A 57671-nucleotide genomic window follows, 5' to 3' on the forward strand; every position below is an offset into this window, starting at 1 on the left:
TCGGGACGGGTGGTCGCCACGATAACGGCTTCGGCGGGATTATCCGCCAGCGGATAGCGGATGTGCCACATAGAGCCTTGTTCTTCCACGCTTTCCACTTCCAAATCCGATACCGCCGTACCCAAAACCGGATCCCAGTTTACCAAGCGTTTGCCGCGATAAATCAAGCCCTGTTCATACAGGCGTACGAACACTTCGGTCACGGTTTCGGCGCGCACGTCGTCCATCGTGAAATACTCGCGCGTCCAGTCGGCAGAGCAGCCCACGCGGCGCATTTGTTGGGTAATCGTACCGCCGGAAACTTCTTTCCATTCCCATACTTTTTCCAAGAATTTTTCGCGCCCCAAGTCATGACGGGACACATTTTGCGCGGCAAGCTGACGCTCGACCACGATTTGCGTGGCGATGCCCGCGTGGTCGGTGCCTGGAATCCAGGCGGTGTTGCAGCCTTTCATGCGGTAGTAGCGGGTCAGGCCGTCCATAATGGTTTGGTTGAAGGCATGACCCATGTGCAGCGTGCCGGTTACGTTGGGCGGCGGTAGTTGGATGGAGAAAGACGGTTTCGTCAAATCCATATCGGGCTGGAAATAGCCTTGGCTTTCCCAGTTTTGATAGTGTTTGGATTCGATTTCGGCGGGGGAGTATTTGTCTAACATATGAAGCCCTGAGAAATAAGATGATTTGATGGTTTGAATTATAGCGCAAATGCCGTCTGAAACGCTTTTGGAGGTTTCAGACGGCATCAAAAGGGTACGTCAGCGGATGATGCCGCGCGTCGATTGTGCGAAAAAGTCTCGGAATACGGCAAGCTCGGCTTGGGTTTCGGCGCGGAGGAGAATGTCTGCCTTGGTTTCTTCAAACGGAATGCCGCGATGGTAGAGGGTTTTGTACACGTCTTTGACGGCGGAAATCTGCTCTGCGGTAAAACCGTTGCGGCGCATGCCTTCGCTGTTGAGCCCTGCCGGTTCGGCGCGGTAGCCCGATGCCATAAAGTAGGGCGGTACGTCTTTGTGTACACCTGCGGCGAAGGCGGTCATGGCGTAGTCGCCAATGCGGCAGAATTGGAAAACCAGCGTGTAGCCGCCCAAAACGACGTAGTCACCGATGGTAACGTGTCCGGCAAGCGAGGCGTTGTTGGCAAAAATGGTGTGGTTGCCGACCACGCAGTCGTGCGCGAGGTGGCAGTACGCCATAATCCAGTTGTCGTCGCCGATACGGGTTTCGCCGATGCCGGTTACCGTGCCTAAATTAAAGGTGGTGAATTCGCGGATGGTATTGCCGTTGCCGATAATCAGCTTGGTCGGCTCGTCGCGGTATTTTTTGTCCTGCGGAATTTCGCCGAGGCTGGCAAATTGGAAAATGCGGTTGTTTTCGCCGATACTGGTGTGGCCGTTGATGACGGCGTGCGGGCCGATTTCGGTATTCGCACCGATTTGGACGTTGGGGCCGATAACGGTGTACGCGCCGACTTTGACGCTGGAGTCGAGTTCGGCTTTGGGGTCGATGACGGCGGTCGGGTGGATGAGGGGCATATTTTGTTCCTTCGGATGGGTATGCCGTCTGAAGGCCTGTGAGGATGTTCAGACGGCATCATGTGCATCAAACCACGCGTTTGGCGCACATAATCACGGCTTCGACGGCGACTTGCCCGTCTACTTTGGCAACGGCGTTGAATTTGCCGATGCCGCGCCGGCTGGTCAGCAGCTCGACTTCAAAGACGAGTTGGTCGCCGGGGATGACTTGGCGTTTGAAACGGGCTTCGTCTATACCGGCGAAGAAGAAGAATTCGTTTTCCTTGCGGCCGCCTTCGCTGAGGATGGCGAGTGTGCCGCAGGCTTGCGCCATCGCTTCGATGATGAGTACGCCGGGCATCACGGGCAGGTCGGGGAAATGACCTTGGAACTGCGGCTCGTTCATGGTGACGTTTTTAATTGCGGTCAGGGTTTTCATCGGCTCGAAGGCGGTGATGCGGTCGAGCTGTAAAAACGGATAGCGGTGGGGGATGAGTTTTTGGATATCTTTGGCTTCGATGGGGAGTTGTACGTCCATGTCTGTCGTATTCCTTGAATAAAGTCGGTTTGGTTATTTGCTGTCTTGACCGGCATCTGAAAGCTGCTGCTCCAGTGTTTTGAGCCGTTTGTTCATTTCGCTCAGGCGGTGGATGTAAACAGCGTTGCGCGCCCATTCTTTATGGGTGGACATCGGGAAGATGCCGGCGAGGTGTTTGCCGCTTTCGGTAATGCTGTGGGTGACGGACGTGCCGCCGCCGATGGTGGTTTTGTCGGCAATTTCGATGTGTCCGACCGTACCGACGCCGCCGCCGATGATGCAGTAGCTGCCTATGGTTACGCTGCCTGAGATGCCGGTTTTGGCGGCGATGACGGTGTGCGAACCGATTTTGCAGTTGTGTCCGATTTGGACTTGGTTGTCGATTTTGGTGCCGTTGCCGACGGTGGTGTCGCTCATTGCGCCGCGGTCGATGTTGGTGTTCGAGCCGATTTCTACGTCGTCGCCCAGCGTTACCGCGCCGGTTTGCGGGATTTTAAACCATGAATCGCCTGCAAAGGCGAGTCCGAAACCGTCTGCGCCGATGACTGCGCCGCTGTGGATTTCGACGCGTCTGCCCAGTGTGCAGCCGTAATAAACGACGGCGTTGGGATGCAGGACGACTTCGTCGCCCAGTTTGCAATCGTGTTGGACGACGGCGTTTGCTAAGATGCGGCAGCCTTCGCCGAGCACGGTGTTTGCGCCGATGTAGGCGTTCGCGCCGATTTCGCAGCTTGCGGGAACGGTCGCACTTTCCTCGACGACGGCGGTCGGATGGATGCCGCCGCGCGCTTTGACGATGGGTGAAAACAGGCGCGCGACTTTGGCGAAATAGAGATAGGGGTCGTCGGCGATAATCAGGTTGCGCCCTTCAAATCCGTCTGCTGCTTTGGCGGAAACGATGACCGCGCCCGCGTTGCTGTCGTGGACTTCGGCTTTGTATTTCGGATTGGCAAGGAAGCTGATGTGTTCCGCCTGCGCGTCTGCGAGCGGGCGCACGGCGGTAACGGAAATGTCTTCCCCTTGCCATTTTCCGCCGAGCTGTGCGGTGATTTGGGACAGGGTGTAGGTGGTCTGGCTCATGGTTTTCCTGTTTGGAATGCCGTCTGAAAGGGGGTTAGTGGGTGTTCATTTCTTTGATGACGCTGTCGGTGATGTCGTATTGGGTGTTGACGTAAATCACGTCTTGCAAAATGAAATCGTAACCTTCCTGTTTGGCGATTTTGACGATGACGCGGTTGGCATTTTGTTGGAGTGCGGCAAACTCTTCGTTACGGCGGAGGTTGTAGTCTTCTTCAAACTGGGCTTGTTTTTTGCGGAACGCTTCGACCATTCCGCGCCATTTTTGTTCGGCTTGCGCCTTTTGCGCATCTTTGAGCTTGCTGCCGGCCAACTGCCTTTCCAACTGAAGCCCTTCGTGTTGCAGTTTTTGCAATTCGTCCTGACGGGCGGAAAATTCGCTGTCCAGCGTTTTTTGGATGTCGCGCGCCTGTTCGGATTCGAGGTAGATGCGCTCGGTGTTGATAAAGCCGATTTTTTGGATTGCGCCGGCATGCGCGCCTACGGTGCAGCACAGGCCTATTAGGACTGCGGCAAGCTTGTCGGTAAAGCGGGTCATGGGAACTCCTTTCGGATGTTGCCGCGAAATGCCGTCTGAAGGGAATCAGACGGCATGTGCGGGATTAGAACGTCGTACCGAGTTGAAATTGGAAGCGTTGGATTTCGTCTTCCGTTTTTTTCTTCAGCGGGTAGGCGTAGCTGAATTTCATCGGGCCCAAAGGCGAGAGCCAGGTTACGGCACCGCCGGCGGAATAGCGCAATTCGTTGGAGAAGGTGGATTTATGCGCGTTTTCCAGGTAAACCGATTTGTTGTTGCCGCTTTCGGCGGCGGTATAGGTTTTGTCGTCCCACACGCTGCCTGCATCGGCAAACAGGCTCAGGCGGACGGTGCGTGCGTCTTTCGCACCCGGCATCGGGAAGAGCAGTTCGGCGGAGACGTTGGCTTTTTTGTTGCCGCCGTAGCTGATCTTGTCGCCGTATTCGTCATAGACTTTCGGACCGAGCGTGCCGCTTTCGTAACCTCGTACCGAACCCAGGCCGCCGCCGTAGAAGTTTTCAAAGAAGGGGATTTCTTTGGTTTTGCCGTAGCCGTTGGCATAGCCGATTTCTCCGCCAAGCATCAGTGTGAAGGTTTTGCTCAGGGGGAAGAACCAGGTTTGGTTGTGTGTGGCGGAGTAGTATTGCAGTTTGCTGCCGGGCAGGGCGATTTCGGCATTGACGCCTGCCAGGTAGCCGCGTGTCGGCCACAGGGCATTGTCGGTCTTGTTGCGTCCCCAGCCGACGGTACCTTTGTACAGCCAGCCTTTGAAGCTGCCGTCTGCGCCGTTGGTTTTGCCGTATTTCTTGATGAAGTCGGCATAGCGTTTGGGCGCTTTGTTGTAGGTGTTGACGGTCAGGTGTTCTGCCGCCAAACCGAAATTTACACGGTCGTATTCGGTAACGGGGATACCCATCCTTACGCCGCCGCCGGCGGTGGTGGTTTTATATTGTTTGACGCTGGTCGATGCTTTGCGCGGGTCGAAGGCTTTTCCGTAAATATCGTAGCCCAGGCTGACCCCGTCTGCCGTGAAGTACGGGTCGGTAAACGACAGCGAGCCGTTAAGCGTGGTTTTGCTCCTAGAGGCGCGCAGGGCGGCCGACTTGCCCGTACCGAACAGGTTGTCTTGGGAAACGCCTGCGGACATGACCAACCCGGTATCTTGAACCCAACCCGCGCTCAAATCCAGGGAACCGGTGGAACGTTCGGTCAGGCTCATGTTCAAATCGACTTTGTCGGGCGTGTTGGCAAGCGGGACGGTGTCAAACTGGACATTGTCGAAGTAGCCTAAAAGCTCGACACGCTCTTTGGAGCGTTGCAGCTTGGAAGTGTCGTAAGGCGCGGATTCCATTTGGCGCAATTCGCGGCGCACGACTTCGTCGCGGGTTTTGTTGTTGCCTGTGATATGGATTTCGTTGACGTAGATTTTCCGGCCGGGTTCGATGTGCAGTATGAAGTCGACGGTTTTTGTTTCCGCATTGGGCAGCGGTTGGACGCTGATTTCGCTGTAGGCGTAGCCTGCGGAACCCATACGGTTTTGGATGGAGCTCAAAACTTCGGTCATTTGTTGGCGTTCGTACCATTTGCCGGGTTTCATGGTCAGCAGCTTTTCCAATTCGGCTTTGGGTACTTCGTTGGTATCGCCTTCAATGGAGACTTTGCCCCAGCGGAAACGTTCGCCTTCGTGGACGGTGATTTTGATGGTCTGCTTGGTTTTGTCTTCGTTGGTTTGGATGTCGGTATCGAGGATACGGAAGTCGAAATAGCCGTTGTTTTGGTAGAAATCGGTTATTTTCTCCATATCTTGGGTGAATTTCTGACTGTTGAACTGGTTGCTCCTGGTCAGCCACGTCCAAATGCCGGCTTCGGTCAGGGACATTTGCCGCATCAGTTTGCGGTCGGAATAGACTTGGTTGCCTTCAAATTCGATGTCGGTGATTTTGGCGGATTGCCCCTCGTCAATCGTGATGTCTATGGAGACACGGTTGCGTGAGAGTTTGGTAACTTTGGGGGTAATTTGAATGTTGAGTTTGCCGCGTCCGAGATATTCTTCTTTCAGTCCGGCGACTGCCTGGTTGAGTGTCGCCTGGTTGAAGTATTGCGACTGCGCCAGTCCGAACGACTCGAGATTTTTTTTGATGACGTCGTTTTGCAGGATTTTCGCACCGCTGATATTGAGCGATCCGATAGTGGGACGTTCGATGACGGTCAGCAGGAGTTGTCCGTCCGCGGATTCAACGCGTACATCGTCGAAGAACCCGGTCGCGTACAGGCTTTTGATGATTTCCCCGCCGCGGCCGTCGTTGTAGGCATCGCCGATTTTTACGGGCAGGTAGTTGAATACGGTACTCGGTTCGGTACGCTGCAAGCCTTCGATACGGATGTCTTGGATGGTAAAGTCGGCAAATGCCAAAGGCGATATGCCCAAGACCATCAGTGCGGAAGCAATCTGTTTCAGTTTCATCATAAGTTCCTTGTGGTGCGTTATGCTTTCAGACGGCATAACGAAACGTGAAATTCAGCCAAGCAGGCGGGTAATGTCGTTGAAAAAAGCAATTGCCATCATCAGCATCATGAGGGCAAGCCCGAAGCGCAAACCGATGTTTTGGATGCGTTCGCCCAAAGGTTTGCCGCGTATCCATTCGGCAGTATAAAACACGAGGTGGCCGCCGTCCAAAACGGGAACCGGCAACAGGTTCAGCACGCCGAGGCTGATGCTGACCAGCGCTAAAAATTCCAAATAACTTTGCAAGCCGAGTTCGGCGGACTGTCCGGCAATATCGGCAATGGTCAGCGGCCCGGAAATATGGCTGGCGGAAGCATTACCGCTGATGAGTTTGCCGAAAAACTTGACGGTTGTCCACGAGTAGGAAACGGTTTTTTCCCAACCCATGCCGAATGCGCGGACAACAGACGGACGGTAGTTGCGGCGGATTTGCCTATCCCATGCTTTGTCGGACTGGGGGAGCAACCCGACTCGGCCGATCAGGGTTTTGTCGGATCGTTCGACAGTATCGGGGCGGATGTCGGCGGTACGAGCCTGCCCGTCGCGTTCGTAGGTTAAGGCAATTTTCCTGCCTGGGCTTTGGCGGGTAAGGTTTGCCCATTCTTGCCATGAGGTAATGGGTTTGCCGTCGGCGGCAGTCAGCTTGTCGCCTGTTTTCAAGCCTGCTTTGTCGGCGGGGCTGCCTTTTTCTACTCCGCCGATAACGGTACTGATTTTAAATGGCATCAGGCCGATGTAGCCTTGGTTTTTCGCAATTTTACCTGCTTCTTCCGTGCCTGCGGCGTCGATGGTGCGGACGGTTTGCGCACCTGATGCCGTCTGAACGGCGACGGCGACTTTGCCTGCCTCAAGGTTGAGGGCGATTTCGGTTTGCGCGCTGCCCCAATCTTCAACGGGTGTGCTGTTGACGGATTGTATCCTGTCGCCGCTTTGGAAGCCGGCACGGGCGGCAATGGTGTCCGGTTCGACTGTGCCGACATAGGGGCGGATTTCGGTTACGCCGAAGGAAAAACTCAAGCCGTAAAGCAAAACCGCCAGCGCGAGATTGGTCAGTGGACCTGCGGCGACGATGGCGATGCGTTTGGCGGGATGCTGTTTGTCGAAGGCGTAAGGCAGGTCTGCCTGCGCCACTTCGCCCTCGCGCGTATCGACCATTTTGACATAGCCGCCCAAGGGGATGGGTGCCAAACACCATTCGGTATCGCCGCGTTTTCTGCTGAAAAACGGTTTGCCGAAGCCGACAGAAAAGCGCACAACCTTGACGCCGCACAATCTGGCGACGATGTAGTGTCCGAATTCGTGCAGGCTGACCAAAATCAGGATGGCGAAGATAAAAGCTAGAAGGGTTTGCAAAAGAATCTCTCTGGTTGGGTATGGGTTGACGTTGCCGATGTTTCAGACGACATATGAGGGCAGGGGTCGTCTGAAAAACATTCGCAATGTATGGAAAATATTATTGGTGTTATTTTGCCGATTATAAAGCCAGTCTACCGTTTTGTCCGCCACACATGACGGATGGGCGGGTTTTCAGACGACCTGTCATTTTTTACCGTTGCGGCACGGTTTATCCCAATGCGGCGATAAATTCCTGCGCCTGCCTGCGGGTAACGGCGTCTTGAGCCAGCAGGTTTTCGATATTGCCAAGATCGTCTGAAAAGTCTTGTGCAAGACAGTGGGCGACGGTTTTGGCAATGTCGGTAAACTTAATCTGTCCGTCCAAAAAGGCGGCAACGGCGGCTTCGTTGGCGGCGTTCAATACGCAGGGCGCGGCTCCGCCTGCGTTCATGGCTTCATAGGCGAGCCTCAGGCAGGGGAAGCGGTCAAAGTCGGGCTTTTGGAAGGTCAGCGCGGACAATGCGTCGAAATCAAGGTCGCCGACACCCGAATCGATGCGCTCGGGCAAGCCCAAACAATAAGCGATGGGCGTACGCATATCGGGATTGCCCAGTTGTGCCAACACGGAGCCGTCGCGGTAGCGCACCATGCTGTGTATCACGGATTGCGGATGGATGACGACTTCGAGTTTGTCAGGCGGACAGTTGAACAGCCAATGCGCTTCAATCAGCTCCAAACCTTTGTTCATCATGGTGGCGGAATCGACGGAGATTTTGCGCCCCATGCTCCAATTGGGGTGTTTGACCGCTTGGGCGGGCGTAATGCTGTCGAACGTGCCTAAATCGGTCGTTAAAAACGGGCCGCCGGAAGCGGTCAGGATAATCGAACGGATGCCGTGTTCGTTCAGACGGCCTGTGTAATCGCGCGGCAAAACTTGGAAAATGGCGTTGTGTTCGCTGTCGACGGGCAACACTGCCGCGCCGTTTGCACGGGCGGTTTCCATAAACAACGCGCCGGAAACCACCAACGTCTCTTTGTTCGCCAGATAAATGGTTTTGCCTTTTTGCGCCGCCGCCAGCGCGGAAGGCAGCCCCGCCGCACCGACGATGGCGCACATGACACCGCTGACTTCATCGGCAGACGCAACGTCAACCAATGCCTGCGCGCCGTGTAAAACCTGCGTCGCCGTGCCGTCGCGTTTCAACATGGCTTCAAGCCGGGCGGCATGTTCGGCATCGGCAACGACGGCATATTCGGGGCGGAGCGTTTGACATTGAGCCGCCAGTTTCTCAACCTGCTTATGCCCCGCCAGCGCGAATACGCGGAATTTTTCGGGATGGCGCGAAACAACGTCCAGCGTGCTTTCGCCTATGCTGCCGGTACTGCCTAATATGGTCAGGACTTGTGGTGTCATAATGAGGATAACTTTATACCGGATGCCGTCTGAAGCGTTTTCAGACGGCATAGAATCAATTTAAAACCGACATCATCGCCGCATAGACGCTGATGACGGCAATCAGGCTGTCGGTGCGGTCGAACACGCCGCCGTGTCCGGGCAGCAGGTTGCTGCTGTCTTTGATGCCTGCCGCGCGCTTGAGCCAGCTTTCCAAAAGGTCGCCGCATATGCTGACGACGGTCAGCACCAAACCGATTAACACGGTATCGAACCAGCCTGTATCGAATGCCAGCCAGCCGGCACCTCGTACGGCAGTCATGTACACTGCCACGCAAATCGCGCCGCCGATTGCGCCTTCCCAGCTCTTGCCGGGGCTGATTGCCGGTGCGATTTTGTGTTTGCCGAACGCCTTGCCGCTGAAATACGCGCAAACGTCGGCAACCCAGACCAGGCCCATGACGGCGAGCAGCGGCAGGGCATCATCGGGATGCGGGCGCAGGGATACGAGCGCGAACCAAAACGGCATGACCAGAAGCCAGCCGACGGCATAAACCTGCCAACCGCCGTTGAGCCTCCATTTGAATCTCAACCATAAAGGCATGATGGCGAGCCAAAATGCCAAAACAACATACCAAACCAAATTAGGCAGCATCCAGCCGCCCGCATAGGCAACCACGCCGAAAACCAAGGTTGCGGCAAGATAATGGTTGGTTTTGATTTTGCACAAGCCGCCCATACGGGCATATTCCCACAAGGCAATCAGGGCAATCAGTCCGCAAAATGCAGCCCACAACCATTGCGGCGCGTAAAACAGCATGCCCAGCATCAGCGGCAGCAGCCACATAGCGGTTATTACCCGTTGTTTCAGCATATTCAGTTCCTTTGCTGTTCGATAGGCAGTTGCTCGGAGGTGCGTCCGAACCGCCGTTCGCGTTTTTGGAACGAAGCGACGGCATCGTCCAAAGCCTTGCCGTCAAAATCGGGCCACAAAATATCGGTGAAATACAGTTCGGCATAAGCCATTTGCCAGAGCAGGAAATTACTGATGCGCGTTTCGCCGCCGGTGCGGATGAACAAATCCGGTTCCGGTGCATCGCCCAGCATCAAGTGTTTCGCCAGCGTGTCTTCCGTAATCTCGGATACGCCTTCGGCAATCAGTTTGTTTGCCGCCTGCAAAATGTCCCAACGTCCGCCGTAATCGGCGGCAATGCTCAGGGTCAGGCCGGTATTGTTTGCCGTCAAGGCTTCCGCTTCTTCGATGCCTTGCAGAATCTGCCGATTAAAGCGTTCGCGGCTGCCCAGTATTTTCAGGCGCATATTGTTTTCGTGCAGACGGCGTACCTGTTTTTGCAAAGCCTGTAAAAACAGCCCCATCAGGAACGAAACTTCGTCTTCGGGGCGGCGCCAGTTTTCGGTTGAAAAGGCAAACACGGTCAGATATTGCACACCCAGTTTGGCGCAATGCTTCACCATATTTTCCAATGCGTCCAAACCGCGTTTGTGTCCCATTATGCGCGGGAGAAAACGTTTTTTCGCCCAACGGCCGTTGCCGTCCATAATTACGGCGATATGCTTGGGAATGGCGGTGTGTTCTAAAACGGCCTGCGTGCTGCTTTTCATGTCTGCCTTTCGCGGTTCGGCGTTCAAATGCCGTCTGAACGCCGAACCGTGCAGGTTAAATTGCCATCAAATCTTCTTCTTTGGCAGTCAGGAGTTTGTCGGCTTCGGTAATGTATTTGTCGGTCAGTTTTTGAACCGCTTCTTCGCCGCGACGTGCCTCGTCTTCGGAAATTTCTTTGTCTTTGAGGAGTTTTTTGATGTGGTCGTTGGCATCGCGGCGCACGTTGCGGATGGAGACGCGGCCTTCTTCCGCTTCGCCGCGTACGACTTTAATCAGGTCTTTGCGGCGTTCCTCGGTCAGCATGGGCATCGGTACGCGGATCAAATCGCCGACGGCTGCCGGGTTCAGTCCCAAGTTTGAATCGCGGATGGCTTTCTCGACTTTGGCAGCCATATTGCTTTCAAACGGTTTCACGCCGATGGTGCGCGCGTCCAGAAGCGTTACGTTGGCAACTTGGCTGACGGGGACCATGCTGCCCCAGTATTCGACTTCCACTTGGTCGAGCAGGCCGGTATGCGCGCGGCCGGTACGCACTTTCGCCAGATTTTCTTTCAGTACTTCGACCGAACGCTGCATCTTGCCTTCGGCTGTTTTTTGAATATCGTTGATCATATTGTTCTTTCGGTAAGATAAGGTAAGCGGGCAGCCGTCTGAAACGCGCTTCAAACCTTTCAGACGGCATGAAAACTGTTAACTGCGAATAGTACCGTTATTCGGGCATGACGACAAGGTAGGCGGATTGGGGATGCCGTCTGAAGCGGTAGGCGTTTCAGACGGCATCGTGTTTGACCGTCAACTGTGTTCCCGTGTTTCAAGCAGGCTTTGGCGCAGGTGTTGGCGTTCGTGGGCATCCAGCCATTTGCGGCGGGTGCGTTGCAGCAGGATGACGAGGGCGGAAATTTCCTGACGCATATTGGTGCTGAGCCAGAGGAAGCCCTGCCATTGGTAGTGGAGGTGTTCGGCGAGGGCTTCCAGTTCGGGGTTGATGGCGGTGTCGATGCGGATGCGGCGGGCGTGTCTGCCGTTGATAAGGGCGACGGTTTGTTGCAGGTCGGTTTGGAGCAGGGTGAAGTGGCGGTCGAGCAGCCGGATTTCACTGCTGTTGAGTTTGGGAGATTGCAGCTTGGCGGCGGTGGTCAGGAGCAGCTCGGTGGTGTTGACGATTTTACGGTGGGCGTGCTGCATGGCTTCCATCATGGCGGGGTTGATGCGGCTTTCGCCCGATGTGGCGGCGAGGTGGCTGCGGCTTTTGACCATGCGTGCGTTGATTTGGCGCATTTTCGCCATGTTCTCTTCGAGGCGTTCGCGGGTCATGCGCCTGCCGTTGCTGATTTCGGCAATCATTTTGCTGCAGTCGGTCAGGTTGTCGGCAAGCATGAAACGCCACATCAGTGTGGATTTCAGCGGCAGAAGTTTGGCGGCGGCGATGGCAATGGCGGCGCCGATGAGGACGTTCATGGCGCGCATGAGTCCGCTGTCGAGCCATTCGTTGCCGTTGTCGCCGATGAGCATGCACATGGTCAGTCCGGCCAGCATGGGGACGTAACCGTTTTTGCCGACCGCCGCCCAACCGGCCAGTGCGCTTGCCGTGCCGACGGTAAGGTAGAAGAGGAGGTTGTCGTGGAAATAATGCTGGTTAAGCCATAAGACGCTCAAACCCGCGCCTAGGCCGATAACTGTGCCGAGCATGCGTTCCACCGCCTTGGAGTAAATGGCTCCTTGGAACTGGAGCATGCCGAGGACGACGAAGACGGTCATGCCTATCCATTCGCCGTGTTGGAGGTGGAACATCCGGGCGGTGGCGGTGGCGAACAGGACGGCTCCGCCGAGCCGGACGGAGTGGATGAGGCGGCGGTAGCGGTAGCGTTCGTAGGAGTTGAGCCAGCGGCTGGAAAGGCGGTTGCGTTGTGAGGTGTTCATATCGGTTGCCGTCTGAAGCGGAAATGTGAAAAAGCACAGGCTTCCCGGGGAAGGGAGGGTCTGTGCTTGGTATTGGTGCCGGAGAAGGGAATCGAACCCCCGACCTTCGCGTTACGAATGCGCTGCTCTACCGACTGAGCTACACCGGCTTTTTTCGTTATGATATATATGAACGGTTGTTTCTGCAACTTTTTGGGCTGCTGGCAAAGTTTTGCACGTTATAATGCGGTTTGCTTCGTGAGGAGGGTCGGTGATGTATGTGAACGAGAAATATCCCTATGCGGCTTTGTTTGCGGGGTTGGTGTTTTTGACGCTGCCGTTCGCACTGTCGGTGCATGATGCCTTGGCATTTGTGTTCGGACGGACGGGGTTGCTGGTGTCGGTGTCGGACGGCGGATTCGGCTGGCGTGGCGGTTGGGACGGCGTGGCGTGGTTTGTGTATGGCGTGTTTGCGTTTTTGAACCTGGTCGTGTCGGCGGGTCTGACGAAGCTGGCGTATAAGAAGATGATGCGGCGGCATTCCCGTTACGCGCTGTTTCTGTCGGGCGTGGCGGCTTGCGCGGCGGCGGCGGTGGCTTGGATTTTCGAGCTGTTGTTGGGCAGTGCCGCCTTGGGCGGGCTGCGCGGGGAGGCGGTGTTGGAATATGCGTTTGCCGTGTGGCTGGTGGCGATGCTGACGCTGCCCAAACGCTTGACGCGCGCGCCGGTGCAGCCGGTGGTGTTTCACAGGAAAAAATAGGTTGGAACGTGAAATGCCGTCTGAAACGCCGAGACGCGGTTTCAGACGGCATGTTTTTCCGTTAACATTACGCCTGAACATGGACAGGATAGGGATATGGAACGCAAAGAACGCCTGCAATCGGGTATCGCCGCATTGGGTTTGGATATTTCCGCAGCGGCACAGGACAGGCTTTTGGCCTATGTGGATTTGTTGAAAAAGTGGAACAAAACCTACAATCTGACCGCCCTGCGCGACGAGGAAAAAATGATTGTCCATCATCTTTTGGACAGCCTGACGCTGCTGCCCCATATCGAGGGTGTGCAAACGATGCTGGATGTCGGTTCGGGTGGCGGCCAGCCCGGCATTCCGGCGGCGGTGTGCCGTCCGGATGTGCAGATAACCCTTTTGGATGCGAATACGAAGAAAACGGCTTTTTTACAGCAGGCGGTTATCGAGTTGGGGTTGGACAATGTGCGCGTGGTATCCGGACGCGTGGAGGCGGTTTCGGACGTGCGTGCCGACGTGATTACCAGCCGTGCGTTTGCAGAACTGGCGGATTTTGTGTCGTGGACGGGGCATCTGTTGAAAGACGGCGGATACTGGGCGGCGATGAAGGGCGTATATCCGCAGGAAGAAATCGGCCGCCTGCCCGCCGGTGTTTTTGTAGAAAAAGTGGTGAAGGCCGATGTGCCGGATTTGGACGCGGAACGCCATATCGCCATCATTCGTAAACGCTGACCGCACGTCGGTCGGTATGAATACCTTTTTGGTGCGGATAACGGTAAAATTCCGCATAGTTTTTCTTTTTTCAATTTATTTAGACGGGATATAGGTCGGTACATGAGTGCGAACATCCTTGCCATCGCCAATCAGAAGGGCGGTGTGGGTAAAACGACGACGACGGTCAATTTGGCGGCTTCGCTGGCATCGCGCGGCAAACGTGTGTTGGTGGTCGATTTGGATCCGCAGGGTAATGCGACGACGGGCAGCGGTATCGACAAGGCAAGTTTGGAATCCGGTGTTTATCAGGTCGTACTGGGCGATGCGGACGTGCAGTCGGCGACGGTACGCAGCAAAGAGGGCGGATACGCTGTGTTGGGTGCGAACCGCGCGCTTGCCGGTGCGGAAATCGAGCTGGTGCAGGAAATCGCCCGGGAAGTGCGTTTGAAAAACGCGCTCAAGGCAGTGGCGGAAGATTACGACTTTATCCTGATCGACTGTCCGCCTTCGCTGACGCTGTTGACGCTTAACGGGCTGGTGGCGGCGGGCGGCGTGATTGTGCCGATGTTGTGCGAATATTACGCGCTTGAGGGGATTTCCGATTTGATTGCGACCGTGCGCAAAATCCGTCAGGCGGTCAATCCCGATTTGGACATCACGGGCATCGTGCGTACGATGTACGACAGCCGCAGCAGGCTGGTTGCAGAAGTCAGCGAACAGTTGCGCAGCCATTTCGGGGATTTGCTTTTTGAAACCGTCATCCCGCGCAATATCCGCCTTGCGGAAGCGCCGAGCCACGGTATGCCGGTTATGGCTTATGATGCGCAGGCAAAGGGTACCAAGGCGTATCTTGCCTTGGCGGACGAGCTGATGGCGAGGGTGTCGGAAAAATAGGTAAATCCAAATCAGGATATCCGTGGCGTTATTTTTGTCCGTACCGAAATACCGGTGCCTTGATGTTTTTTAGCGGTGTGCATGAATATAAAAAATGCCGTCTGAAGTTCAGACGGCATTTTTGTTTTTGAAAACGGTGGTTACGGTTTTTTGGGAAGCGGTTTATCGCAATGACCTGAAACAGCCAAATTCAGTTTTGAGATTGCTGCTTTGCCTGTTGTTTCGTCTACTTCTTCCAAGTTTGCACCGCCTACGAATACGCCCAATTTAATATATTGACGGATAAAGTGATTTTTCCCTGAAATAGCGTTTAGGGTAAGTAGGTTTTCTGAAAATTCAGATTCGGTTGCCAGTATATGGGGTTTGTCCCCATCGACTTCCGTATAAAAAAATACTTTGTCGGCTGATTCCCCCAAACAGTTTCCGTCAACATAAATATCTTTTTTCAAAGCCTTGCCTACAAAGCTGTCGCGATAGACATACACCCCTGATTTGCCGGTTGATGGAGGGTTGAAACGTTTGATTTGTTCAGATGTCTGTGTATCTGCCATTGGAACTGATGCACAGCCGGCTATTATAAGTGCAGTCATCAACGTGGCGGCAAAAGCTATATTTTTTGTACCCATTATATTTTCTTTCCAGTTCGGTTTGATATTTGGAGATATTATCTTCAAAGAATACTGTTTTCAATACTAAAACAGTTTCGAATCGAACTGTTGGTATTATTTAAAACAACGACTGCTGCGAGAGTAGGTTTCTGACGGGAGCGAAGTCTCGGCGGTGTTCGGGCAGCACGCCGTATTGTTTGAGGGCTTCCAGATGCTGCTTTGTGCCGTAACCTTTGTGTTTGTCGAAACCGTATTGGGGATGGCGTTGCGCCAGTGCGTACATTTCTGCATCGCGTGCGGTCTTTGCCAAAACGGATGCGGCGGAGATTTCGATGATTTTGCTGTCGCCTTTGACGACGGCTTCGGCAGGGATGCCTAAATGTTCTGGAATGCGGTTGCCGTCGATGAATATTTTTTCGGGACGCACAGCCAAACCGTCAACGGCGCGTTTCATGGCGAGCATGGTGGCGTGCAGGATGTTGAGGCTTGCGATTTCTTCGGGCGTGGCGGCGGCGACGTGCCACGCGGCCGCCTGATCTTTAATCATTTCGGCAAGCGCGTCGCGTTTTTTCTCGCTGAGTTTTTTGGAGTCGGTCAGTCCGGGCAGGTCGAATGTTTCCGGAAGGATGACGGCGGCGGCAAACACGCTGCCGACTAAAGGTCCGCGTCCTGCCTCGTCCACGCCGGCGGTCAGTATGTGCATGATGTTTCCTGTCGGGATGGTACGATGCCGTCTGAAAGGGCTTCAGACGGCATCGTACCGATGTGTTTATTTCGCGTCTTTAAACCCGCGCTTCAAATGCACCATCAGCAATGCCACTGCCGCAGGGGTTACGCCGGAAATGCGGCTTGCTTGTCCGACGGTTTCGGGTTTGTGCTGGTTGAGCTTTTGCTGCACTTCGGCGGACAAACCTTTGACTTTGCTGTAATTAATGTCGTCGGGCAGCTTTAAGGTTTCGATGTCACGGCGGCTGTCGATTTCTTCGTTTTGGCGGTCGATATAGCCTTGGTATTTGACTTGGATTTCGACTTGTTCGACCACGCTGTCGGCAAGTGCGGTTTCAGGTTGTGCGTCAGGCAGGGTCATCAGCGCGGCGTAGTCGAGGTTCGGACGGCGCAGGAGGTCGTGCAGGTTGGCTTCGCGGCTGAGTTTTTGGCCGAATACGCGCAGTTGCTCTTCTTCGGCGAGTTTTTGTGGCGTGTACCACGTTGTTTTCAAACGTTGGATTTCGCGTTCGATGGCTTCGCGTTTTTCGTTGAACATGCGCCATTGCGCTTCACCCACCAAGCCGATTTTGTAGCCGTCTTCGGTCAGGCGCATATCGGCGTTGTCTTCCCTGAGTTGCAGGCGGTATTCGGCGCGGCTGGTGAACATGCGGTAGGGTTCGTTCACGCCTTTGGTGATGAGGTCGTCCACCAATACGCCGAGATAGGCTTGTTCGCGGCGCAGCAGGAGCGGGTCTTGTTCGCGGACGTATTGCACGGCGTTTGCGCCTGCGAGCAGGCCTTGTGCGGCGGCTTCTTCGTAGCCCGTTGTGCCGTTGATTTGTCCGGCGAAGAAGAGGCCTTGGATGGTTTTGGTTTCGAGGCTGGCTTTGAGGTTGCGCGGGTCGAAGTAGTCGTATTCGATGGCGTAGCCAGGGCGCAGGATATGGGCGTTTTCAAGGCCCTTCATGCTGCGGACGAGGGCGATTTGGATGTCGAACGGCAGGCTGGTGGAGATACCGTTTGGATAGTATTCGTGCGTAGTCAGGCCTTCGGGTTCGAGGAAAATCTGATGGCTGTCTTTGTCGGCGAAGCGGTTGATTTTGTCTTCGATGGACGGACAATAACGCGGGCCGACGCCTTCGATTTTGCCGGTAAACATCGGGCTGCGGTCGAAGCCTGAGCGGATAATGTCGTGGGTTTGCAGGTTGGTATGCGTAATCCAGCAGGACACTTGGCGAGGGTGCATATCGGCGCTGCCACGTACGGACATTACGGGAACGGGCGTGTCGCCGGGCTGTTCGGTCAGTTGGGAGAAGTCAATCGTGCGCCCGTCAATACGCGGTGGCGTGCCGGTTTTCAGACGGCCTTGCGGCAGGTTCAATTCGCGCAAACGTCCGCCCAGCGATTTGGCGGCGGGGTCGCCCGCGCGGCCGCCTTCGTAGTTTTCCAAACCGATGTGGATTTTGCCGGACAAAAACGTGCCTGCGGTCAACACGACGGCGCGTGCTTTAAACTCCACGCCCATCGCGGTAACCACGCCGCTGATGCGTTCGCCGTCGAGCGTTACGTCTTCGACGGCTTGTTGGAAAAGGTCGAGGTTTTCTTGGTTTTCCAACATCTCACGGATGGCGGCTTTATAAAGGATGCGGTCCGCCTGTGCGCGCGTGGCACGAACCGCCGCGCCTTTGCTGGCATTCAGGCGGCGGAACTGGATGCCTGATTTGTCGGTGGCTAATGCCATCGCGCCGCCGAGCGCATCGAGTTCGCGCACGAGATGTCCTTTGCCGATGCCGCCGATGGAGGGGTTGCACGACATTTGTCCGAGCGTTTCGATGTTGTGTGTGAGCAAAAGCGTCTGCGCGCCCATGCGTGCGGCGGCAAGCGCGGCTTCCGTGCCTGCGTGTCCGCCGCCGACGACGATAACGTCGTAGGTTTTGGGGTAAATCATGTGGGTCATGTGTGTATTGCCTGTCGGTTTTTCAGACGGCATTCCAAGCAGGATGCCGTCTGAAAAACGAAATGGATTCAAAAGTAAAGGTTTGGGATTGTACGCTTTTTTGCTTTGTTTTTACAGTGCGCGCGGGAAGAGAAAAGCCGCTTCGTGAAGAAGCGGCTCCGGTAAGGGCGGGATTTACCAAACGTCGGATTTGATACGGCGTTTCAGACCCGGATGTTCAGAAAGTTTGAATTCGGGGTCTTTGCCCATTTTCAGCTTGGCTGTGTAATCGCGCAGCAGCATGAATGCCAAGGGCGAGAGCAACAGGATGGCGATGAGGTTAATCCATGCCATGATGCCCATTGCCATGTCTGCCATATCCCATACCAAGGGTACGTTGGCAACCGCGCCGAAGTAGACCCATGCCAAAACCAGCATACGGAAAACGGCGGTAACCAGCCAATGGCTCTTGATGAATTGGACGTTGGACTCGGCATAGGCATAGTTGCCGATAACGGTTGAAAAGGCAAACATAAACAGGATGACGGCAAGGAAGCCCGCGCCCCATTGGCCCACTTGGCTGACAATCGCCGCCTGCGTCAACGCCGCACCGCTCAGGTCACCGTAAGGCTGTTGATAGGTCAAGACGATAAAGGCGGTGCATGAGCAGACGATGATGGTATCGACGAAAACGCCCAACATTTGAATCATGCCTTGGGAGACGGGATGTTTCACTTCGGCAGCGGCGGCGGCATTCGGTGCGGAACCCATACCCGCCTCATTGGAATACAGGCCGCGTTTGATACCCTGCATCATGGTGGTTGAAATCAGGCCGCCGAGGAAACCGCCTGCAGCCGAATCGAAGTTGAACGCGTTGGAGAAAATCTGACCGAACACGTCAGGAATCAGGGAAATATTGGTAGCAATGATGAAGAGTGCTATGACGAGGTATAAAACCGCCATCAGCGGAACGATGATTTCCGCGGCTTTGGATACGCGGCGGATACCGCCGAAGATAATCGGGGCGGTCAGAATGACCAGAGCGACGCCGACATAGTGTTGGTCCCAGCCCCATGCCGCTTTGGTGGTATCGGCGATGGTATTGGTCTGTACGGCTTCAAATACAAAGCCGAAACAGAAAATCAGGCTCAGGGCGAACAAAACGCCCAGCCATTTTTGTCCCAGGCCTTGCGTGATGTAGTAGGCAGGACCGCCGCGGAAGTGGTGGTTGTCGTAGTCCCGGACTTTAAAGAGTTGGGCCAGCGAAGATTCGACAAACGCCGAACTCATGCCGATTAAGGCGGTTACCCACATCCAGAACACTGCGCCCGGCCCGCCGAGTTTGATGGCAATTGCCACACCGGCGATGTTGCCCACACCTACGCGGCTGGCAAGGCCGGTTACAAATGCTTGAAACGGGGTGATGCCGTGAGGGTCGTCCCCCTGTTTGCGGCCGCCGATCATTTCTTTGATACTGCGTCCGAGCAGGCGGAATTGGACGAAACCTGTGGCAATGGTAAAGAAAATACCCGTACCCAAAAGCATATAAACCAAGTATGACCACATCGGGTCGTTGATGGTGCCGACCCAGCCGTGCAGCCATTCGGTGAAGTTTCCGTTCATCGTATGTTCCTCTAAAGTTGAAGTTGTCCGGGTGCGGCGGTGCATCCGGAGCGTATCCGTATTCCACAGACAGGTTAACAGGTTTTAAATTTTGTAAATGCTATTCTAGCAGATTGTCAACAAATTCAGAAAAATTTACATCGCCGTCCGTCGAGGCGTTAGAATCCTATTTTGTTTGGAGGGAGTAAGATGAAACTGCCTGTTTTTGCCGTAACTTCGGGCGAGCCTGCCGGTATCGGGCCCGATATCTGTCTGGATTTGGCGTTTGCCCGCCTGCCTTGCCGCTGCGTGGTTTTGGGCGATAAAAACCTGTTGGGCGCACGTGCCGGGGCTCTGGGGAAAGATGTCGTCCTGCGCGACTTTGATCCGGAATCAGGCGGTATATCGGAAGACGGCATACTCGAAGTGCTGCATATTCCGACTGCAGAACCGGTCGAGGCCGGGAGGCTTAATCCCGCCAATGCCGCTTATGTGCTGCAACTTTTAGACACTGCGCTCACAGGCATTTCAGACGGCATCTTCGACGGCATCGTCACTGCGCCTTTACACAAAGGCATCATCAACGATGCACATGCCTGTACGGGATTTTTCAGCGGACATACCGAGTATCTGGCGGAAAAAAGCGGCACGGGGCAGGTTGTGATGATGCTTGCCGGCAAAGGCCTGCGTGTCGCCCTCGTAACGACCCATCTGCCGTTAAAAGATGTTGCCGCTGCCATTACGCAGCCGTTGATAGAGTCGGTTGTCCGCATCCTGCATCACGATTTAAAACACAAATTCGGCATCAAAAATCCCAAAATCCTTGTCGCCGGACTTAATCCCCACGCCGGCGAAGGCGGACACCTCGGACATGAAGAAATTGAAATCATCATTCCGACGCTAGAAAAACTACGCCTCGAAGGCATCGATGCAGCCGGCCCTTTCCCGGCAGATACGCTGTTTCAACCGTTTATGCTGGAGGGTGCGGATGCCGTACTGGCCATGTACCACGACCAAGGGCTGCCCGTGTTGAAATATCACAGTTTCGGACAGGGTACGAACATTACGCTGGGTCTGCCCTTTATCCGCACCTCCGTCGATCACGGCACGGCGCTTGACTTGGCGGCAACCGGCAGGGCGGATTCAGGCAGCCTGATAACTGCCGTGGAGACTGCTGTCGAAATGGCAGGGCGGAAGGTTTGAACGCAATCATAAAAAAGCCGTCTGAAATTGGTTCGGACGGCTTTTTTATCAAAATCTCATGATGGGTTGAGACACATCTGCGGTTTTGCTTTTTCTTTGTAAGCCGCCTTTTCAATACAGTCCGGCGGTTCGGATGATGCGGTGCAAATATGGTTTTAAAGACGGCAAAAGGGGTTCTGCAAAACAGAACCCCTTTTGCCGTCTTTTTTACCGTTGCCGTATCAGTCTTTTCTGGTTTCAATCAGAATCATGTTTTCAGCGGGAACGGTTACCGGTTCAAGTGGCTTGGGCTGTTCGGAACGACGCATGCCGCGTTCGGTTTGAACTTCGGGTTGAGCCGCCCATGCCTTTAATGCGGCGGTATCGGTTTCAACCAGGATGAGCCCGTCGCTTTGTTCGGGTTCTTGCACCTGACTTGCGGCGGCAGTGGCGTTTTCAGACGGCATTTCCTGTGCTTCGGCTTTCGGTGCTACGCCTTCGGGAAGGATGGCAGCAACGGCCTGACGGATTTTTTCTGCCGCATCATAAACCAGTGCGTCGTTGTTTGAAACGGCGGGAGATGCTGTCGGAACGTCCCTTTCTGTAACCGGTTCGGTAATGCTGACGGTAATCGGAGCATTTGCATCGTTTTCCCCGAAAACATGGGCGACAGCGGAACGGACTTTGTCGGCGGTATCGCGGATATTCAGGTATTGTTCGATTTTAGAGGCAGAGGGGATGTTGCGTTTCTTACCATTTTGCCGGCGGTCGCGCTTGGTGTCGCGTCCTGCCCGTTCTTTGCCTTCGCGTTTGCCGCGTTCTTGGCGGCTGCGATCGGACTGCTGCCTGCTGCCTTTGCCTTCTGCCGCGACCGGTTCGGAGGGTACGTTTTGCTCTGTCTGTATGCCCGTTTCGACAGCGGCTGCGGTTTCGGCGGCAATTTGGTTGCGTTCGTTGCGGTTGACGTTGCGGCGGCGTTTGCCGGACGGGACTTCGGTTTCAGACGGCATGGTATCCGCAACGGGGGCAGGAGCCTGATTGATGCGTTCTTGGATTTCCGCTTCATTGGCACGTTCGGCAGCACGGTTGTTGCGTCCGTTGCGGCGTCTGCCGTCATTGTTGTGCGTCTCGGCTTTTGCGTTACGGGCCGGCTGTTCGTCGTCTTTGCCGGCAACTTCGCGGACTTCTACCTTGCTGCCTTCGCGTTTACTGCGGCGCGGTGTTTGACGGCGGCTGTTGTTACGGTTTGCTGCGGTGCGTTTTCCGGAGGTTTCTGCAACGGGCTGGGCTTCGGTTGTGCTGCTGCCGAAAATACGTTTCAGCCATGCTTTGAAGCTGTCCCACCAGGAATTTTGTTTTTTCTCGGCAACTATCGGTGCGGGTTGTGTATGGCGCACGCCTTTGACGGCGGGTTCGGGACGGGCGGCTTTGGCTTTTTCGCTGCCGAAAGGTTTGGCGGATTCGTCTTCTTCCGGCTCGGCAACGCGTTTGTAGCTCGGTTCGCCGTCTTCTTCTACGTCATCGATGCGGATGCGGTTGATTTCGTAGTGCGGATTTTCCAAGTGGATGTTTGGAATCAGGACGACGTTCACATCCAAGCGCTCTTCCATCGCAAACAGCTCGGCGCGTTTCTCGTTCAACAAGAAGGTGGCAACATCGACAGGCACTTGTGCGCGTACTTCGCCGGTGTTGTCTTTCATTGCTTCTTCTTGAATGATGCGCAAAACGTGCAGGGCGGTGGATTCGATGCCGCGGATGACGCCGGTGCCGGCACAGCGCGGACACGCAACATGGCTGCTTTCGCCCAAAGCCGGTTTCAAACGTTGACGGCTCAATTCCAAAAGGCCGAAGCGGGACAGTTTGCCCATTTGCACGCGTGCGCGGTCTTTTTTGAGCGCGTCGCGCAGGACGTTTTCAACATCGCGCTGGTGTTTCGGATTTTCCATGTCAATGAAGTCGATGACGACCAAACCGCCCAAGTCGCGCAGGCGCATTTGGCGGGCGACCTCTTCGGCGGCCTCCATATTGGTTTTGAACGCGGTGTCTTCAATGTCAGAGCCGCGTGTGGCACGTGCAGAGTTAACGTCGATGGAAACCAGGGCTTCGGTATGGTCGATGACGATCGCGCCGCCGGAAGGCAGGCTGACGCTGCGTGAAAACGCGCTTTCGATTTGATGTTCGATTTGGAAGCGGGAAAACAGCGGCGTGTGGTCTTCGTAGAGTTTCAGACGGCCTATATTGCCCGGCATGACGTAGCTCATGAACTCGGCAACTTGGTCGTAAACTTCTTGATTGTCCACCAAAATCTCGCCGATGTCGGGACGGAAATAGTCGCGGATGGCTCGGATCAGCAGCGAGCTTTCCATAAAGAGCAGGTAGGGGTCATGATGTGCTTTTCCTGCTTCCTCGATGGCCTGCCAGAGTTGTTTGAGGTAGTTCAAGTCCCATTCCAACTCTTCCGCACTGCGGCCGATACCGGCGGTACGGGCGATGATGCTCATGCCGTTCGGAATGTCGAGTTCCGCCATGGCGGCTTTCAACTCTTGACGCTCTTCACCTTCAATACGGCGGGATACGCCGCCGCCGCGGGGGTTGTTCGGCATCAATACCAGATAACGTCCGGCGAGGCTGATGAAGGTGGTCAGCGCCGCGCCTTTGTTGCCGCGCTCGTCTTTTTCGATTTGGACGATGACTTCCATGCCTTCTTTGAGCACGTCTTGGATGCGCGCGCGTCCGCCTTCGTAGTCTTGGAAATATGAGCGGGAGACTTCTTTAAACGGCAAGAAGCCGTGGCGGTCGGTTCCGTAATCCACGAAACACGCTTCCAGCGACGGCTCGATGCGGGTAATGATGCCTTTGTAGATATTACCTTTGCGCTGTTCTTTACCCAGCGTTTCGATGTCCAAGTCCAAAAGGTTTTGGCCATCGACGATGGCAACGCGCAGCTCTTCGGCCTGCGTTGCGTTAAATAACATTCTTTTCATGATCACCTCGTGGGCAGGCGGCGTTCAGACGGCACATGCCCGGTTCGGCACTCCGGAATGCTGGGTTTTCCGATGTTCTCGGATGGAACCGGTAATCAGTTTTTGAGTTGAAAATCCGCAGGGATGCACGTTCCGAGGAACCGTGTGCGGAAGAGTCGGATAAAGAAGGCAATAAAGATCGATGCGGCGGTCTGTCTGCCGCGTTCCGAGCGGTATGGTCGGAAAAATGGGAGGCCGGCTTCTTCTTGTTATCGTTATGCCTGTGTTTTCGGGCGGTTTGCGTTTGGGGCTTGGGCCCGGCTGCCGTCTTACTTCCGCTCCGAAACGGCAAAATCAATTCAAACTTGACTACGTTCTGCGCCTGCCGGCTTGGAACAGGCGCAGGGAAAATGCTTTGCGGAGTGCTTTTTTAATATAAAATCCGATTTTAACAGTAAACCGTTTCAGGGCGCGTCGGGCGCGCTTTTTGCTGAAACGGACGTTCGGATTATAGATGAAAACGCACGAAATAAGCAAAGATTCGGTCAGCTTGATAGGGGTTGCCGAACATGAGGCGGGTCAACGCCTTGATAACTATCTGATAAAAATCCTCAAGGGTGTTCCCAAGAGCCATATCCACCGCATTATCCGCGCCGGCGAGGTGCGGTTGAACAAGAAACGCTGCAAACCCGACAGCCGTATTGCGGAGGGAGATACGGTGCGGATTCCGCCTGTGCGCGTGGCGGAGAAGAAAATGCCGTCTGAAAGGCGTGCCGCCGTACCGGCTCGTGCGTTTGAGGCGGTGTATGAGGATGACGCGCTGCTGGTGGTCAATAAGCCTTCCGGCGTGGCGGTGCACGGCGGCAGCGGCGTGAGTTTCGGCGTTATCGAACAGTTGCGCCGCGCCCGTCCGGAGGCAAAGTATTTGGAGTTGGTCCACCGTTTGGACAAGGATACGAGCGGCTTGTTGATGGTGGCGAAGAAACGCAGCGCGCTCGTCAAACTTCACGAAGCCATCCGTAACGACCACCCCAAAAAAATCTACCTTGCGCTGGGGGTGGGCAAACTGCCGGACGACAATTTCCATGTCAAACTGCCCTTGTTCAAATATACCGGCGCACAAGGCGAAAAGATGGTACGCGTCAGCGAGGACGGGCAGGCTGCGCATACGGTGTTCCGTGTGTTAAGCCGTTTTTCAGACGGCATTTTGCACGGTGTCGGGCTGTCGCACCTGACTTTGGTGCGGGCAACGCTGAAAACGGGTCGTACGCACCAAATCCGCGTGCATCTGCAATCTCAAGGCTGTCCGATTGCGGGCGACGAACGCTACGGCGATTATCAGGCGAACCGTCGTTTGCAGAAGTTGGGTTTGAAGCGGATGTTTTTGCACGCGTCCGAGCTGCACTTGAACCATCCGCTCACGGGTGAGCCGCTGGTGTTGAAGGCGGAGCTGCCGCCGGACTTGGCGCAGTTTGCGGTGATGTTGGAAAACGGGACGAAAATGTGAACCCCGATGCCGTCTGAAGCCTTCAGACGGCATCGGGACGTGAAAGTATGTGGGGACAGACGAATATGGTTGATAAAAAAAGCCCTTTGATTGCCGTCAGTGTCGGCGAAGCGTCGGGCGACCTGTTGGGGGCGCACCTGATACGCGCCATCCGAAAGCGTTGCCCGCAGGCGCGGTTTACCGGCATCGGCGGGGAACTGATGAAGGCGGAAGGTTTCGAGAGCCTTTATGATCAGGAGCGGCTGGCGGTGCGCGGTTTTGCCGAGGTGGTAAAACGCCTGCCGGAAATTTTACGGATACGCAGGGGGCTGGTACGGGATTTGCTGGCTTTGCAGCCCGATGTGTTTGTCGGCATCGATGCGCCCGATTTCAATCTGGGTGTGGCGGAAAAACTGAAACGGGCGGGCATTCCGACCGTGCATTATGTCAGTCCGTCGGTTTGGGCGTGGCGGCGGGAACGCGTGGGCAAAATCGTGTATCAGGTCAACCGCGTGCTGTGCCTGTTCCCGATGGAGCCGCAGCTTTATCTTGATGCGGGCGGACGTGCGGAGTTTGTCGGTCATCCGATGGCGCAGCTTATGCCCTTGGAAGACGACCGTGAAACGGCGCGGCAAACTTTGGGCGTGGATGCCGGCATCCCCGTATTCGCCCTGCTGCCCGGCAGCCGCGTCAGCGAAATCGATTATATGGCGCCGGTGTTTTTTCAGACGGCATTATTGTTGTTGGAACGCTATCCCGCCGCACGCTTCCTGCTGCCTGCCGCAACGGAGGCGACAAAGCGGCGTTTGGCGGAAGTTTTGCAGCGGCCGGAGTTTGCCGGATTACCGTTGACGGTAACCGACAGACAGTCTGAAACGGTGTGCAGGGCGGCGGATGCGGTGCTGGTAACGAGCGGTACGGCAACTTTGGAGGTGGCGCTGTGCAAGCGTCCGATGGTCATCAGCTACAAGATTTCGCCGTTGACCTATGCTTATGTGAAACGCAAAATCAAAGTGTCGCATGTCGGCCTGCCGAATATCCTGTTGGGTAAGGAGGTCGTGCCGGAGCTGCTTCAACATGATGCCGTACCGGAAAAACTGGCGGCGGCGTTGGCGGACTGGTACGAACACCCCGATAAGGTTGCCGCGCTGCAACGGGATTTCAGGGTGTTGCACCTGCTGTTGAAAAAAGATACGGCGGATTTGGCCGCGCGTGCGGTTTTGGAAGAGGCGGGATGTTGAGCGGTTAATGATATGCCGATACGGAGCCTGTCAGCAAAATGCCGTCTGAACAATATCTTTTCAGACGGCATTTTGTATGGGGGTTAACGGTTGTTCAGCCCGAGTACGTCCTGCATATCGTACAAACCTGTTTTGCCGTTTACCCAAACTGCGGCGCGGACGGCACCGGCGGCAAAGGTCATGCGGCTGCTGGCTTTGTGGGTGATTTCCACGCGCTCGCCGTCGGTGGCGAAGAGGGCGGTGTGGTCGCCGACGATGTCGCCTGCGCGGACGGTGGCAAAGCCGATAGTGGAAGGATCGCGCGGACCGGTGTGGCCTTCGCGGCCGTAAACGGCGCATTGTTTGAGGTCGCGGCCGAGCGCGCTGGCGATGACTTCGCCCATGCGTAACGCGGTGCCGCTGGGGGCATCGACTTTGTGGCGGTGGTGGCCTTCGATGATTTCGATGTCGTAGCCTTCGTTTAATACGCGGGCGACGGTGTCGAGGATGTGGAAGGTGAGGTTGACGCCGACGCTGAAGTTGGCGGCGAAGACAACGCCTGTTTTTTCGCCTGCGGCTTGGATGGCGGCTTTACCCGCATCGTCGAAGCCTGTTGTGCCGATGATGATGTTGACTTGTTTTTCCACGCATTTTTGCAGGTGTTTGAGGGTCGGCTCGGGGCGGGTAAAGTCGATGAGTACGTCGCTTTGTGCGAGAACGGCGTCAACGTCGTCTGAAATGGTGATGCCGGTTTTGAGTCCGACGGCGTAGCCTGCGTCCAGCCCGAGGGCTTCTGAGCCCGAGTGTTCGAGCGCGCCGGAAAGGACGGTGTCGGGATGGTTGTTGACGGCTTCAACCAATACGCGCCCCATGCGGCCGTTGACGCCTGCAATGGCGATTTTGAGCGGTGTCATGTGTGTTCCTTATTGTTTGTCTGCGTTTTGTTTCGCGCGGAGGGCTTCGGCGGCATTTTGGAGGGCGTCGCCTTCGGCGCGGACGAGCACGCCGTTTTCAAAATAGACGGTCAGATTGCTGCGTTCTTTGATGATGCCGTTGCGGGAGGTGTTGAAGGTATAGTCCCAGCGGTCGGTATGGAATGCGTTGTGCAACATGGGGCTGCCGAGCAGTAGCAGGACTTGGTCTTTGGTCATGCCGGCGCGGAGGGAGGCGACGGCGCGGGGTTCGAGTTCGTTGCCCTGTATGATTTTGAGTTTGTACGAGGGGAACAGTGAAACGCGTTCGACGCTGCACGCGGTCAGGCTGAACAGGGCGGAAAGGACGAGTATAAGGGTTTTGTTCACGGGAGAACCTTTCTGTGCAAATCAGGATGTCTAGTGTAGCACTGCTTGAATATTTTATAAAAGCGAACGATAATCATACGCTTAAGCGGTATTTCACCCTGTCTGTGTCCGACTGCCCGTCCGCCGTTGCGGTTTTGCTATTGCAAACTGCTATGGTGTGATAGTGGGCAAGCAGGCTGAAATTGCGTATTATAGCGTCTATTATTTTACAGGGATATTGAATATTATGGAAAAATTCAGCAACATTGCGCAACTGAAAGACAGTGGACTGAAAGTTACCGGCCCGCGTTTGAAGATTTTGGATTTGTTCGAGACTCATGCGGAAGAGCATTTGAGTGCCGAGGATGTGTACCGTATTTTGTTGGAAGAGGGTGTGGAAATCGGTGTGGCAACGATTTACCGTGTGCTGACCCAGTTTGAGCAGGCGGGTATTCTGCAACGCCATCATTTTGAAACGGGCAAGGCGGTTTATGAGTTGGACAAGGGCGACCACCATGACCATATCGTCTGTGTGAAATGTGGCGAGGTAACGGAATTCCATAATCCCGAAATCGAAGCCCTGCAAGACAAAATCGCGGAAGAAAACGGCTACCGCATTGTCGATCACGCGCTGTATATGTACGGTGTGTGCAGCGGTTGCCAGACTAAGGGCAAACGTTAAATCCGGACGGTTTGTTTTTTCAGACGGCATTCGTCATTTCGAATGCCGTCTGTGTTTTATGGAGGACTGATATGGGTATTCCGTTGCTTGCGCCCGGAGATTATGCGTTCCCCGATCCTGCCCGTGCATTGTCGGAGTACGAAGGGCTGGTCGGTGTGAGCAGGGATTTGGATGCGGGGAGGCTGCTTGAGGCGTATCGGCATGGCGTGTTTCCGTGGTTTTCCCGGGATGGGTGGTTTTTTTGGTATGCGGTCGGGCCCCGTGCGGTGGTGTTTCCCGACAGGCTGCATATTCCGCGTTCGCTGGCGAAAACGCTGCGCAACAGGGCATATAGGGTGACGGCAAACGGCTGTTTTGAACGCGTTGTGGCGCAGTGTGCGGACATGGTGAGGCCCGGGCAGGACGGCACTTGGATTGCGCCTGAGTTTCAGACGGCATACCTTCAGCTGCATGAAATGGGATACGCGCATTCGTTTGAGTGCCATTATCCCGATGAAAACGGTAAAACGAGGTTGGCGGGCGGGTTTTACGGCGTTCAGATCGGTAGGGTGTTTTATGGCGAATCGATGTTCGCATTACAACCGGATGCGTCAAAAATCGCGTTTGCCTGCGCCGTGCCGTTTCTCGCGTCTTTGGGTGTGGAACTGATAGACTGCCAGCAGGACACGGAACATATGCGCCGTTTCGGATCGGAATTGCTGCCGTTTGCGGATTTTGCCGCCCGGCTCCGAAGCCTGAATGCCGTACCTTTGAAAGAGGCGGTAGGCTGCTGCGAAGTGGCGTGCAACAGGTTGGGATAGCGGTTCTTGTGTGAAAATGCCGTCTGAAACTTGAAAACATCAGGTTTCAGACGGCATTTTGTTTGACGGGTTATTTGAGCGGGCGTACTTCCAAACCGAACATACGGCGTGCAGTGTTCAGCATTTGACAGCTGAATCCCCATTCGTTGTCATACCATGCGAAGACTTTAACCATGTTGCCGTCGACGACTTTGGTCAGCGTTGAGTCGAAGTGGCTGGCTTCGGTGGTGTGGTTGAAGTCCATGGAAACAAGCGGCAGGGTGTTGTAGCCCAAAACACCTTTGAGCTCGCCTTCTTCGGAGGCGGCTTTCAGCAGTGCGTTGATTTCTTCGGCTGTCGTGTCGCGTTCGGCCTGGAAGCTTAAATCGACCAGGGAAACGTTGACGGTCGGTACGCGGATGGCAAGCCCGTCGAGTTTGCCTTTCAATTCGGGCAGTACCAGTCCGACGGCTTTTGCCGCGCCGGTTTTGGTCGGAATCATGTTCTCTATGCCGCTGCGTGCCCGGCGGAGGTCTTTGTGGCGTACGTCGGTTACGGTCTGGTCGTTGGTCAGGGCATGGATGGTCGTCATCGCGCCTTTGACGATGCCGACGCTTGCGCTCAATACTTTGGCGACGGGGGCGAGGCAGTTGGTGGTGCAGGAGGCGTTGGAAACGACGGTCATGTCGTCGGTCAGGACGCCGTCGTTTACGCCGTAAACGACGGTCGCATCGATATCATCGCCGCCCGGTGCGGAAATGAGGACTTTTTTCGCGCCGCTTTCCAGATGTATTTTGGCTTTTTCTTTGCTGGTAAACGCGCCGGTACATTCCATGACCAAATCTACGCCGAGTTCTTTCCACGGCAGTTCGGCGGGATTTCGGGTGGAGAAGTAGGGAATTTTGTCGCCGTTGATGATGAGGTGGCTGCCGTCATGGGATACGTCGGCGTCAAAGCGGCCGTGCACGGTGTCGAATTTGGTGAGGTGGGCGTTGGTTTCAAGGCTGCCGCTGGCGTTGACGGCGACGATTTGGAGCTGGTCTTGGATTTTATAGTCGTAGATGGCGCGCAAAACCTGGCGGCCGATGCGTCCGTAGCCGTTGATGGCGACTTTGATGCCCATAGTATTGTCCTTTTGTGGGGTTGTGGTGAATTTTGGGGCAAATTATAGCAAATTCGTAGTAGTGTGTAATTAATATTTTATTGAAAACGGGTTGTGCCGCCGTAAGGACGGGAAGGTGCGGGCGGTACGGATGCAGGGAGGCAAAGGTTAACGAAATGCCGTCTGAAATGAGTTCGGACGGCATGGAGGGGTATTATGGCGCGGTGTTTTGTGCGGCTTCCTGTTTGGCTTTGTATTGTTTGAGGTATTCCAGTGCGGCCGCTTTTTCGTTGTCGCTGCCGTATTTCATATCGCGTTGCGCCCGGCGCAGTTCTGCACGTTCGCGTGCTTCGGCAATTTGTTTGGCCTGATAGTCTTTCCGGTTGTCGGCGGCAACGAGCCGGTCTTGCTGGTTTTGTGCCTTTGCCATGGCTTTGGCGATGAGGTCGGCAGGGTTAAATGCTGTTTTTCCCGGTGTGTCGGGGGTTTGCCGGCGGGTGTTGCGGACGGCTGCTTCCCGTTCGGCAAGCATGGCTTTGCGTTCGGCTGTTTCCTGCCGTTTGCGTTCGTTATGCCTGAGATAACGCGTGCGGGCGTGTTCGGCAGCGGCAAAACGGCTGTCTGTGGACAGGCTGAAACGGCGTGCGCGCGGCAGGAAAGTATCGGAAACGGGCTGCATGTGGATGCAGTCGACGGGGCAGGGGGCGATGCAGAGTCCGCAGCCGGTACATTCGTCGGCGATGACGGTGTGCATGAATTTGCTCGCACCCATGATGGCATCGGTAGGGCAGGCGCGGATGCAGGCAGTGCAGCCGATACAGGCGGATTCGTCTATCCATGCCAGTGCTTTGGGCTGTTTTTTTGACGGTTCGGCAACAGGTTTGCCGAGCAGGGCGGAAATGTCCCGAATGACGGCTTCTCCGCCCGGGGCGCAGAGGTTGTGCGCTTCGCCTTGCAGTATGGCTACGGCATAGGGCAGGCAGCCTTCATAGCCGCATTCTCGGCATTGAGTTTGGGGAAGGAGGCGGTCGATGTCGTCGGCTGTGGTGGTCATGGTGTTAAATTGCGGAATCGGAAGGGGATATTTTAGCAGAATTGTGTGCCGCAACTGTTTCGGATGATATGCGGTGTTTTGTTATAATGGGGCGGCGTGTGCTGTTTCAGACGGCATTTTGTCTGTTTTTCCTGTTCGGACGGTCTATGAACGAATTTTCGCTTGCTCCTATTGTGATTGTTTTGCTGGTGTCGGTTATTGCGGTGGTTTTGTGCCGCAAGTTTAACATCCCTTCTATGTTGGGCTACCTGCTCGTGGGTTTTTTGGCGGGTCCGGGTATGTTCAGCCTGATTCCGAAAAGTCATGCGACGGATTATTTGGGTGAGATCGGAATTGTGTTCTTGATGTTCAGTATAGGCTTGGAGTTTTCGCTGCCCAAGCTGAGGGCAATGAGGCGGCTGGTGTTCGGGCTGGGCGGTTTGCAGGTCGGTATTACGATGCTGTCGGTGATAGGCATCCTTATGCTGACGGGTGTGCCGTTCAATTGGGCATTCGCCGTGTCGGGTGCGTTAGCGATGTCGTCTACGGCGATTGTGAGCCGGATTTTGTCGGAAAAGACGGAATTGGGGCAGACGCACGGCCAGATGGTAATGGGCGTGTTGTTGATGCAGGATATTGCAGTTGTTCCGCTGATGATTCTGATTCCTGCGTTGTCGGGGAATGGCGGGGAAGGCAGCCTGTGGGCGGCACTAGGCCTTGCCGGATTGAAAATGCTGATTACGCTGGGCGTATTATTCGTCGTCGGCAGCAAAGTCATGTCGCGCTGGTTCAGGTTAGTTGCCAAACGCAAGTCGTCTGAACTATTTATGATAAATGTCCTGCTGGTAACCTTGGGTGTGGCTTATCTGACTGAGCTGGAAGGTTTGTCTATGGCGTTGGGCGCATTCGTTGCCGGCATGCTGCTTTCGGAAACGGAATACCGTTTCCAGGTGGAGGACGACATCCGTCCGTTCCGTGACATCTTGCTCGGTTTCTTCTTTATTACGGTTGGTATGAAGCTGGATGTGCAGGCCTTGATCGGCGGCTGGCAGCAGGTATTGATGCTGTTGGCCATTTTGCTGATTTTGAAGGCGTTGGTTGTATTTGCCATTGCATTCAAAATGAGGCATTCGGTTGCCGATAGTTTGAAAACCGCCCTGTACTTGGCACAGGGGGGTGAGTTTGGCTTTGTTATGCTGGCAATATCCAGCCAAATCAATATGGTTTCCCTTGAGTTGGAGCAGGCGGCGACGGCAGCGGTGCTACTGTCTATGATTATCGCCCCTTTTGTGTTGGGCAGCAGCGATGCGCTGGTAGGGCGTTTGGCCAAGTCAAGCTGGGATATGAAGTCGCTTGACTTGCACAGTATGTTGGTGGAAACCATGAGCAAGTCAGACCATGTGTTGGTTATCGGTTTTGGCAGGGGCGGGCAGACGGTCGGACGCGTGCTTGCCCAAGAGGGTATCCCGTATTTCGCACTTGATTTGGATATTGCGCGTGTACAAGTCGCGAGAAGTGCCGGCGAGCCGGTATCGTTTGGTGATGCGAAACGCCGGGAAGTATTGGAAGCCGCTGGTTTGGGGCGGGCAAAAATGGTGGTGGTCACACTGAATAATATGCATGAAACGCAGCATGTCTTGGACAATGTGTTGTCTATGTATCCCAATATGCCGGTATATGTACGCGCCACAAATGACGACTATGTGAAAACATTTACCGAGATGGGGGTGGAGGAGGCCGTGTCGGATACCAAAGAAACCAGTTTGGTGTTGGCAAGCTACGCCATGTTGGGGAATGGGGCGTCATATCACCATGTCCATCAAACCATTACCAATATCCGGCACAGCCGTTATGCCTCATTGGAGGGTTTGTTTGTCGGCAGTGATGATGGGGCTGGATTCTGGGAAAACGGAAAAACGGTTTGCCGCCATGCTTTTTCTTTGGTGCAAGATGCTTATATCGTCGGGAAAACAGTCGGTGAATTGCCTTTGGAAGCATACGGTATCAAACTGCTGTTTATCCGCCGCCGTACCGCGAGGATTGAAAACCCTGAATCTTCTTTTGTGTTGGAAAGCGGCGATATCTTGGTAATTGTAGGTAGGAAGGATGAAATTATTTCTTTTGAAAACTGGAGTTTGCAGGGAAGTTGAATAAAGCGTGGAAATAATGCTTGCATGAATTCGGGTTATTTGGTTAAATAGCGTTTTCCCAGAAAAATTCGGGTGATTAGCTCAGTTGGTAGAGCGTCTGCCTTACAAGCAGAATGTCGGCGGTTCGACTCCGTCATCACCCACCAAGTTTCCTTTCACTGTTGTTAAACAGTGGATGCGCGGTGGTAGCTCAGTTGGTTAGAGTACCGGCCTGTCACGCCGGGGGTCGCGGGTTCGAGCCCCGTCCGCCGCGCCAAATCTTAAAAATACTGTGTTAACTTTACAGTATTAAACATAATTGGGTGATTAGCTCAGTTGGTAGAGCGTCTGCCTTACAAGCAGAATGTCGGCGGTTCGACTCCGTCATCACCCACCAAGTTTCCTTTCATTGTTGTTAAACAGTGGATGCGCGGTGGTAGCTCAGTTGGTTAGAGTACCGGCCTGTCACGCCGGGGGTCGCGGGTTCGAGCCCCGTCCGCCGCGCCAAATCTTAAAAATACCGACCTTAGGTTGGTATTTTTATTTGTCTATTGTTTGTTCACTGGAAAGTTATACACAGTAGATTCGGTTAAGCACCGCGTTTTGCCATTATATTGGCGATAATTTTACAGGCTTGAATGACCGAGATTGTATCTCGGACGGCGTCAACGCCTGAACGGGTGATCTGTTTGTTGATGTATCGTGCTTCCGATTACGTGAGTTTTGAGAAGTCATAGCCGAATTGTCCATTTGCCGCCTGTCGCGGGTGAAAGCATTGCGAAATGCCTCCCGATATCTTTCAAGCGGACTGGAACAACTTTCCACCACCAACCGTGCGGCAAAGACAAAATCATCGCTCCCAAGCTCTCCCGCCATCCAAATCTATCATTCCGCCGATTTCGAATTGCGCGGCAAATGCTGCCGAAAAGGCTTCTCCAAGCCGTTCCGACAAAACAGGGGAAATCAGCACGAACAACTTTTCCGCATCCTGCTTTTCCATATCCACCGACTCCAAACGGTCGGTATCTTTATCGTATAAAACATAAAACGGTATCATTCCACACCTATAACAAATATGACTTTATCCCTCTGCCGTTGCGGCAACGACAACGCATAAGCCTTTAATTTATCCTTGTTTTCCTCACTCAAATAGCGCAAATCCATAGGAACTATATCCGCTTTATCCAAATGTTTTTGTATGGTTTCGCGTTGTTTACGCCAATTTCGCGGCGTATCCGAAAAATAACGGTTGAACGCTTCAACCCTGTCTTCGGGCATATCGGACGTTGGTCTAATCGTTATCGGGGGTTAATTCTACTTTGTTCCGATATATGTGTTTTGATAAGGTGGGAGTAATTATCTCGCTGTATTCGGATATTTTGTGCCGCTGTCGCTCGGTAAACGGTAAGATGGGAATGATTGGTTCGTTGCATCGAACAGTCGGTGAATGGTTGGGGTTTTATCGGCGCAGATATGTCGGATGTTTTTAAAATGCCGTCTGAAATTGTTCAGACGGCATTTTTTACGGATACTGAGGGAAGTCAGTCTTTAAAACGTTTGAACACCAGCGTACCGTTGGTGCCGCCGAAGCCGAAGGAATTGGAGATGGCGACGTCGATTTTCGCATCGCGTGCTTCGTTGGCGCAGTAGTCCAGATCGCAACCCGCTTCGATGTCTTGTTCAAAGATGTTGATGGTCGGCGGGGATTTTTGCTCGTGTACCGCCAACACGCTGTACAACGCTTCTACACCGCCTGCCGCGCCGAGCAGGTGGCCGGTCATGGATTTGGTGGAGTTGACGATAACTTTGCGGGCGTGGTCGCCTAGCGCGCGCTTGAGGGCTTTGGTTTCGTTGGCATCGCCCAAAGGAGTCGATGTACCGTGTGCGTTGACGTAATCAACGTCTTCAGGATTCAGGCCGGCATCTTTCAGGGCGCGGGTAACTGCCAACGCAGGGCCTTCTTCGTTCGGAGCGGTAATGTGGTAAGCATCGGAACTCATGCCGAAGCCGACGATTTCGGCGTAAATTTTCGCGCCGCGTTTTTTGGCGTGTTCCAATTCTTCCAACACCAATACGCCCGCGCCTTCGCCGATAACAAAACCGTCGCGGCCTTTGTCCCACGGACGGGAAGCGGTGGCGGGATCGTCGTTGCGGGTGGAGAGGGCTTTCATCGCAGCAAAACCGCCTACGCCCAAAGTGCTGATCGCGCCTTCGGCACCGCCTGCAATCATCACGTCGGCGTCGCCGTATTTAATCAGTCGGGCGGAGTCGCCGATGGAGTGGGCACCGGTGGTACAGGCGGAAACCATGCCGTAGCTGGGGCCGCGGTAGCCTTTGAGAATGGTTACATGACCTGAAATCAGGTTAATCAGCGAGCCGGGAATGAAGAAAGGATTGATTTTGCGTGCTCCGCCTTCGAGTACTGCTTTGCCTGTGGCTTCGATGCTGGGCAGGCCGCCGATGCCGGAGCCGATGTTTACGCCGACACGGTCTTTATCGAGGTTTTCTACATCGTCCAAACCCGAATCGGCAATTGCCTGCAGTGCGGCGGCGATGCCGTAGTGGATAAATACGTCCATGCGGCGTGCTTCTTTTGCACTGATGTAATCGCCGATATTGAAATCGCGGACTTCACCGGCGATTTGGCTGTTGATGTCGGATGCGTCAAAGCGGGTAATCTTGCCGATGCCGCTTTTGCCTGCGAGCAGGTTGTTCCATGCTTCTGCAACGCTGTTGCCGACAGGGGAAACTTGACCTAAGCCTGTAATGACTACTCTTCTCTGACTCATGATAATCTCGCTGTTGGTTGTCGGTGCGGCATATGGGTGTGTCGGGCATATGCCGTCTGGAATTCCCGGCAGGTATTTAAACGGAGTTTAAGCAGTTTGCCATATAAGGGAAAAGCCTCTATTGCACGGTGCAGCAGAGGCTGTTGTGTCGGGCGATGACCGATTAGCCGTTGTGGGCGTTGATGTAGTCGATAGCCAGTTGGACTGTGGTGATTTTTTCAGCATCTTCGTCAGGGATTTCGCAGCCGAAAGCTTCTTCCAGAGCCATAACCAGTTCTACGGTATCCAAAGAGTCTGCGCCCAAGTCGTCTTGGAAAGAAGATTCGTTTTTCACGTCGGCTTCATTTACGCCCAGTTGTTCAGCAACAATTTTCTTAACTTGTTGTTCGATGTTTGACATGTCAGTCGTTCCTTTATGCCTTGCGGCAGGTTGTTTAAGGGAAATAAATCGGTGGTATTGTACCGACTTTTAATAGAGTTTTCTATCTAATGCCTATTATATCAATATTTGCGGATTTGTACATTTTTGGGTGGTGCCGGTTTTAACGTTCAAATTTGATATGTATGCCGTGTCCGGCATGTGATTTCGGTTAAAATGGCAACATTTCCATCTGGAGCAGGAAGCCCGTTATGTATTCATTTGCCCGCCGTATTCTATTTGCGCTTGATGCCGAAAAGGCACACCATTTCACACTCAATGCCCTCAACACGGTTTATAAGCTCGGTCTGATTCCGGTAACCGACAACAAGGCTACCAAATCTGTCAGGCTGATGGGCATGGATTTGCCCAACCCTGTCGGACTTGCCGCAGGGCTCGATAAAAACGGCGAATACATAGATGCTTTGGCCGCGCTCGGCTTCGGTTTCATCGAAATCGGTACGGTAACGCCCAAACCGCAGCCCGGTAACCCGCAGCCGCGCCTCTTTCGTGTTCCCGAACGCCAAGGCATCATTAACCGCATGGGTTTCAACAACCACGGTATCGACATCATGATACGCAACATCGAAAAAAGTAAATTCAGTGGCGTATTGGGCATCAACATCGGCAAAAACGCCGTAACACCTATCGAAAACGCTGCCGATGATTATTTAATCTGCCTCGAAAAAGCCTACGCACACGCAAGTTACATTACCGTCAATATTTCATCGCCCAACACTAAAAACCTCCGCGCGCTGCAAGGTGGCGACGAGTTGAGCGCATTGCTTGAGGCTTTGAAAAACAAACAGGCACAGCTTGCCTCTGCACACGGGAAATATGTTCCGCTCGCCGTCAAAATCGCCCCCGATTTGGATGAAGCACAAATCGAAGACATCGCCCACGTTGTCAAATCCGTTGAAATGGATGGCATCATCGCTACCAATACCACCATCGACAAATCAAGCCTAGGCAGCCATCCGCTTGCAGGCGAGCAGGGCGGTCTAAGCGGTCTGCCCGTTTATGAAAAAAGCAACCAAGTGCTGAAAACATTGGCGGAACACATAGACGGCAAACTGCCCATTATCGGCGTAGGCGGTATTATGGACGGTGGGGACGCAGCAGAGAAAATCCGCTTGGGCGCAACTGCCGTCCAGGTGTACAGCGGATTGATATACAAAGGTCCGGCATTGGTCAAAGAATGTTTGAAGGCTTTGGCGCGATGATGCGTCCCGCTCAAAATGCCATCTGAAAGCACGTTTTGCCGTTCAGACGGCATTTTCATTTCCTTTTTCCGCCTGCCGCCCTTTGAAAATCCCTTATTCAAATGATAAAAAGAGCTCGGGCGTTTGCTTGGAGGAAGGCAGGTAATCCAATTTGAAGGACGCGGAAGCCGATACGTTAAAAAGGATGAAAAATGGAAAACGGGCAACGGAATAAACGGTTTCCCTTGGAAAAACGAATTTTTTATCTGGAGCATTCGGGGCGGTATCTGATGATTTGCGCCTTATCGGATTATTCCCAAAACAAACATACTGTCGTTATGGCAAATTTCATCTATCCGGATGAAAAAACGGATTGGCGGAATTTGGATGATTTATTCAATGAGTTGGTTTTAGAGGAATTGCAGGCTTCATTTATGGATTGGTATCCGACTGTTGAAGAGGCAATCAACCGTCATTTGGAAGACTTTTCGTAACAGGCGTCAATCGAAAGGGGCGTAATGATGGGGCAGGCAAACCGACGCGTGAACACGAAGCAGGCAACCGGGGAAAAAATGAACCTTGATTTAACCGCTCAAAAAGTCAGCTTTTCATGGAAGGATATTCTGTGGGGGTATGAGAATAAATACTTGGGTTGGGCTGATGTAGTAGCTTATGCCCGAAAAATGACGCTTTCAGATCATGATGAACGCGTGTTCAAGCTATCTTTAATCAACAAATCCAATATTCTTGAATTAAAACCTGTTCTGGAAGATTTGGCTTCGGAAATGAGTGGTTATTCCCCTAAAAATTGGCTGTACGTCCTCTTAAGCGATGTATTCCATAGAAAAGAAGAATTTGAGGATCCTTTGGGGGAAGTTGAAAAAATTTATGCAGATTTCGATTATCCGGAAGAAATAGAATCATTTGTCAGATATATGCCGCCTAAAGACGGTTATGTTCCTTCTGCCCACAGCTATGAAGAAAATATTGTCCGGCTGTATCTCAATTGGGCAAAATATTTGGGCAGATAAGGCAGGCTAGATTCAAATGCCGTCTGAAATGGGCTTTCAGACGGCATTTTGATTATCCCTTATAATTAGGTCATTTTTATTTTCTCATCAGCAGATACTATCATGGCAACCATTCACACCCTTCTCCTCGTCGACGGCTCTTCTTATCTCTACCGCGCTTATCACGCGATGGCGCAGTTGTCCGCGCCTGACGGTGCGCCGACGGGTGCGCTTTACGGCGTATTGAACATGTTGCGCCGGCTGCGGGCGGATTATGTGCATGATTATTGCGCGGTGGTGTTTGATGCGAAGGGCAAGAATTTCCGCCACGAGATGTTCCCCGACTACAAGGCGACGCGCCCGCCGATGCCGGACGATTTGCGCCCGCAGGCGGAAGCCTTGCCGGATTTGGTGCGGCTGATGGGCTGGCCGGTGCTGGTGATTCCGCAAGTCGAAGCGGACGACGTCATCGGCACTTTGGCTAAGATGGCCGGCGAAGCAGGTTGGAATGTGGTGGTGTCCACCGGCGATAAGGATATGGCGCAGTTGGTGAACGAGCGCGTGACGCTGGTGAACACGATGAGCGGCGAAACGCTGGACATTGAAGGCGTGAAGGAGAAATTCGGCGTGCGCCCCGACCAAATCCGCGATTATCTCGCGCTGATGGGCGACAAGGTGGATAACGTGCCGGGCGTGGAGAAGTGCGGCCCGAAAACGGCGGTGAAGTGGCTGGAAGCCTACGGCTCGCTGGCTGGTGTGATGGAACACGCTGCGGAAATCAAGGGCAAGGTCGGCGAAAACCTGCAAGCCGCGCTGCCCCAACTGCCGCTTTCGTATGATTTGGTGACGATTAAAACCGATGTGGACTTGCACACCGAGCTTTCAGACGGCCTCGAAAGCCTGCGCCGCACTTCTCCGAAATGGTCGCAGCTTGCGGTCGATTTCAAACGCTGGGGCTTCCGCACTTGGCTGAAAGAAGCGGAAAGCCGTATGCACGAAGCGGCGGACGGCGATTTGTTCGGCAGCGATACGATAGGCGAACAGGCGGCGTTGGACATGGAAACGTCGTCTGAAAGGCTACCTGAAAAAGCCGTTGCCCCCGAAAAGCTGGATTATCAAACCGTTACCACCGAAGCGCAGTTTGTCGCCTTGTTGGACAAACTGTCGCGGGCGGACGCCATCGGCATCGATACGGAAACCACGTCCCTAGACGCGATGAACGCCGCGCTGGTCGGCATCAGCATCGCGTTCCAAGCAGGCGAAGCGGTTTACATCCCCGTAGGGCACAGCCTGACTGCCGCGCCCGAACAGCTTGATTTGCAATACGTATTAGGTCGTCTGAAACCGTATTTGGAAAACCCCGCCCTGAAGAAAATCGGGCAAAACCTCAAATACGACCAACACGTTTTCGCCAACTACGGCATCGCCCTGAACGGCATTGCCGGCGACGCCATGCTCGCTTCCTACATCATCGAAAGCCATCTCGGACACGGCTTGGACGAATTGTCCGAACGCTGGCTGGGCTTGGAAACCATTACCTACGAATCGTTGTGCGGTAAAGGCGCGAAGCAAATCGGTTTTGCCGATGTCGCCATCGGGCAGGCGACCGAATACGCCGCCCAAGACGCCGATTTCGCCCTGCGCCTCGAAGCGCACCTGCGCGCGCAAATGGATGCCAAACAGCTTGAAATGTATGAAAAAATGGAGCTGCCCGTCGCGCAAGTATTGTTTGAAATGGAACGCAACGGCGTACAAATCGACCGAGCCGAACTCGCCCGCCAAAGCGCAGAACTCGGCGCCGAGCTGATGAAGCTCGAACAAGAAGCCTACGCCGCCGCAGGCCAGCCGTTCAACCTCAACTCGCCCAAACAGCTGCAAGAAATCCTGTTCGACAAAATGGGCATCCCCACCAAAGGCCTGAAAAAAACCGCCAAAGGCGGCATTTCCACCAACGAAGCCGTGCTCGAACAGCTCGCGCCCGACTACCCCCTGCCCAAAATCATCCTGCAAAACCGCAGCCTGGCGAAACTCAAATCCACCTACACCGACAAACTGCCCGAAATGATTTCCCCCAAAGACGGCCGCGTGCATACCACCTACGCCCAAGCCGTCGCCATCACAGGCCGCCTCGCCAGCAACAACCCCAACCTGCAAAACATCCCCATCCGCACCGCCGAAGGCCGCCGTGTGCGCCGCGCCTTCACCGCACCGCAAGGCAGCGTCATCGTTTCCGCCGACTATTCCCAAATCGAGCTGCGCATCATGGCGCACCTCTCCGGCGACAAAACCCTCATCGCCGCGTTCCAAAACGGCGAAGACGTACACCGCCGCACCGCCGCCGAAGTATTCGGTATCGCCCCTGAAAACGTCTCGTCCGAACAACGCCGCTACGCCAAAACCATCAACTTCGGCCTCATTTACGGCATGGGCCAATACGGCCTCGCCAAGTCATTGGGCATCGACAACATCTCCGCCAAAAACTTTATCGACCGCTACTTCGCCCGCTACCCCGGCGTCGCCGAATATATGCAGCGCACCAAAGAACAAGCCGCCGCCCAAGGTTTCGTCGAAACCCTGTTCGGCCGCCGCCTCTACCTGCCCGACATCCGCAACAAAAACGCCAACGCCCGCGCCGGAGCAGAACGCGCCGCCATCAACGCCCCCATGCAAGGCACCGCCTCCGACCTCATCAAACGCGCCATGATAGACGTGTCCCGCTGGCTGGTTTCAGACGACCTGAAAAGCAAACTGATTATGCAGGTGCATGACGAACTGGTGCTGGAAGTCCCCGAAGCCGAACTGGATTCGGTCAAAGAAAAACTGCCGCAGATTATGGCGAAAGTGGACGAAGGGATGTTGAAAGTACCGCTGGTGGCGGAGGTTGGCGTGGGTATGAATTGGGAAGAGGCGCATTGAGATGTTATGGCGTTTAACAGATTGTTTTGGGAAAGGGATAAAGTAATGAATGTTCAAGATTTAATTAAGGAAGGTTTAGCGTTATTCAATAACAAAAAATTTGACGAAGCGATTGAAAAGCTGAATCAGGCTTTAGATGGAATTGAAGATAAGGATAGCCAAATTGAGGAGCAAAACGATATTCAGTTTTTGCTAGGATGCTGTTATTTCGAACAGGCGAGGAAATCCAAAGGAGAGATTGCGATTAAGTTGTTCGATCAGGCAGTTGAACACTACCAACAACAATTGCGGCTTGCCGAACAGCTGGAAGACAAGCAAAAAATCCTTCAAGAACAAATATGTGCCCAATGTTTGTTAGGCCGTTGCTATTTAGAGCAGGCAATGAAAGCTGAAGGCAAGGAGTCGGAACAGTTATTTGGACAGGCAGTTGAACACTACCAACAACAATTGAGTCTTTCCGAACAGCTGGCAGACAAGCAAAACAGCCTTCAACAACAAATCTATGCCCAATCTTGGCTTGGCCTCTGCTATTTAGAGCAGGCGATGAAAGCCAAAGGCAAGGGCAAGGAGTCGGAACAGTTATTTGGACGGGCAGTTGAGCATTTCCAACAGCAATTGAGCCTTGCCGAACAGCTGGAAGATAAACAAAACAGCCTTCAACAGCAAATCAATGCCCAATCTTGGCTTGGTCGTTGTGATTTCGAACAAGCAATTGCTATTAAAGATAGTAAAGATAATTCCAAAATTTTGTTAAAAAGAGCTACTGGACACTTTTTGTATGTTTTGGAACAACTGAAACAATTAGATGATGAACTGAAAAAGAAAAAAATCCAAAGGAAAATTTATCGGTATTTAAAGGAAATTTATTTTCTTAGAGAAATATGGACGCTTTACTTTAAGTGGAAAAAGCAAGAAATACAGGAAAATTTATTTGAAAACCGAGAGGGTAATTTAACCGATGCTATCTCAACTATTCTGGCGGTTTTAAATATTCCGCCTTTCGAATCGGATAAGATTCCTTTTGCCCATTACACTTCGCCTTCAGTATGCGAAAGATTATTCGGCATTGTCAGCGATCAAACTAATGATAAAGCCAATGATCAAACCGATGATCAAACCGATGATAAAGACCCTGTTGACAGTAACAAAGTCAGTCCGATGAGAATCGGTAGCTCCACTTATATGAATGACCCGACTGAAGGAGAAGGGCTGTTGGAGTTGCTGAACCTGCAGGATTTGGAATTGGAAAACAAGGCAGATTGCCCCGCCTATAATGCTTTCTTTACCTGTTTCTCCAGCCGCGTAAACGATTTGAATCAGTTCCGTTTGTATGGCAAAGAAAACGGCGTGGAAGCATCGGGCTGCTGCTTGGTATTTAATAAAAGTGGGGATTGGTTGAAAGAGCCTGATGTTTCTGCTTCGTTCAAAAGTTTTACAAATAAACAGAATGAAGGTTTCAACGAACCAATAGAGGCAGATGTAACGGGTTCGAAAGATGAAAACCTGCCGCTTTATCAGGTAGCTTATATCGCTTATTACGATGAATATATTGCTAAGGAAAAATGTGGGAAATGGTTGTTGAATAAGAATAATCAAAGTTTTGGTATCCGATTAAAGCCTGTAGGAAAAAATCCAAGTTTGTATCAATTGCGTATCGACAAGCTTGAAGAAGCGTTGATAGAGTTAATGGAAAAATCCAATAATATCAGCGATGAAGACAAAAAAGCTTTGGAGTATATCCGCTATCTGTTTAAAGATTTTGCTTTCCGCGACGAGGAAGAGTTCCGCCTGCTGAAAATCGAACAAATCGGTTCTAAAGAAATTAAATATTGTCAGAATACAAAATCCGTCTATCTGCCTTATGCCGATATACGCGATATTGTGGATGAAGTGATTTTGGGGACGAATTACGAAAAGAGCGGAAAAGAGCGCAAGGCGGAAGTGTTTCAGCACTTAATGCGGAAATATTATCCAAACGTTAAAGTTTCCCGCTCGTCACTGCCGATTAATGCCAATCCGCCGATTAAGAAGGATTAGCCAGCAGTAGGTCGGATACTTGTATCCGACAAAAGCCTGCCATCTCAAAAGCCGTCGGATTCGATAATCCGACCTACTGAAACTGGGTATCGGGTGTAGGGTGTGTGCGGCACGCACGCATGCGGTGTTTGAAACCCAAAAACCCATCCAAGGTCGTCTGAAAAACCTGTTACAGAGTTTTTCAGACGACCTTTATTCTTCCTGCCGACAGGCTACAATCACGGGCGCAGTTTCCTTCATGGGTTCAGTACGACCTAGGTATGCGGTTTTAAGGTCGTCTGAAATATAGACAGGCTTGCCGCAAACCGAATAATATCCGAATTTCCAATCATCCTTTAACCAGAAATAAAAATCATGAATTTCAATCTTGAAAACCTCTCTTCATTCTCAGGCTGGGAAAGCCTTATTGAAACCGGCATGGCATTCGGTACCAACCTCGTTGCCGCGCTGGTGATTTTCTTTGTCGGCAGATGGATAGCCTCCCGCCTCGTTATTTTGATGAAAGCCGCGCTGACCCGCGCCAAAGTAGATAGGACGCTCGTCAGCTTTCTGGGCAACGTAGCCAATATCGGCCTATTAATCCTGATTATTATTGCCGCGTTGGGCAAGTTGGGCATTCCGACCACGTCGGTTACCGCATTAATCGGCGGCGCGGGCTTGGCGGTAGCTTTGTCGCTGAAAGACCAACTGTCGAACTTTGCCGCCGGTGCGCTGATTATCCTGTTCCGTCCGTTTAAGGTTGGTGATTTCATCAAAGTCAACGGTTTCGAAGGTACCGTGAGCGAAATCAAAATGGTGCAGACCGCTCTGAGTACGCCGGACAATGAAGAGGTCATCCTGCCCAACAGTATTGTCATGAGCAACAGCATCATCAACCGTTCCTCTAATCCGCTGTGCCGCGTACACGTGGTAGTGGGTGTAGATTATGCTTGTGATTTGAAGGAGGCTAAGGCAGCTGTTTTGAGGGCCGCCACCGAGCATCCTTTATATGTGCAGACACCAGGCAGGGAAGCGGCAGTACACATTACTAATTTGGCCGACAGCGCCATCGAAATCACACTTTGGGCGTGGACGAACGAAGCCGATTTGGGCGCGTTCCGCTTCGGTTTGAACGAACAAGTGGTTGAAAACCTGCGTGCAGCACAAATCAATATCCCCTTCCCACAGCGCGATGTACGCATTATTACGCCGAAAGACTGAGTTTAATACGGGTAAGCTGAATTAAAACCTTATTACGTATCCGGTATGCCCGTTAATCGGTAAAAAATGCCGTCTGAAACCTAAATTATCGGGTTTCAGACGGCATTTTGTTTTTAAAATCCTATCTGATTGGGAAATGCCGGACTGATTTCAGCAAAATATTACCCGACTCCCGCAAATTTCAACGGATTGTATGAAATGCCGTTTAAATTGGAAGGAAGGGAGCATTCGCCAACCAAATCTGATTTATCAAGTTTCCCATAGGCTCTCATTTGCCGGACGTTGCCTGCAAGGGGAGGTAACCTTTGGCATCATATTAGAATTTTGCTTCTAAAGTCAGATTGTAACTTCTGCCTGGAGAAGTAAAACGTTGTATACCGGCATGGGTTTTGTTGTCGACGCGGTTAACTGTACCGAATTCTCGGATGCTGCGCAGCGATTCCCAAGTGTAGTACTGCTTGTTGGTAATGTTGTACGCGGCAGCGCGGAGCGTAACCTGTTTGCCGATGTTGAGGTAGGCGGCAAGGTCGAAAAGTGTATAGGCTTTGCTGTGCTTGGCAAACGGCCACGGGTTGTTCAAATCATCGCTGCTGTGGACGGTGTCAGACGGTTTTTTAGCTGCGGTGTGTGTCAGGTACGCATTGAGGCCCCAGCGTTTGGAAGGAGCGTCGTAGCCCAGATTGTAAACGGCAGACCACGGAGAAAGGGCATTAATAGGGGTTTCTTGTCCGTTGTTCTGCTTGGCCTTGCCTTTGATGTAGCTGACGTTGACACCAGCGTGCGTGCCTTGCGGCAAACCGATGCTGTCGAGATTCCATGTGCCGTTAAATTCCAAACCTTTCACCCATGCCGAGGAGCGGTTTTGGTTTTGCCAGACGGGCGAGCTGACCAATGCAGTACCGTCGGAAATTGGAGCGTAGTTGGGGCTGTTGGGATTATCGGAAGATACGCCCATGTAGGTCAGTTCGATAAAATTACGGTAGCGGGTTTGGAAACCGGAGAATTTAAAGTTTCCTGCTTTGCCGCTGCCGGCAAGTCCCAGCTCAAAGTTTTTGGCGGTTTCTGCCTTCAGGTTGGGGTTGGCTTTAAGGTAGAAGTCAGGATGCGGGAACAAGAGCCAGGTTTCATCCGAAGTCGGCGCGCGGAAGCCTGTACTGTATTTCGCCAGAAGATTCAGACGCGGCGTGAATTTCCAGTCTAGTCCTAAGCCGTAGCTGAAACCGCTGTGTGTACGGGAGCTGCCAAGATGGGGAAGTTGGCTGCGAATAGCGGTGGAGTAGTTAGGGTTGTCCTTGGCTTTGCTGCTACTCCTATCGTAACGAACCCCGGCATTGAGGCGGTATTGGCTGCTGTCGCCGAATTGGAAGGTGTTGTTCCAGTAGGCAAAACGGTTTTTAGACGAGCTTTCGACCAGCATAGTCAATTCTTGGTTGTTGGACGTTTGATATTTCGGGTCGTATAGGCGTACCCAATAGCTATGATCTCTATTGCCGTTGTCGTTTTGGGAACCACCCAATCCGTATTGCATTGCCCATACTAATTTGGAAAAGTCGATTTGTTTTTCGGCATCGGCACCGAATTGGGTATTTTTTTGACGGATGTTGCGGAACATATGGTACACGTCGCTGTTCACACCGCTGCGATTATAATCCGTCGGCAAATCCCAGGTCCAAGTGCTCATGTCGATGGTTTGACGGTCGTAACGCAGGTTGAGGCTGTCCCATGGTCCTTTTTCAAGTTGGTTTTTATATTCAAAACCGATGCGTTTGCGGTAGGAAATATCTTGACGGGAACGGGTATCGCCCAATGCCTCGCCTTTCCAGTTTGCCGCCCACATATTAGATAATTCGGTCGTCGTGCGGTCGGTGCGTGAATCTTCGTAAATCCAGCCGATACGGTTTTGATCGTTGAAGTTGTAACCCAGCTTGAACAGGGTGCTTATGTTTTCCCAATTTTGAGGGTCAGGTTTGCTGCGCGCTATGCCGCGGCTGCCGTAGTTGGTACTGCCGGCATTCGGACTCCAGCTTTGTTTGTTGTCGGTGATGATGGTATCGGCAGCGTCGCTGTTGTTTTTGGTTTCTTTACCGAAACGGCGGGTATAAACCATCAATGCATCCAGACCCAGCCAAGTTCCTGCGGCGGTTATGCTGCTGAATTTCTGGCTGTTGCGTCCGATATAGCCGCCTTTAATGCCCAAATGGTAGGGCTTTTCTTCGGAAACATAGTCGCTTGCAGATTTGGTTTTATAGTTGACGGCACCGCCCAATGCACCGCTGCCGGATTTGAGCGAGTCCGCACCTTTGGTGAGGGTTACTTCCGAGAAATTTTCAGGTTCGGAAGTGTTGCGGTTTGCATTGAAGTTGCCGTATGCACCGAACAACTCTTGGAATGCTTCAGACGACCTGCTTTCTGCTTGTGCCAGTCCGTCCACATTGATGGCGACGCGGTCTTTGTCGACACCGCGTATGGTAAAACCGTTGGAACCGGAGCGCCCGCCTTCGACGACGCTGATGCCCGGATCGTAGCGCACCAAGTCGCTTTCGTCGGATACCATCTGTTTGTCCAATGCCTGACGGTGGATTTTCTCTTCGCCGAGTTTCTGGACTTTGCGGCCGCCGATGACTTTGATTTCATTCAAGCTTTGATGTGCTTGTGGTGCGGGGTCGGCAGCGAAGGCAGGGAAAGTTTGGCTGATAATGGCTGCCAGCAGTACGGGTTTGAAGGGGAAGGACATTTTTTGCCTCTTAAGATGTACTGATTATCGGTTTATCGGGATGATTGACGTGCGGTTACTTGCTGACAGGTGTCAAACTTGTATCCGTCGTATTGCGGTCGTCATCATTCTTCACGCCGCCGAATACGGTATCCAACGATTTATCGGCATCGAAGGTTACTTTGCCGCCTATGTTGACTTCTGTTTTATCGCCGTCAAATTGACCGAAGAATTTTCCTTCGACTTTTCCGTTTTTACCGTCTGATTCGGCAGTGCCTGAGAAATCAACGCCGTTGATGCCTACATCTTTCATTACGACGTCCGGACCGTAATCCGCATTACCCAAAATCGTGCCGCCAAGTTTGTTGGTGTTGAAATTGGCTGTCAGCAGTGAAAGCTTGGGAGCGGTCTTTTCAGACGACTTATAGGGGTTTTTGGGCTCGTAGGTAGAGGTAACGAAATTGCCGTTGCGTACGCGTACTGCCCAAACTTCGTATGTAGTCTTGCCTTTTGCCACAGTACTGTCAGACGGAGTGTAATAAGACGGTTTCGCCGTTCCGACGGGTTTGCCGCCGACAAACAGGTCTGCCGTGCCGTCTGCATTTATCCATGCGCCGAATTTGAGGTGGTCCTGTTTGGTTGCTGGGGCATCAGTAAATTGTCCGGAACTGCTGCAGCAGACAAACAGCTTGCCGCCTTCGGATAAAGGCTGACCTTCGTGGCGGGTACGGACTACATAGGATGGGCTTGAGTAGGAAGGGATAATCGGGTCGGAATATGAGCTGATGTTGTAATAGTTGCCGGAAGGGGTTTGGTAGACATATTGTTTATCGGTATAGCTGCCCCATGATGTTTTCACTTCGAGTTCTGCTTCATGCAAGCTGCCGCCTTTTCCGGAAAGGGTGTTGATGGTTTTTATTGCACTGCTTTCATCGCTCAACTTGATATTAGCGATGGGCTGCGCCGTTGGTATGGAAACAGGAACTTTCGGCTCGGATGCACCTCCTCCTGCACAGGCAGTCAGAATCAGAGAGGTGGCCGCAGAAATTGCGGATATGTTGATTTTCATAACAAATCTCACTTATTTAGTATTAATGTTTTATGAAATAATGATAAGTATTACTAATATTATTGAGATATTGTGTAATAATTATGCAGTTTTGGCAATATCTTTACGGGTTTTGAAAGGGAATATTAGGAAGTAGGTTACTTGATGATTTGGTGTTGGAACTTTACTTCAGTTGTTTGATTTGATGTTGCTATTCCATGGTGGATGGCGAATATTGGGTGATAGTGTGGATTAAACTATTGCTTTGGATTTGCAAGATATATTTTAGGGGTATTTGGTGTATTGATGCGATGTACACACATATATTTCGGATGATTTTGAATGTTAAGAATAAAACAAAAAATGTTTTTGGCATCTTTATGTTGCCTGTTGCATTCCGTAGTTTTGGCTGAATTGCCCAAAGGCGGTATCCGGCGGGATGCGCCTTCTCAGGATGCTGCCGTACAGGTGCAGCAAAAACAATGGCTGGATATTTTGTCTGGAGAAGAAAGGTCGTCTGAAAAGGATGAAAATGTTGCTAAACCGAATGTAATCGGAGATGAGTTTTTAGCGGCAAACCCGCGTATTCTTGAGAGCGCGCTAATTCAAGCGCTTAACGGCAATAGCGCGGATTTGGTTTTTTCGCTTGCCGCCCTTTACCGCAAACAGCCCAACCATAATCCAAAGCTGATTGCACGTGCTGATGCTTTGCTGGCAAAGTTGAAAGGACGGACTTCCGAAGCGGTCGAGCGTTATCGTACCCTTTATGAATCCGACGTTTCAGACGACCGCATATTGTTGGATTTGGCGGCGGCAGAGTTTCAGGATTATCGTTTGAGCGAGGCGGCGGCGCATTTCCATCATGTCGCACAACGCGATATACCCGCCCCCGTTTTGGAAAACGTCAAACGTTTTCAAGAAGCCGTCAAGCAGCAGACAGAATGGAAATGGTCCGGCGGAATCAGCCCCGTACATAACAACAATGCCAACAACGCTGCTCCGCGTTACTGCATCGAAACAAGGGGGCAAACCGCATGCAGTGTTACCTTACCTGTCAGTGCCAACGGCTTGAATTACGAATTGAACACCGAAAAACTCACCCCATTGTATGGGCATCACGCCGTCAAATTCCGCGCCAACCTCAACGGCACAAGCTATTTTTTCGACCGGAAATCGGCTTATGACGATGCGTTCGGCAGGGCTTATTTGGGCTGGCAGCGCAAGGATGGCAAACAAACCGTCAGCGTTTTACCGTTTTATCAGGCACAGTTGGCGGGCAGCAGCGAATTTGACGGCAAAAAAGAAAACAACCGCCGCGCCGTGCCTTATATGCTGGCACACGGGGTCGGCATTCAGGCTTCATATACGGTCAGGTTCGGACGGGATATGCAGTTTTACAGTTCGTTGGAACGATATCGGCGGTACCATAGGGAGAATGCCCGTGCGGAACGTAATGATGGTTGGCAGGACAGTCTGTATGTGTCGTTGGCGCGGCGTTTCGGAAATTCGGCAACTGTGTTTGGCGGCTGGCAGTTTGCACGGTTTGTTCCGGAACGCGGAATAGTGCGTGGCGCGGTTAACAATGCGGCGTACAACCGTAACAGTGTCAATGTGGGCTGGGTACGGCAATGGCAGGAATTGGGTGGTTTGAACAGTCGGATTGCCGTGTCTTATGCCCGCCGCAATTATAAGGGTATGGCCGCATTCGCTACTGAGGCGCAGCGTAACCGTGAATGGAACGTATCGTTTGGATTGAGTCACGACCGTTTGTCCTACAAGGGTATTGTACCGACGCTAACGTACAGTTTCGGTAAAACGAGCAGCAATATGCGGTATGCGGAACGCCGGAATAGCCAGATATTGTTCGGGGCGGATTGGCGGTTTTAACGGTTAAACGTTAATCGGTAAAAAATGCCGTCTGAAACCTAAATCATCGGGTTTCAGACGGCATTTTGTTATAATTGCCGCTGTTTTGATTTTCAGGGGGTCTTATGTCGGACAATGATTCGACCATTGCGGCGGTGGCGACTGCGCCCGGGCGCGGCGGCGTGGGCGTGGTTCGTGTGTCGGGGAAAAACCTGTTGCCGATGGCGCAGGCTTTGTGCGGGAAAACGCCTCTTCCGCGCGTGGCGACATATGCAGATTTTAAAGATGTGAACGGCGAAGCAATCGACAACGGCCTTTTGCTGTTTTTTGCTGCACCGGCAAGTTTTACGGGTGAAGATGTCATCGAACTTCAGGGACACGGCGGGCCGGTAGTGATGGAGATGCTGCTGAACCGCTGTTTGGAATTGGGCGCGCGCCTTGCCGAACCGGGGGAGTTTACGAAGCGTGCGTTTTTAAACGATAAATTGGATTTGGCGCAGGCGGAGGGCGTGGCGGATTTGATCGATGCGTCGAGCCGGACGGCGGCACGTTTGGCATTGCGTTCGCTCAAGGGTGATTTTTCGCGGCGGATTCACGGTTTGGTCGATGATTTGGTTACGTTGCGCATGCTGGTTGAGGCGACGTTGGATTTTCCCGAGGAAGACATTGATTTTCTCGAAGCGGCGGATGCGCGCGGCAAATTGGAAGGTTTGCGCCGTTCGGTCGATGAGGTGCTGGCAAATGCCCGGCAGGGTGCGATTTTGCGCGAGGGCATGAATGTGGTGCTGGTCGGTGCGCCGAATGTGGGTAAGTCGAGCCTGCTGAATGCTCTGGCGGGTGACGAAGTGGCGATTGTTACCGATATTGCGGGTACGACCCGTGATGCGGTCAGGGAACGTATCCTGATTGACGGTGTGCCGGTGCATATTGTGGATACGGCAGGTTTGCGCGAGACGGATGACGTGGTCGAGCGTATCGGCATCGAACGCAGCCGCAAGGCGGTATCGGAGGCGGATGTCGCGCTGGTGTTGGTCGATCCGCGCGAGGGTTTGAATGAAAAGACGCGGATGATTTTGGATACGTTGCCGTCGGATTTGAAACGCATTGAAATTCACAGCAAGTCGGATTTGCACACGGGTGCGGCGGTTGCTTTTGAAACGGGTGCGGATACAGTGATTCCGTTGTCGGCGAAAACGGGTGCGGGTTTGGATGTGTTGAGGCAGACGCTGTTGCGCGAGGTTGGCTGGCAGGGCGAGGGCGAGGGGCTATTTTTGGCGCGTGCGCGGCATTTGAACGCGCTTAAGGCTGCGCAAGGGGAATTGGAACTGGCGGCTTTGTGCGGCAACGGTCAAATCGAGCTGCTTGCGGAACATTTGCGCTTGGCTCAGGTTGCTTGCGGCGAAATTACGGGGGAATTTACCGCAGATGATTTGCTCGGCGTGATTTTTTCGAGATTCTGTATCGGCAAATAGGGTAGAAACGCCGGTTGATAATGCCGTCTGAACCTTGTGGAAACAGGTTCGGACGGCATTTTTGCATATTCAGGCAAGGGCGGCGGCAAATACGCCGCGCAAGGCGTTGGAGAGGCGGATTTCTTCGGCGTGTTCCAGTATGTCGCGGGTGATGTATGTTTCGATGACTGCGTCCGCACCCAAGTAGGCTTGCGGCTGCTGCAACACGGCTTGGCGCATGACGCCGTTGAGGATGTCCAAATCCAGAGACGGGGTGAGCCATTGTCCTTGGTATTTGACGAACACGTTGCTTCTGCCGCCTTCGAGCAGGAGGCCGTCTGAATTGAAAAACAGGCTGTCGAACGCGCCTTGTGTTTCGGCGGTTTGCCATGCTTGGTCGAAGAGGGCGCGGCGGGTGGTTTTGAAGCGGCGCAGGTAGTTGCGGCACGGGAGGGATTGCGGGGCGGGGATGACGCGCTGCGGGGCGGGCAGCTCGGCGGTGGCGGCATGGCTGAGGATGAGGTCGTCTGAAACGAGTTCGGCTTTCAGGCGGAAGAGGCCGTCGGGCAGTTTGGCGATGTATTGCCGGATTCGGGTTTCGCCATCGTCGGGCAGGGGCAGGTTGAGGGCTTGGGCGGAGGTTTTCAGACGGCCTAAATGCAGGTCGAGCAGGCGGCATTGCCTGTTTTCCACGCGCATGGTTTCGAAGATGCCGAAGGCGGGGCGCAATTCGTTGAGGAAACGGGCTTTCCAGCCGCATTCCCGATATTCGGCGGCGGGGTCGCTGTCGATGACGATGCCGGAACCGACACCGTACACCCCTTGATAGAGTGGATTAACTTTAAACCGGTACGGCGTTGCCTCGCCTTGCCGTACTATCTGTACTGTCTGCGGCTTCGTCGCCTTGTCCTGATTTGTTAATCCACTATCTAGGTCGTCTGAAACTGAGTTAGAAACGGGTTTGAGCGACAGGGTGCGGATGACGACGTTGAATATGCCTTCAAACCCCAGCCCGCCCGCGCAGGGTTTCAGGTAGCCGATGCTGCCGGTGTACAGGCCGCGCGGTTCGGCTTCGAGTGATTCGATAATCTGCATACTCATGCGTTTGGGCGCGCCGGTGATGCTGCCGCAGGGGAAGGCTGCGCGGAGGATGTCGGCGGCGGTAATGTGCGGCAGGGCTTGGGCTTGGATGGTGCTGGTCATCTGCCAGACGCTGCCGAAACGGGATACTTTAAACGGTTCGGGCACGCTCACTTTGCCGGTTTGGGCGATTTTGCCGAGGTCGTTGCGCAGCAAATCGACAATCATCACGTTTTCGGCGCGGTTTTTCGGGTCGGATTGCAACTCGGCGGCGCGGCGTTCGTCTTGCCCGTCGCCCAAAATCGGCGCGGTGCCTTTCATCGGTTCGGTGCTGATGGTGCCGTCCGAACCGATTTTGAGGAAGAGTTCGGGCGAGAAACACAGCGTCCACGCGGATTTCCCTGCCGCATCGGGCAGGTGGGACAAGACGGCATAGGGGACGGGTTGGCGCAGGCGGCGGTAGAGGCTGACGGGATTGCCGTAGGCTTGCAGGTGCAGGCGGGTGGTGTAGTTGATTTGATAGGTGTCGCCGCGCCGGATGGCTTCGTGGATTTGGCGGATGTGGTCGAGGTAATCGGCTTCGGATACGGAGGATTGCGGCGTGGAAATACCCGCGGGGAGGTCGTCTGAATGTTGGGCAAGCCAGCTTTCGGCATCGATGTCGGCGCAGTCGGCAAACCAGTGCAGGGCAAGATTGCCGCCGCGTTCGGACGCTATCCCCATCAGCGGCAAACCGAATTCGTAGTCTGCAAACAACACAGCATGCAGCCCTTTTTGCCAGCCCTTGTGCAGCGTATCGTTTAGCGAATCCAGTTCGTTATGATGGAAAAGGCGGCTTTCCACATGATTTTGATAGAGTTTTGCGCGGCCGCTCACGGCATCGTCAAACAGGGCGAAATAGGGCATGGTGGTTCAGTCAAATGGTTTGATTATACGCCCTTTTTACACATATTTTCAGATGATTCGGCAAATATCGGCAAAATGTAATTTTATGTAGAGGATGCGTGCAACAAGGTGTAAAATTATGAAAACGAATTTCGATTTTCAACCTGAAATACAATAAGGAGACCTTTATGACAGACCACCAGCTGCAACCGTTTGAAAGTGTGGAATTGGGCGAAAAGCAAGATCAGCTCCAAGTATTTGAAAAAGCTGTTTTGGAACATGAAGGCAAAGGTTCTGCCGAAGATTCCGGTACAGCCCCGCTGCCCGAAAACTACCCCTACCGCAAACGTATGCGCCGTGCCGTATACGAAGCCGAAAAAGCCAAACTGCAAATCGAGCTGCTGAAAGTGCAAAGCTGGGTTAAAGACTCCGGTCAACGCATCGTCAGCCTGTTTGAAGGTCGGGATGCGGCAGGTAAGGGCGGTACCATCAAACGCTTTATGGAACATTTAAATCCGCGTGGCGCGCGCGTGGTTGCTTTGGAGAAACCAACCACTACCGAACGCGGACAATGGTATTTCCAACGCTATGTTCAAAATCTGCCGACTGCAGGTGAAATGGTGTTCTTCGACCGCTCATGGTACAACCGCGCCGGCGTAGAACGCGTGATGGGCTTCTGCGAACCTAACGAATATATGCTCTTTATGCGCCAAACCCCCGAATTGGAGCGTATGCTCGTTGCCAGCGGCATCCATCTGTTTAAATTCTGGTTCTCCGTATCCCGTGAAGAACAACTGCGCCGCTTCATTTCCCGCCGCGACGACCCCCTGAAACACTGGAAACTCTCCCCCGTGGACATCCAGTCGCTCGACCGTTGGGACGACTATACCGAAGCTAAAAACGCCATGTTCTTCCATACCCACACCGGCGACGCGCCTTGGGTCATTATACGTTCCGACGACAAAAAACGCGCCCGTTTGAACTGTATCCGCTACTTCCTGCATCAGCTGGACTATCCGGGCAAAGACGTGAAAGCCATCGGCAAAGTGGACGATAAAATCGTTCTTGTTCCCGATACGCGTTACAAAGAGAAAACCATCGATATCGGTCATGACTGATTACCGGTGAAACCGTAAAAATGCCGTCTGAACCTGAAATCGGGTTCAGACGGCATTTTCTATCGGGGTTTCAAAGCGCTATTAAATGTCGGTTTCCAGATAAACGACTTGGGTTTGCAGATATTCTTCCAAACCGTGTTTGCCGTCCGCGCCGCCGATACCGGATTTTTTCCAACCGGCATGGAAGCCCTGCATGGCTTCGAAGTTTTCGCGGTTGATGTAGGTTTCGCCGAATTGCAGACGGCGGGTAACGTAGAAGGCTTCGTTTAAATTAGTCGTATAAACAGAACTGGTCAGACCGAATTCGCAATCATTTGCCAAGGCGATGACTTGGTCGAGCGTGTCGAAAGTGGAAACAGGCAGGACGGGGCCGAAGGTTTCTTCCTTCATGATGTCCATGTTGTTGTCGGTGTCGGTCAGCAGGGTCGGCTCGAAGAAATAGCCGCGTCCTTCGGCACGTTTGCCGCCGCAAACCAATTTCGCACCTTGTTTGACGGCGCGTTCCACTTTTTCGGCAACGGCTTTGACAGCACGCTCTTCAATCAGCGGCCCCATTTCCAGCGCGCCTGCTTCGGCTTCAGCAGGGTTGCCGTAGCGCACGCCTTTCATGGCGGCGGTCATTTTTTCAATGAACGCGTCTTTCAGGCTGCTGTGGACATAGACGCGCTCGGCGCAGTTGCAGATTTGACCGGTGTTGCCGACGCGCGAAGCCAAGATGGATTTCACCGCCAAGTCCAAATCCGCATCTTTCAAAACGATGGCAGGCGCTTTGCCGCCGAGTTCCAGTGAAACTTTGGTGATGTTGGCAGAAGCGGCTTCCATCACTTGGCGGCCCGCTTCGACGGAGCCGGTCAGGCTGACCATATCGACTTGCGGATGGGCGGACAAGGCATTGCCGATTTCCGCGCCGGGGCCGTTCACCACGTTGAACACGCCTGCGGGCAGTCCGACCGCATCGACGATTTCGGCGAAGATGTGGCAGTTGATCGGGGTCACGCTGCTGGGTTTGACGACGATGGTGTTGCCCGTTACCAAAGCGGGACCCATTTTGCGGGCAATCAGGAAGAAGGGGAAGTTCCACGGCAAAATGCCGGCGATTACGCCCAGCGGACGTTTGAACAATAAAATATTTTCACGCGGGCGGTCGCTTTGGATGATTTCGCCTTCATAACGGCGCGCCCATTCGGCTTGGTAATCGAGATAGTCGGCGGTGAACATGACTTCCACGCGCGCCAAGTCTTTGGTTTTGCCGCCTTCGGCAACGATGGTGTCGGTCAGTTCGTCGGCGCGTTCGCGTATGCCTTGGGCGATTTTGTGCAAATACGCGCCGCGTTCGACCGCAGGCAGCTGCTCCCATGCCGGTTGCGCCGCACGCGCCGCCGCTACGGCACGGTCAACGTCCGCTTTGCCGCCTTTGGGTTCGCGGGCGATGGTTTCTTCGGTGGACGGGTTCAATACGTCGCGCCATTCGCCGTTGAAGTCGTTTTCAAAGCGACCGTTGATGTACATGGCCAATTGTTTCATTTCGGGTTCTCCAGTTTTGTAGTCAGATGTAGTTTTAGTTTATTCCCAAATAAATTACCGTACAAGTTTCTTTACATGCGGATTTCGGGTTTTAAATTAAATGCGGCTTACCGGTTTTCTTTTTTGGTTTCCGCAGGCGTGCTGCCGAAATATTGCCTGAATGCCTGAGTAAAGCTGGAAACGTGGCGGTAGCCGCATAAATATGCGGTTTCGCCTATGCTTTTACCCCCGTTTTGCAACAGATAGAGCGCGTGCTGCATTTGTTTGTGGTGCAGCCACTCGCTTGCGGTAATGCCGAAATGGTCGCGCATGCGGCGTTGCAGCGTCCTTTCGCTGATGTTCAGCGCGTCTGTCAGCCGGTTGACATGGTGTGCGCCGTTGGCAAATGCCTCGTTCAGGATGCGGCTGAAGTTTTCAGACGGCATGGTGTTTGCTTCCGCCGTTTCTCCTGCCGCCGGTCCGATGCTGTCCGACACCGTGTCCCACAAATCCGACAGCAGCCGCAACACGTCTGCCTCGCGGCGCAATGTTTCGCCCAAATGCCCCCTTGGGGCAGGTTGCAGGCAAGATGCCGCCAAGCCGCGCAGATTTGGGGACAAATCCCATATTCTGACCGGTTCGCGGTAAAGTATGGGTGTAAAACCCGCATACTCCGGACGCAGCAGCCATTGCTCCATACCTTTAATTGTCATTTTGACCGTTTTGCCGCCTCGATAAAGATAGCGGCTGAACAGGACTTCTTCCCCGACTGAAATCAGGATGACCTTGCCGCCGTCCGCATCGATTTGGAATCGGCTCCGGTTGATGCCGAAGTTCAAAGAGCCTTCTAGCAAAAGTACGAACGACACATAAGGTTCGGCGAGGCGGCTGCTGCAAAAATCACACCGTGCCGTTACCGTGCCGCCGTGGATGGAAATGCCGTTGGATAAAGTATCGAAACGGTAGCTG

Annotated in this window: 48 protein-coding genes and 5 tRNA genes (2 of these 53 only partly in view); 22 read left to right on the plus strand and 31 right to left on the minus strand. The window is 53.4% G+C overall.

Going from position 1 to position 57671, the window contains the following annotated elements; genetic code table 11:
* The 13 genes from DQM57_RS08910 to DQM57_RS08975 all read right to left on the minus strand — a co-directional run.
* Positions 1 to 656, minus strand: partial view of a valine--tRNA ligase gene (locus tag DQM57_RS08910; protein ID WP_111727738.1) — the start only. The gene continues 2182 nt to the left of window position 1, outside the view; 656 of the gene's 2838 nt are visible here — the first part of the coding sequence; its start codon is at positions 654 to 656; the stop codon falls past the left edge of the window.
* A 99-nt stretch (positions 657 to 755) separates the two neighbouring features.
* The gene (gene lpxA / locus DQM57_RS08915) at positions 756 to 1532 is read right to left on the minus strand and encodes an acyl-ACP--UDP-N-acetylglucosamine O-acyltransferase (protein ID WP_111727537.1); all 777 of its coding nucleotides are present in this window, start codon (positions 1530 to 1532) and stop codon (positions 756 to 758) included.
* 67 nt (positions 1533 to 1599) lie between these two features.
* Positions 1600 to 2049, minus strand: coding sequence for a 3-hydroxyacyl-ACP dehydratase FabZ (gene fabZ, locus DQM57_RS08920; RefSeq protein WP_003675936.1), 450 nt, complete (start codon positions 2047 to 2049; stop codon positions 1600 to 1602).
* Between the two features lie 33 nt (positions 2050 to 2082).
* The gene (lpxD, locus tag DQM57_RS08925; protein ID WP_111727538.1) at positions 2083 to 3129 is read right to left on the minus strand and encodes a UDP-3-O-(3-hydroxymyristoyl)glucosamine N-acyltransferase; all 1047 of its coding nucleotides are present in this window, start codon (positions 3127 to 3129) and stop codon (positions 2083 to 2085) included.
* A gap of 34 nt (positions 3130 to 3163) precedes the next feature.
* Positions 3164 to 3664, minus strand: coding sequence for an OmpH/Skp family outer membrane protein (locus tag DQM57_RS08930; RefSeq protein WP_003675941.1), 501 nt, complete (start codon positions 3662 to 3664; stop codon positions 3164 to 3166).
* 64 nt (positions 3665 to 3728) lie between these two features.
* The gene (bamA, locus tag DQM57_RS08935; RefSeq protein ID WP_111727539.1) at positions 3729 to 6107 is read right to left on the minus strand and encodes an outer membrane protein assembly factor BamA; all 2379 of its coding nucleotides are present in this window, start codon (positions 6105 to 6107) and stop codon (positions 3729 to 3731) included.
* A gap of 54 nt (positions 6108 to 6161) precedes the next feature.
* Positions 6162 to 7502, minus strand: coding sequence for an RIP metalloprotease RseP (gene rseP, locus DQM57_RS08940; RefSeq protein WP_111727540.1), 1341 nt, complete (start codon positions 7500 to 7502; stop codon positions 6162 to 6164).
* Positions 7503 to 7713: 211 nt separating this feature from the next.
* Entirely contained in the window at positions 7714 to 8949 is a 1236-nt protein-coding gene (gene ispC, locus DQM57_RS08945) for a 1-deoxy-D-xylulose-5-phosphate reductoisomerase (RefSeq protein ID WP_197711721.1), read from the minus strand.
* A 4-nt stretch (positions 8950 to 8953) separates the two neighbouring features.
* Positions 8954 to 9751 carry a phosphatidate cytidylyltransferase gene (locus DQM57_RS08950; RefSeq protein ID WP_111727541.1) on the minus strand — a complete coding sequence of 266 codons (798 nt, stop codon included), beginning with the start codon at positions 9749 to 9751 and terminating at the stop codon, positions 8954 to 8956.
* 2 nt (positions 9752 to 9753) lie between these two features.
* Positions 9754 to 10500 carry an undecaprenyl pyrophosphate synthase gene (gene uppS / locus DQM57_RS08955; RefSeq protein ID WP_002218592.1) on the minus strand — a complete coding sequence of 249 codons (747 nt, stop codon included), beginning with the start codon at positions 10498 to 10500 and terminating at the stop codon, positions 9754 to 9756.
* 55 nt (positions 10501 to 10555) lie between these two features.
* Positions 10556 to 11113 (minus strand): ribosome recycling factor, encoded by a 558-nt coding sequence (frr, locus tag DQM57_RS08960; protein ID WP_002244379.1) that lies wholly within the window; start codon positions 11111 to 11113, stop codon positions 10556 to 10558.
* Between the two features lie 180 nt (positions 11114 to 11293).
* Positions 11294 to 12421: an FUSC family protein gene (locus DQM57_RS08970; RefSeq protein WP_108044341.1), complete on the minus strand. Its 1128-nt coding sequence runs from the start codon at positions 12419 to 12421 to the stop codon at positions 11294 to 11296.
* A gap of 73 nt (positions 12422 to 12494) precedes the next feature.
* Positions 12495 to 12570 (minus strand) — tRNA-Thr (locus DQM57_RS08975).
* A gap of 104 nt (positions 12571 to 12674) precedes the next feature.
* Between DQM57_RS08975 and DQM57_RS08980 the strand changes: the two genes are divergently transcribed.
* The 3 genes from DQM57_RS08980 (at position 12675) to DQM57_RS08990 (ending at position 14756) form a co-directional block, all read left to right on the plus strand.
* Positions 12675 to 13160 (plus strand): hypothetical protein, encoded by a 486-nt coding sequence (locus DQM57_RS08980; protein WP_108044342.1) that lies wholly within the window; start codon positions 12675 to 12677, stop codon positions 13158 to 13160.
* Positions 13161 to 13256: 96 nt separating this feature from the next.
* On the plus strand, positions 13257 to 13880 hold the full coding sequence (rsmG, locus tag DQM57_RS08985; RefSeq protein ID WP_111727542.1) for a 16S rRNA (guanine(527)-N(7))-methyltransferase RsmG: 624 nt from the start codon (positions 13257 to 13259) through the stop codon (positions 13878 to 13880).
* A 102-nt stretch (positions 13881 to 13982) separates the two neighbouring features.
* Positions 13983 to 14756: a ParA family protein gene (locus DQM57_RS08990; protein WP_039854095.1), complete on the plus strand. Its 774-nt coding sequence runs from the start codon at positions 13983 to 13985 to the stop codon at positions 14754 to 14756.
* Between the two features lie 140 nt (positions 14757 to 14896).
* On the opposite strand, the gene DQM57_RS08995 is transcribed toward DQM57_RS08990, so the two are convergent.
* The 4 genes from DQM57_RS08995 to DQM57_RS09010 form a co-directional block, all read right to left on the minus strand.
* Positions 14897 to 15382: a DUF2846 domain-containing protein gene (locus DQM57_RS08995; RefSeq protein ID WP_111727543.1), complete on the minus strand. Its 486-nt coding sequence runs from the start codon at positions 15380 to 15382 to the stop codon at positions 14897 to 14899.
* A gap of 100 nt (positions 15383 to 15482) precedes the next feature.
* Positions 15483 to 16067, minus strand: a complete 585-nt coding sequence (gene rnhB, locus DQM57_RS09000) for a ribonuclease HII (protein WP_111727544.1) — start codon at positions 16065 to 16067, stop codon at positions 15483 to 15485.
* Positions 16068 to 16133: 66 nt separating this feature from the next.
* Positions 16134 to 18029, minus strand: coding sequence for a tRNA uridine-5-carboxymethylaminomethyl(34) synthesis enzyme MnmG (gene mnmG / locus DQM57_RS09005; protein ID WP_111727739.1), 1896 nt, complete (start codon positions 18027 to 18029; stop codon positions 16134 to 16136).
* 174 nt (positions 18030 to 18203) lie between these two features.
* Entirely contained in the window at positions 18204 to 19631 is a 1428-nt protein-coding gene (locus DQM57_RS09010; RefSeq protein WP_108044345.1) for an alanine/glycine:cation symporter family protein, read from the minus strand.
* 189 nt (positions 19632 to 19820) lie between these two features.
* Between DQM57_RS09010 and pdxA the strand changes: the two genes are divergently transcribed.
* On the plus strand, positions 19821 to 20813 hold the full coding sequence (gene pdxA / locus DQM57_RS09015; protein WP_108044346.1) for a 4-hydroxythreonine-4-phosphate dehydrogenase PdxA: 993 nt from the start codon (positions 19821 to 19823) through the stop codon (positions 20811 to 20813).
* Positions 20814 to 21034: 221 nt separating this feature from the next.
* Here the strand turns inward: pdxA and DQM57_RS09020 are convergent, their stop codons facing one another.
* Positions 21035 to 23776 carry an Rne/Rng family ribonuclease gene (locus tag DQM57_RS09020; RefSeq protein WP_111727545.1) on the minus strand — a complete coding sequence of 914 codons (2742 nt, stop codon included), beginning with the start codon at positions 23774 to 23776 and terminating at the stop codon, positions 21035 to 21037.
* Positions 23777 to 24269: 493 nt separating this feature from the next.
* Between DQM57_RS09020 and DQM57_RS09030 the strand changes: the two genes are divergently transcribed.
* Positions 24270 to 25262 (plus strand): RluA family pseudouridine synthase, encoded by a 993-nt coding sequence (locus tag DQM57_RS09030; RefSeq protein ID WP_111727546.1) that lies wholly within the window; start codon positions 24270 to 24272, stop codon positions 25260 to 25262.
* Between the two features lie 47 nt (positions 25263 to 25309).
* A complete protein-coding gene (lpxB, locus tag DQM57_RS09035; RefSeq protein ID WP_111727547.1) occupies positions 25310 to 26482 on the plus strand; it encodes a lipid-A-disaccharide synthase in 1173 nt (390 codons plus the stop codon).
* A gap of 83 nt (positions 26483 to 26565) precedes the next feature.
* Here lpxB and dapB read toward each other — a convergent pair whose 3' ends face one another.
* Both dapB and DQM57_RS09045 read right to left on the minus strand, forming a co-directional pair.
* Positions 26566 to 27375, minus strand: a complete 810-nt coding sequence (gene dapB / locus DQM57_RS09040; protein WP_111727548.1) for a 4-hydroxy-tetrahydrodipicolinate reductase — start codon at positions 27373 to 27375, stop codon at positions 26566 to 26568.
* A 9-nt stretch (positions 27376 to 27384) separates the two neighbouring features.
* Positions 27385 to 27762, minus strand: a complete 378-nt coding sequence (locus DQM57_RS09045) for an outer membrane protein assembly factor BamE (RefSeq protein WP_003675993.1) — start codon at positions 27760 to 27762, stop codon at positions 27385 to 27387.
* Between the two features lie 157 nt (positions 27763 to 27919).
* Between DQM57_RS09045 and fur the strand changes: the two genes are divergently transcribed.
* Together fur and aat are read left to right on the plus strand one after the other, a co-directional pair.
* Positions 27920 to 28423: a ferric iron uptake transcriptional regulator gene (gene fur / locus DQM57_RS09055; RefSeq protein ID WP_003675995.1), complete on the plus strand. Its 504-nt coding sequence runs from the start codon at positions 27920 to 27922 to the stop codon at positions 28421 to 28423.
* 71 nt (positions 28424 to 28494) lie between these two features.
* Positions 28495 to 29223 carry a leucyl/phenylalanyl-tRNA--protein transferase gene (gene aat / locus DQM57_RS09060; protein WP_111727549.1) on the plus strand — a complete coding sequence of 243 codons (729 nt, stop codon included), beginning with the start codon at positions 28495 to 28497 and terminating at the stop codon, positions 29221 to 29223.
* Between the two features lie 70 nt (positions 29224 to 29293).
* Here aat and gap read toward each other — a convergent pair whose 3' ends face one another.
* Entirely contained in the window at positions 29294 to 30325 is a 1032-nt protein-coding gene (gene gap / locus DQM57_RS09065; RefSeq protein WP_039854098.1) for a type I glyceraldehyde-3-phosphate dehydrogenase, read from the minus strand.
* A 193-nt stretch (positions 30326 to 30518) separates the two neighbouring features.
* Positions 30519 to 31358: an RnfABCDGE type electron transport complex subunit B gene (locus DQM57_RS09070; RefSeq protein ID WP_111727550.1), complete on the minus strand. Its 840-nt coding sequence runs from the start codon at positions 31356 to 31358 to the stop codon at positions 30519 to 30521.
* A gap of 146 nt (positions 31359 to 31504) precedes the next feature.
* Here DQM57_RS09070 and DQM57_RS09075 point away from each other — a divergent pair, with 146 nt between their 5' ends.
* The 5 genes from DQM57_RS09075 (at position 31505) to DQM57_RS09095 (ending at position 33973) form a co-directional block, all read left to right on the plus strand.
* Positions 31505 to 33487 carry a monovalent cation:proton antiporter family protein gene (locus DQM57_RS09075; RefSeq protein ID WP_111727551.1) on the plus strand — a complete coding sequence of 661 codons (1983 nt, stop codon included), beginning with the start codon at positions 31505 to 31507 and terminating at the stop codon, positions 33485 to 33487.
* A gap of 70 nt (positions 33488 to 33557) precedes the next feature.
* A tRNA-Val gene (locus DQM57_RS09080) sits at positions 33558 to 33633 on the plus strand.
* A gap of 33 nt (positions 33634 to 33666) precedes the next feature.
* Positions 33667 to 33743: transfer RNA gene (locus DQM57_RS09085), tRNA-Asp, on the plus strand.
* Positions 33744 to 33787: 44 nt separating this feature from the next.
* Positions 33788 to 33863: transfer RNA gene (locus DQM57_RS09090), tRNA-Val, on the plus strand.
* 33 nt (positions 33864 to 33896) lie between these two features.
* Positions 33897 to 33973: transfer RNA gene (locus tag DQM57_RS09095), tRNA-Asp, on the plus strand.
* 343 nt (positions 33974 to 34316) lie between these two features.
* On the opposite strand, the gene DQM57_RS09100 is transcribed toward DQM57_RS09095, so the two are convergent.
* The 4 genes from DQM57_RS09100 to acpP all read right to left on the minus strand — a co-directional run bounded on the left by DQM57_RS09100 (position 34317) and on the right by acpP (position 36655).
* Positions 34317 to 34523, minus strand: coding sequence for a hypothetical protein (locus tag DQM57_RS09100; RefSeq protein ID WP_111727552.1), 207 nt, complete (start codon positions 34521 to 34523; stop codon positions 34317 to 34319).
* Positions 34520 to 34744, minus strand: coding sequence for a hypothetical protein (locus tag DQM57_RS09105; RefSeq protein WP_111727553.1), 225 nt, complete (start codon positions 34742 to 34744; stop codon positions 34520 to 34522). Before DQM57_RS09105 ends, DQM57_RS09100 begins: the two co-directional genes overlap by 4 nt.
* Positions 34745 to 35007: 263 nt before the next feature.
* Entirely contained in the window at positions 35008 to 36255 is a 1248-nt protein-coding gene (fabF, locus tag DQM57_RS09110; protein WP_107859569.1) for a beta-ketoacyl-ACP synthase II, read from the minus strand.
* Positions 36256 to 36418: 163 nt separating this feature from the next.
* Positions 36419 to 36655, minus strand: a complete 237-nt coding sequence (gene acpP, locus DQM57_RS09115; protein ID WP_002215574.1) for an acyl carrier protein — start codon at positions 36653 to 36655, stop codon at positions 36419 to 36421.
* A gap of 230 nt (positions 36656 to 36885) precedes the next feature.
* Here acpP and DQM57_RS09120 point away from each other — a divergent pair, with 230 nt between their 5' ends.
* From DQM57_RS09120 to DQM57_RS09145, 6 genes are all read left to right on the plus strand, one after another.
* The gene (locus DQM57_RS09120; protein WP_111727554.1) at positions 36886 to 37896 is read left to right on the plus strand and encodes a quinone-dependent dihydroorotate dehydrogenase; all 1011 of its coding nucleotides are present in this window, start codon (positions 36886 to 36888) and stop codon (positions 37894 to 37896) included.
* A gap of 191 nt (positions 37897 to 38087) precedes the next feature.
* Positions 38088 to 38369, plus strand: coding sequence for a hypothetical protein (locus DQM57_RS09125; RefSeq protein WP_111727555.1), 282 nt, complete (start codon positions 38088 to 38090; stop codon positions 38367 to 38369).
* A 78-nt stretch (positions 38370 to 38447) separates the two neighbouring features.
* On the plus strand, positions 38448 to 38906 hold the full coding sequence (locus tag DQM57_RS09130) for a DUF2247 family protein (RefSeq protein ID WP_111727740.1): 459 nt from the start codon (positions 38448 to 38450) through the stop codon (positions 38904 to 38906).
* A 102-nt stretch (positions 38907 to 39008) separates the two neighbouring features.
* Entirely contained in the window at positions 39009 to 41801 is a 2793-nt protein-coding gene (polA, locus tag DQM57_RS09135) for a DNA polymerase I (RefSeq protein WP_111727556.1), read from the plus strand.
* 45 nt (positions 41802 to 41846) lie between these two features.
* On the plus strand, positions 41847 to 43838 hold the full coding sequence (locus DQM57_RS09140) for a tetratricopeptide repeat protein (RefSeq protein ID WP_111727557.1): 1992 nt from the start codon (positions 41847 to 41849) through the stop codon (positions 43836 to 43838).
* Positions 43839 to 44192: 354 nt separating this feature from the next.
* Positions 44193 to 45038: a mechanosensitive ion channel family protein gene (locus DQM57_RS09145; protein WP_111727558.1), complete on the plus strand. Its 846-nt coding sequence runs from the start codon at positions 44193 to 44195 to the stop codon at positions 45036 to 45038.
* Between the two features lie 316 nt (positions 45039 to 45354).
* On the opposite strand, the gene DQM57_RS09150 is transcribed toward DQM57_RS09145, so the two are convergent.
* Positions 45355 to 47772: a TonB-dependent hemoglobin/transferrin/lactoferrin family receptor gene (locus DQM57_RS09150; RefSeq protein ID WP_111727559.1), complete on the minus strand. Its 2418-nt coding sequence runs from the start codon at positions 47770 to 47772 to the stop codon at positions 45355 to 45357.
* A 55-nt stretch (positions 47773 to 47827) separates the two neighbouring features.
* On the minus strand, positions 47828 to 48820 hold the full coding sequence (locus tag DQM57_RS09155) for a Slam-dependent surface lipoprotein (protein ID WP_111727560.1): 993 nt from the start codon (positions 48818 to 48820) through the stop codon (positions 47828 to 47830).
* Positions 48821 to 49141: 321 nt separating this feature from the next.
* Here DQM57_RS09155 and DQM57_RS09160 point away from each other — a divergent pair, with 321 nt between their 5' ends.
* Together DQM57_RS09160 and mnmE are read left to right on the plus strand one after the other, a co-directional pair.
* Entirely contained in the window at positions 49142 to 50686 is a 1545-nt protein-coding gene (locus DQM57_RS09160; RefSeq protein ID WP_111727561.1) for a surface lipoprotein assembly modifier, read from the plus strand.
* 104 nt (positions 50687 to 50790) lie between these two features.
* Positions 50791 to 52137, plus strand: coding sequence for a tRNA uridine-5-carboxymethylaminomethyl(34) synthesis GTPase MnmE (gene mnmE / locus DQM57_RS09165; protein WP_111727562.1), 1347 nt, complete (start codon positions 50791 to 50793; stop codon positions 52135 to 52137).
* Positions 52138 to 52206: 69 nt separating this feature from the next.
* Here the strand turns inward: mnmE and DQM57_RS09170 are convergent, their stop codons facing one another.
* Positions 52207 to 54102 (minus strand): bifunctional chorismate-binding protein/class IV aminotransferase, encoded by a 1896-nt coding sequence (locus tag DQM57_RS09170; RefSeq protein WP_111727563.1) that lies wholly within the window; start codon positions 54100 to 54102, stop codon positions 52207 to 52209.
* 167 nt (positions 54103 to 54269) lie between these two features.
* Here DQM57_RS09170 and ppk2 point away from each other — a divergent pair, with 167 nt between their 5' ends.
* A complete protein-coding gene (ppk2, locus tag DQM57_RS09175) occupies positions 54270 to 55199 on the plus strand; it encodes a polyphosphate kinase 2 (protein WP_003676037.1) in 930 nt (309 codons plus the stop codon).
* Positions 55200 to 55280: 81 nt separating this feature from the next.
* Here ppk2 and aldA read toward each other — a convergent pair whose 3' ends face one another.
* Together aldA and DQM57_RS09190 are read right to left on the minus strand one after the other, a co-directional pair.
* Positions 55281 to 56723, minus strand: a complete 1443-nt coding sequence (gene aldA / locus DQM57_RS09180; protein ID WP_111727564.1) for an aldehyde dehydrogenase — start codon at positions 56721 to 56723, stop codon at positions 55281 to 55283.
* Between the two features lie 107 nt (positions 56724 to 56830).
* Positions 56831 to 57671, minus strand: partial view of a helix-turn-helix transcriptional regulator gene (locus tag DQM57_RS09190; protein WP_111727565.1) — the 3' portion only. Its footprint extends 74 nt past the window's final position; 841 of the gene's 915 nt are visible here — the last part of the coding sequence; its start codon lies beyond the right edge, outside the window — the gene reads right to left on this strand; its stop codon occupies positions 56831 to 56833.

This window comes from Neisseria cinerea, from assembly GCF_900475315.1.
GTDB lineage: Bacteria > Pseudomonadota > Gammaproteobacteria > Burkholderiales > Neisseriaceae > Neisseria > Neisseria cinerea.

What these genes read in the sequence shown, in the direction of transcription:
- lpxD (WP_111727538.1), bottom strand. Translation starts at nt 3,129, where the DNA reads ATGAGCCAGACCACCTACACCCTGTCCCAAATCACCGCACAGCTCGGC.
- rnhB (WP_111727544.1), bottom strand. Translation starts at nt 16,067, where the DNA reads ATGCACATACTGACCGCCGGCGTGGACGAGGCAGGACGCGGACCTTTA.
- DQM57_RS09105 (WP_111727553.1), bottom strand. Translation starts at nt 34,744, where the DNA reads ATGCCCGAAGACAGGGTTGAAGCGTTCAACCGTTATTTTTCGGATACG.
- mnmG (WP_111727739.1), bottom strand. Translation starts at nt 18,029, where the DNA reads ATGACCCACATGATTTACCCCAAAACCTACGACGTTATCGTCGTCGGC.
- DQM57_RS09145 (WP_111727558.1), top strand. Translation starts at nt 44,193, where the DNA reads ATGAATTTCAATCTTGAAAACCTCTCTTCATTCTCAGGCTGGGAAAGC.
- frr (WP_002244379.1), bottom strand. Translation starts at nt 11,113, where the DNA reads ATGATCAACGATATTCAAAAAACAGCCGAAGGCAAGATGCAGCGTTCG.
- mnmE (WP_111727562.1), top strand. Translation starts at nt 50,791, where the DNA reads ATGTCGGACAATGATTCGACCATTGCGGCGGTGGCGACTGCGCCCGGG.
- ispC (WP_197711721.1), bottom strand. Translation starts at nt 8,949, where the DNA reads ATGCCGTCTGAAAACGCTTCAGACGGCATCCGGTATAAAGTTATCCTC.
- fabZ (WP_003675936.1), bottom strand. Translation starts at nt 2,049, where the DNA reads ATGGACGTACAACTCCCCATCGAAGCCAAAGATATCCAAAAACTCATC.
- fabF (WP_107859569.1), bottom strand. Translation starts at nt 36,255, where the DNA reads ATGAGTCAGAGAAGAGTAGTCATTACAGGCTTAGGTCAAGTTTCCCCT.
- DQM57_RS08950 (WP_111727541.1), bottom strand. Translation starts at nt 9,751, where the DNA reads ATGCTGAAACAACGGGTAATAACCGCTATGTGGCTGCTGCCGCTGATG.
- DQM57_RS09170 (WP_111727563.1), bottom strand. Translation starts at nt 54,102, where the DNA reads ATGCCCTATTTCGCCCTGTTTGACGATGCCGTGAGCGGCCGCGCAAAA.
- DQM57_RS09150 (WP_111727559.1), bottom strand. Translation starts at nt 47,772, where the DNA reads ATGTCCTTCCCCTTCAAACCCGTACTGCTGGCAGCCATTATCAGCCAA.
- aat (WP_111727549.1), top strand. Translation starts at nt 28,495, where the DNA reads ATGGGTATTCCGTTGCTTGCGCCCGGAGATTATGCGTTCCCCGATCCT.
- DQM57_RS09075 (WP_111727551.1), top strand. Translation starts at nt 31,505, where the DNA reads ATGAACGAATTTTCGCTTGCTCCTATTGTGATTGTTTTGCTGGTGTCG.
- polA (WP_111727556.1), top strand. Translation starts at nt 39,009, where the DNA reads ATGGCAACCATTCACACCCTTCTCCTCGTCGACGGCTCTTCTTATCTC.
- DQM57_RS09130 (WP_111727740.1), top strand. Translation starts at nt 38,448, where the DNA reads ATGAACCTTGATTTAACCGCTCAAAAAGTCAGCTTTTCATGGAAGGAT.
- dapB (WP_111727548.1), bottom strand. Translation starts at nt 27,375, where the DNA reads ATGACACCGCTCAAAATCGCCATTGCAGGCGTCAACGGCCGCATGGGG.
- acpP (WP_002215574.1), bottom strand. Translation starts at nt 36,655, where the DNA reads ATGTCAAACATCGAACAACAAGTTAAGAAAATTGTTGCTGAACAACTG.
- rsmG (WP_111727542.1), top strand. Translation starts at nt 13,257, where the DNA reads ATGGAACGCAAAGAACGCCTGCAATCGGGTATCGCCGCATTGGGTTTG.
- DQM57_RS09160 (WP_111727561.1), top strand. Translation starts at nt 49,142, where the DNA reads ATGTTAAGAATAAAACAAAAAATGTTTTTGGCATCTTTATGTTGCCTG.
- DQM57_RS09010 (WP_108044345.1), bottom strand. Translation starts at nt 19,631, where the DNA reads ATGAACGGAAACTTCACCGAATGGCTGCACGGCTGGGTCGGCACCATC.
- aldA (WP_111727564.1), bottom strand. Translation starts at nt 56,723, where the DNA reads ATGAAACAATTGGCCATGTACATCAACGGTCGCTTTGAAAACGACTTC.
- DQM57_RS09120 (WP_111727554.1), top strand. Translation starts at nt 36,886, where the DNA reads ATGTATTCATTTGCCCGCCGTATTCTATTTGCGCTTGATGCCGAAAAG.
- DQM57_RS08990 (WP_039854095.1), top strand. Translation starts at nt 13,983, where the DNA reads ATGAGTGCGAACATCCTTGCCATCGCCAATCAGAAGGGCGGTGTGGGT.
- DQM57_RS08970 (WP_108044341.1), bottom strand. Translation starts at nt 12,421, where the DNA reads ATGAACACCTCACAACGCAACCGCCTTTCCAGCCGCTGGCTCAACTCC.
- lpxA (WP_111727537.1), bottom strand. Translation starts at nt 1,532, where the DNA reads ATGCCCCTCATCCACCCGACCGCCGTCATCGACCCCAAAGCCGAACTC.
- gap (WP_039854098.1), bottom strand. Translation starts at nt 30,325, where the DNA reads ATGGGCATCAAAGTCGCCATCAACGGCTACGGACGCATCGGCCGCCAG.
- bamA (WP_111727539.1), bottom strand. Translation starts at nt 6,107, where the DNA reads ATGAAACTGAAACAGATTGCTTCCGCACTGATGGTCTTGGGCATATCG.
- DQM57_RS09125 (WP_111727555.1), top strand. Translation starts at nt 38,088, where the DNA reads ATGGAAAACGGGCAACGGAATAAACGGTTTCCCTTGGAAAAACGAATT.
- uppS (WP_002218592.1), bottom strand. Translation starts at nt 10,500, where the DNA reads ATGAAAAGCAGCACGCAGGCCGTTTTAGAACACACCGCCATTCCCAAG.
- DQM57_RS09070 (WP_111727550.1), bottom strand. Translation starts at nt 31,358, where the DNA reads ATGACCACCACAGCCGACGACATCGACCGCCTCCTTCCCCAAACTCAA.
- DQM57_RS08930 (WP_003675941.1), bottom strand. Translation starts at nt 3,664, where the DNA reads ATGACCCGCTTTACCGACAAGCTTGCCGCAGTCCTAATAGGCCTGTGC.
- DQM57_RS09020 (WP_111727545.1), bottom strand. Translation starts at nt 23,776, where the DNA reads ATGAAAAGAATGTTATTTAACGCAACGCAGGCCGAAGAGCTGCGCGTT.
- DQM57_RS09030 (WP_111727546.1), top strand. Translation starts at nt 24,270, where the DNA reads ATGAAAACGCACGAAATAAGCAAAGATTCGGTCAGCTTGATAGGGGTT.
- DQM57_RS09100 (WP_111727552.1), bottom strand. Translation starts at nt 34,523, where the DNA reads ATGATACCGTTTTATGTTTTATACGATAAAGATACCGACCGTTTGGAG.
- pdxA (WP_108044346.1), top strand. Translation starts at nt 19,821, where the DNA reads ATGAAACTGCCTGTTTTTGCCGTAACTTCGGGCGAGCCTGCCGGTATC.
- DQM57_RS09140 (WP_111727557.1), top strand. Translation starts at nt 41,847, where the DNA reads ATGAATGTTCAAGATTTAATTAAGGAAGGTTTAGCGTTATTCAATAAC.
- ppk2 (WP_003676037.1), top strand. Translation starts at nt 54,270, where the DNA reads ATGACAGACCACCAGCTGCAACCGTTTGAAAGTGTGGAATTGGGCGAA.
- DQM57_RS09155 (WP_111727560.1), bottom strand. Translation starts at nt 48,820, where the DNA reads ATGAAAATCAACATATCCGCAATTTCTGCGGCCACCTCTCTGATTCTG.
- DQM57_RS08980 (WP_108044342.1), top strand. Translation starts at nt 12,675, where the DNA reads ATGTATGTGAACGAGAAATATCCCTATGCGGCTTTGTTTGCGGGGTTG.
- DQM57_RS08995 (WP_111727543.1), bottom strand. Translation starts at nt 15,382, where the DNA reads ATGGGTACAAAAAATATAGCTTTTGCCGCCACGTTGATGACTGCACTT.
- lpxB (WP_111727547.1), top strand. Translation starts at nt 25,310, where the DNA reads ATGTGGGGACAGACGAATATGGTTGATAAAAAAAGCCCTTTGATTGCC.